The organism is Ruegeria sp. ANG-R, from assembly GCF_000813985.1.
GTDB lineage: Bacteria > Pseudomonadota > Alphaproteobacteria > Rhodobacterales > Rhodobacteraceae > Ruegeria.
Genome location: NZ_JWLJ01000001.1, coordinates 1,489,848 through 1,546,311, shown reverse-complemented (window position 1 = coordinate 1,546,311; position 56,464 = coordinate 1,489,848). Strand labels below are relative to the sequence as shown.

Here is a 56,464-nt window from a genome sequence, read left to right as displayed (position 1 = left end):
TCGGTCGGGGTCCGTGTGCCCACCACCAGAAAGGTCGCGGGCGCATCGGTCTTGTTCACAAGGTGATGGCCATTGGCCTCACCGGCGGGCCAGGCCGCGCAGTCGCCCGGCAGCATCTCGTGTTCCCCATCGTCGTCGATCAGCGTGCATGTGCCACTGAGCATGATGGCGAACTCGTCCTGCTCCATGTGGTAGTGGCGCAGTGAAGAGAGGCCGCCCGGTTCGAGGCGCACGATGTTGACGCCAAATTGCGTCAGGCCGTTCGCGTCACCCAAGGGTTGGACGTAACGGTCGTCGCCCGCTTTCGCCAGCTTGCCGGGATAACCCGAACCATTCCGAAACGGGATTTGGGAAAGGTCAATCTTGGGCATCAGACGCGCTCGATAATTGTCGCAGCCCCCATGCCGGACGCGATGCAGAGCGTGGCCAGACCGGTTTCCTTGTCCTGACGCTCCAGCTCATCCAGCAGCGTGCCGATTATCATCGCACCGGTCGCACCCAGCGGGTGGCCCATCGCGATCGAGCCGCCATTGACGTTGACCAACGCCGGGTCGACATCGAAGGCCTGTTGGAAGCGCAGAACGACCGAGGCGAAGGCTTCGTTCACTTCGAACAGGTCCAGATCGCCGATCTTCATGCCGTTGTCGGCCAGAATTTTCTCGGTCACCGGAACCGGGCCGGTCAGCATGATAGTCGGGTCGGTGCCGATCTTGGCAGTTGCCTTGATGCGGGCGCGCGGCTTGAGGCCGTATTTCTCACCGAATTCCTTGTTGCCGATCAACACAGCGGCCGAACCGTCCACGATGCCCGAGCTGTTGCCTGCGTGGTGGATGTGGTTGATCCGCTCCAGATGCGGGTATTTCATCATGGCGACCTTGTCGAAGCCCGGCATCTGTTCGCCCATCATCGCAAAGGACGGATTCAGCGCGCCGAGGCTCTGCATGTCGGTGCCGGGGCGCATGTATTCGTCGCGGTCCAGAATTGTCAGGCCGTTCTGGTCCTTGATGGTGATCACCGACTTCTCAAATCGGTTGTCTTCCCAAGCCGCTGCGGCGCGTTTCTGAGATTCAACGGCCAGCGCATCCGCATCGTCGCGGCTGAACCCATACTCGGTCGCAATGATATCGGCCGAAATACCCTGCGGTACGAAGTAGGTATCCATTGCCAGCGTTGGGTCTACAGCAATCGCAGCACCGTCGCTGCCCATGGCCACGCGGCCCATCATCTCAACGCCGCCCGCGATATACGCTTCGCCCGCGCCGCCTTTGACTTGGTTCGCGGCCAAGTTCACGGCTTCCATGCCTGAAGCACAGAACCGGTTGATCGCGAGGCCGGGGATTGATTGGTCCAGGTCTGAGGCCAGAACCGCCGAGCGCGCCAGACAGCCGCCTTGCTCCATCACCTGCGTGACGTTGCCCCAGATCACATCCTCAACGGCGTGGCCTTCCAGATTATTCCGCTCTTTCATCGCGTTCAGGGTCAGGGCGGACAGGCGCACCGAGGTTACCTCGTGCAGGCTGCCATCCTTGCGTCCCTTGCCGCGCGGAGTACGCAGGGCGTCATAGATATAGGCTTCGGTCATGGGGTCTTCTCCTTAAGCTCGATCCGACGGGTTGCCGGGCATCAGGTCGTAGGGGTGTTTCCAGCCGGGCTGTTCGCTGAGACGTGTCAGCCAAGCGTCAATGTTGGGCCAGTCGGCGCGATCAAAGCCGAATGGTTCGGGGTAATAGAGGTAGCCGCAGCAGCTGATGTCAGCATTGGTCACGCCGTTGCCAACGATCCAGTCACGGCCTTCGAGATGAGCGTCCAGCGTCTGATAAGCCGCCTTGAGGCGACCCTGATTGAACGCGATCACATCCGGGTTGCGGTGCTTTTCGGGCAAGAAGTTGATCAGGAAACGGGTCAGCCCGGCCATCGAGCTGAGCTTGTGGTTGTCCCACAGAACCCATCTGAATATTTCGTAATTCTCATCACGATCCTTGCCGCCGAATTTACCGGAGTTCTCGGTGACATAAGCCTGGATAGCTCCGGACTGACTGGTGCGAAAATCGCCGTCCACCAAGACGGGGGCCTCGCCCATTTCGTTCACTTCGGCCCGAAATTCTGGGGTACGCGTTGCTCCACCGAAGAAATCAACAAAGACTGGCTCCCAGTCCAGACCAGACATCTCAAGCGCCAGCGCGGCTTTGTAGCTGTTCCCGCTCTCTCCAAAGCAATGCAGTTTTATGGTCATGTGGGCGCCCCTCCCAAAGGCGTGTTGCGTATCTAGCGCTTTCTGGCTTCCAACTCAGAGTTGAAGATGCGCAGCCGGTGCGTCAGGTTTTCGTGATCGATCACGCTGTTGAAGTTCTCAAACAGGAACGACAAAGCCTCACCTTCATCCAATCCCGCCTCTCGCGCGAAACCGCGGAGTTTGCGGTAACCATCTTCCGTCATAGCGACGGGAAATCGGCGGGTAAGGCGAAAGCGTTTTGGCATCTTGTCTCCTCCAGGGGTGGGTTCGGGTTACTACGCCCGAGCCCACACTGAGATCAGAAGTTCGCCGCGTCCAGTGCCATTACCGTGTCCGCTCCGGTCTGGATGCGGGCCAGATGCATGGCTGTCGCGGGTAGGCGGCGGGCCATATAGAAGCGACCGGTATTGATCTTGGTCTCGTAGAACTCTTTATCCGAGGCACCGCCGTCCAGTGCGTCCCGAGCGGCCTTTGCCATCTGCGCCCACATCAGGCCCAGGCAGACATGGCCGAACATGTGCATGAAGTCGTATGACCCGGACAGAGCGTTGTTTGGATTCTTCATGCCTTCCTGCATGAAGTACATGCCGGCGGCCTGCAGATCCTTGGACGCGGCTTTCAGCGGTTCGATGAAGGCTTTGTCATAAGCTTCGTCCTTGCCGCCGTTCTCCTTGCAGAAGCTCTTGACCATCTCGAAGAAGGCCATGACGTGTTTACCGCCGTCTTGCGCCAGCTTACGGCCCACCAGATCCAGCGCTTGAACGCCATTCGCGCCTTCGTAGATCATCGCGATACGGGCGTCGCGGGTGTATTGCGACATGCCCCATTCTTCGATGTAGCCATGGCCGCCATAGACCTGCTGTGCCTGTACGGTCATGTCGTAGCCTTCGTCGGTCAGGAAGCCCTTGATGACCGGTGTCAGCAGCGAGATCAGCCCGTCCGCGTCCTTGTCGCCCGAGCGGTGCGCCTTGTCGATCATGGTCGCGCCCCACAGGATGAACGCGCGGGCGCCCTCGGTGAAGCTTTTCTGGTCCATCAGATTGCGGCGAATGTCCGGGTGAACGATCAGCGGATCGGCGGGACCGTCCGGGTTCTTTGCACCTGTTACGTCACGACCTTGTAGACGATCCTTGGCGTATTCCACGGCGTTCTGGTACGCAGCCTCGGCCTGAGACAGGCCTTGCATACCTACTCCCAGACGCGCTTCGTTCATCATGGTGAACATGGCACGCATACCTTTGTGCTCTTCACCCAGCAGCCAGCCAGTGGCTTCGTCATAGTTCATGACGCAGGTCGAGTTGCCGTGGATGCCCATCTTTTCTTCGATCTTACCGACCGAGACACCGTTGCGTTCACCAAGCGAGCCGTCTTCGTTGACGATGAACTTGGGGACGATGAACAGCGACACGCCCTTGATGCCCTCAGGACCGCCGGGGATTTTGGCCAGCACCAGGTGGATGATGTTGTCGGCCATGTCGTGATCGCCAGCCGAGATAAAGATCTTCTGGCCAGAAATCTTGTAGCTGCCGTCGCCCTGCGGTTCTGCCTTGGTCCGCATCAGGCCCAGATCGGTGCCGCAATGCGGTTCGGTCAGGTTCATGGTGCCGGTCCATTCACAGCTGACCATGTTGGGCAGATACTTGTTCTTCTGCTCATCCGACCCATGCGCCAGAATGGCCGAGGCCGCGCCGTGGGTCAGGCCCTGATACATCACAAATGCCTGGTTCGCGCCCGAGAACATCTCGCCCACCGCTGTGCCCATCACGTAAGGCATGTTCTGACCGCCATACTCTTCCGGCATGTCGAGACCAGTCCAGCCACCTTCTTTCATCTGCTCAAAGGCGTCTTTGAAACCGGTAGGGGTGTAAACAATGCCGTTTTCCAACCGGCACCCTTCGGTGTCGCCCACCACGTTCAGCGGATGCAATACGTTGGAGGCAACCTTGCCAGCCTCTTCCAGAACCGCGCCGGTAAATTCGGCCTCCAGTTCGTCATAGCCGGGGATATCCGACTGCGAGACTTTCAAAACGTCGTGCAGGATGAACTGCGTGTCTCTGGTTGGCGCGTTGTAGACGGGCATGTGAAGCTCCCTTAATTCATATGTCCGGAGGCGGGTTTATTCAGCCGCCTTCTTTTCCTGTTTCATCGAGGCGATAACCTTCTCGCCCCAGCGCAGCTGCTCTTTCAGTTCGTCGATGGCCTGGGTCAGTTCCTCGCGGCGCGATTCCATGTCGGCCAGACGTTCGCACGCGATCTCGTAGGTGCGGGACATCTGCGTCAGCTGCTGGTCACCCACGTGATACAGGTCCAGAAGCTGGCGGATTTCCTCCAGGCTGAAGCCAAAGCGCTTGCCGCGCAGGATCAGTTTCAGGCGCGCACGGTCCCGTTTGGTGAACAGGCGTTTTTGGCCTTCGCGGATCGGAAACAAAAGCTCTTTGGCCTCGTAGAACCGCAATGTGCGGGGCGTGACATCATAGGTCTCGCACATCTCGCGGATGGTCAGCAGATCTTCGGTCATGGTTCAAACTCTCATCACTGGCGTCATGCAACCTGAGTTGCGCAGCCGATGAGCGTTTTACAACACACAAGTGACGTTTACGTAATGCAGACGCTGCGTCACAAATAAGTTGACGTAACATCCGGTCGCGTAAACAGGTGTTTCGGCAATTTTGTTGCCGTAAGGGAAGGGCGTTTACTTTAACAGTTTGACCGTCTGGTCGCGCAATTGCTGCAGCGCATCCATCGCTTCATCCAGTTGTGCGCGCTGCTGGCGCAGCTCTTCCATCTGCCGATCCGCCATCTCGATGAAGGTTGCCATCTGCGCCTGGTTGCCCTGATCCTCGTAGATCAACAGCCATTGGCGAATCTCCTCCAGAGGGAACCCAAATTTACGACCGCGCAGGATCAGCTTCATCCGCGCACATTCACGAGGTCCATAAAAACGCGACCTGCCTTCGCGGTCAGGTTGCAGCAATTCAATGTATTCGTAATAGCGCAGAGTGCGCGGAGTTACGTCGAACTCGGCGCACATCTCTTTGAATGACAAACGGTTGTCGGACATTCCGGGGTCTCCTTGGCAGCAACCTAGGGCGTCGTGGCGGTAAGCGCAACAGGCGGGCTTGCCCTTTGCTTGGGTGCAAGCCCATAAAGGGGCAGGCAAGAACACAGGACCCAACCCCATGGTCGACAAGACAGATTTAGCGCGCCAGTTTATTCAGGCGATTCCGCACGCCAAGGCTCTGGGGCTCGACCTGACCCATATCGGTGAGGGAGAAGCGGAAATTTCCATGCCGTATAATAAGCAGTTGATCGGCGATCCGAGGACTGGCGTGATCCATGGCGGCGCGGTTTCAGCCATGCTCGACACCTGTTGTGGCGCGGCGGTGATGAGCCATCCTTCGGCGCCCGGAGGGACAGCCACCATCGATCTTCGTATCGACTATATGCGGGCTGCAACGCCGGGGCAGAGCATCCGGACCCGCGCGACCTGCTATCACATCACTCGCAATGTGGCCTTTGTTCGGGCGACGGCAACGGATGACGACAGCGATCGGCCGGTTGCGACCGCTTCGGGAGCCTTCACCGTGGAAGGCCGCTGAGATGGCGCGGCCCCGTCCCGAACCCATGCAGGTCGTCAAGCAACGCCGTGACGCCGCATTGACGGCGCTGATCGAGGGGGTGCCGTATATCCGGTTTCTCAACATTACCTTCGACCGCAGGGGCGATGAACTGACCGGAGTGCTGAATTTCGACGAAAAACTGATCGGAAACCCCTTTCTGCCCGCGATCCACGGCGGGGTGACGGCGGCGTTTCTCGAAGTCACCGCCGTGATCACGCTGAGCTGGGAGCATATGTTCCCAAGGATCGAAAGCGGTGAGATCGGCGCTGAAGAGATTCTGACGGATGAGAATATCCGCTTTCCGAAAACCATAGATTTCACGGTCGACTATTTACGCTCAGGCCTGCCGCGGGATGCCTATGCCCGTGCTTTCATCAACCGCGCGGGGCGGCGTTATGCGTCGGTTCGCGTTGAGGCGTGGCAGGACAATCATGCCAAACTGTTTGCTCAGGGTACGGGGCATTTCCTGATGCCGCAGCCGCCGACACCCAAGGCGTGAGCATGGAGGACGCGAACGCGCCCATCACGCATCGGCGCGTGCTGAAAATTGCGTTACCGATCGTACTGTCCAACGCAACCGTTCCGATCCTGGGGGCGGTGGACACAGGCGTTGTGGGTCAGATGGGGCAGGCCGCTCCGATAGGGGCCGTTGGCATGGGCGCGGTGATCCTGTCGGCGATTTACTGGATATTCGGCTTTCTTCGGATGGGAACGACCGGTCTGGTCGCACAGGCGCGGGGGGCAGGGGATACTGCCGAAACGGGTGCGTTGCTGACGCGCGGGCTGTTGCTTGGAGGGAGTGCCGGGCTTTTATTTGTCGCCCTGCAGGTTTGGATTTTTCTGGGTGCGTTTGCCTTGTCGCCTGCCAGTGCAGAAGTTGAATCCCTGACGCGGGATTACCTGCAGATTCGAATCTGGGGCGCACCGGCAACCATCGCGCTTTATGCGGTCACCGGCTGGCTGATCGCCGTCGAGCGGACAAGAAGTGTGTTCATCCTGCAGGTCTGGATGAATGGTTTGAATATCGCGCTGGACCTGTGGTTTGTCCTTGGCCTGGGCTGGGGTGTTGAAGGTGTTGCCATCGCTACCCTGATTGCCGAGTGGTCGGGGCTCACACTTGGCCTTTGGTTGTGCCGCACCGCTTTCGCCGGCAATCAGTGGAGGGACTGGCCACGCGTTTTCGACGCCAACAGACTGCGGCGGATGATGCAGGTGAATGTAGACATCATGGTTCGGTCAGTTCTTCTCACCGGTGCGTTCACGACCTTTTTGTTCGTGGGTTCCGATCTGGGCGATGTCAATCTGGCCGCCAATCAGGTGCTGCTGCAGTTTCTTGAGATCACGGCCTTTGCCCTTGATGGTTTTGCCTTCTCGGCCGAGGCATTGGTGGGCGGTGCTGTGGGCGCAGGCAACCGATTACAGGTCAGGCGCGCCTCGGTTATGGCGTCGCAATGGGGCGTGGGCGGAGCCATTGCTCTGGGGCTGATATTCTATCTGGCAGGGCCTGCATTGATAGATCTGATGTCGACGTCGCCGGACGTTCGGCTCGCCGCGCGGGAGTATCTGTTCTGGGCCGCGCTTGCGCCCGTGATCGGTGTGGCAAGCTGGATGTTCGATGGAATCTATATTGGGGCCACGTGGACCCGAGATATGCGCAACGCGATGATCCAGTCAGTTGCTATATATGTCATCGCCTTGCTCATTCTTGTCCCGATCTTTGGCAATCACGGGCTGTGGGCGGCGCTGATGGTGTTGAACGTCGCGCGGGGCGCAACACTGGGTTGGCGATACCCCAAGCTTGAAGCCCGGATTGCCTAAAGCAGACCAAGCAAAATCTCGGGTGGCCGCCCGATTGCGGCTTTGCCACTTGCAATCGCTATCGGGCGCTCGATCAGGATCGGATGTTCAGCCATTGCCGCGATCAGTGCGTCCTCGGGTGAGGTTTTGGTCAGGCCCAGCTCTTTGAACTGTTTCTCGCCGGTGCGCATCATTTCAATCGCCGATATCCCAAGCAAGGCCAGTACCTGATGGATTTCATCAATCGCAGGCGCGTTTTCAAGGTACTTTCGAACCTCGACCACGGCACCTTTTTCTTCCAGCAACGCCAGCCCGGCGCGTGACTTTGAACAGCGCGGGTTATGCCAATACTCGATCACAACCAATCCTCCCGTTTGCTGCCGACCGCTTGCGCGACCGTCGAATATCCGTCACGGGCCAAAAGGTTGTCCAACCCGTTTGCAATGTCCGCGGCAAGGGATATTCCGCCGTAAACCATTGCGGTATAGAACTGCACCGCCGACGCCCCGGCGCAGATCTTGGCATAGGCTTGTTCTGCCGTGCTGATGCCGCCGACGCCAATAAGCGGTATGTCCCCGTTCGTTAGCTGGCTGAGTTGCGCCAGCACACGGGTCGATTTCTCGAACAACGGTGCACCAGACAAGCCACCTGCCTGATCCTTGTGGTCGCTGCGTAAGCCATCACGGGACAAAGTAGTGTTGGAGGCGATCACCGCATCCACGCCGGTTTCACGGGCGACATCGGCAATGTCCTGCAACTCGGCCTCAGTCAGGTCGGGGGCAATTTTCAGGAACACGGGCAGCGGGCGCGGCAGCGCGTCACGGGTTTCGATGACACCATTGAGCAACGCACTCAGCGCCGCCTTTCCCTGCAGATCACGCAGCTTTTCGGTGTTGGGTGACGAAACATTGACCGTGGCAAAATCCAGATGCCGGGCACAATGGGCCAGCACTTTGGCAAAGTCACCCGGCCGGTCGTCACTGTCTTTGTTCGCCCCGAGATTGAGGCCGATCACCGCATCTTTGGGGCGGTTTGCAAGGCGTGTGGCCATCACCTCCATCCCCTCGTTGTTGAAACCGAACCGGTTGATCGCGGCTTGGTCTTCAGTCAGGCGGAACAGGCGTGGTTTCGGGTTTCCGGGCTGTGGTCGGGGTGTCACGGCGCCAACCTCGACAAAGCCGAAACCGACGCGGGACAGCGGCCCCAGAACTTCACCGTTCTTATCGAACCCGGCGGCCAGTCCGACCGGATTTGGCAGATTGAGCCCGGCCAGTTCGGTCTTAAGTCGGTCGGACGTCACAGGGCCCGGCATCGGGGCGAGGCCGGATTTGAGAGCTTTGATCGACAGCCCGTGCGCGGTTTCCGGGTCAAGGCGATGCAGCGCGGCAAGTCCAAGTTTCTCGGTCAGTTTCATCCGAATGAAGTTCCAATTTTGGTTGGTGCGCAGCGGATCAGGCGCGATGTTTCGACCGCTGCCTGCCGATGTATCACGGCGCTGCGATAGATCGGGTCTGTCACCATTTCAAGAAATGCATGAGCGTTGGGATAGCGGGCGATAAACACCTCATCCCATACCTCATCCGAAGGACCGATCAGTGTCGTTTGAAACGCCCCGCGCCACAGGATCGATGCGCCGATGCGCTCTATGATCGGGGCGGTCTCGACCCCGTAGTTGCGATAGGCCTGAGCACCGGTCAGTCCGGCATCCGCAAGCGCGTGATCGACTGGGTATTCGGCTTTGGCGCGAAACCTTACCAGATTGAGCATCTCGATCGGATGATCCCGGTTCAGCCCCTTAAAGGCTTCGAATTGAACGCGATCCGGATCGACAAAACTGGTCATTCCATCTGCTCCGGGAATTTGTGCTGCTTACCATCGAAGGGTAAAGCACACGACCAGATCACGTCGGCCATGCGAATCTGGCGATAGAGATGAGGGAACAGCGCGCCGCCGCGCGAGACCTCCCATTTCAGGTCGTCGCCCATTTCCTCTGCGTTGCAGGCAAGCAGAACGAGGCCCTCGATACCCGCAAAGTGCTTGGCGGCCGTTTCGGCGGCTTGCTCGGCGGTCGAGAAATGAACGAACCCATCAGTGATATCAATCGGCGCACCGTCCGAGGCCCCATTCGCCTGCAAGTCGGCCCATTCGTCAGCCCGAAAAATCTTGTAAATCAGCATATGGGTCTGATGCCCCGCGCGGCTGCTGGAATCAAGCCGGATTTCCCCCTTTGACTCTTTCCGATGCAAGGCGCACGATCACGCCAAACAACGACAGGGAGTTTCAAGATGTTCACCCGTTTTCTCGCCTCGGCTGCCGTATTGGGCCTGACCGCCGGCATGGCGGCTGCCGAGTATAAGCTCACGATTCTGCACACAAACGACATTCACAGCCGCATCGAGTCGATCAACAAGTACGATTCGACCTGCGATGCCGAGGGTGAGGCCGAAGGAAAGTGTTTCGGTGGTGTCGCGCGCTTGAAAGCCATTGTGGATTCGAAGCGTGACGAACTGGCAGATGAAAACGTTCTGCTGTTGGATGCAGGCGACCCGTTCCAGGGGTCGCTGTTCTACACGACCTACAAAGGCGCTGCCGAAGCCGAGTTTATGGACGCCATCGGCTATGATGCGATGGCAGTCGGAAACCACGAATTCGACGACGGCCCGGAAGGTCTGGCGGCGTTTATTGATGCCGTCAGTTTCCCTGTCATCTCGGGCAATCTCGATCTGTCGACTTCTGCGGAACTGAAAGGCAAAGTGGGAAACCATCTCGTTCTGGAACTGGGTGGGCAGAAGATAGGTATCGTCTCGGCGCTGGCTACGGATACCGTGGACACTTCGAGCCCGGGTAAAGATGTGGTGTTCCAGGACGAAATTGACAGCCTGACTGCCGATGTCGAAGCGCTGCAGGCCGATGGCGTCGATATCGTCATTGCACTCACCCATGTGGGCTTGGCCAAAGACATCGAAATCGCCGAGAAAGTACCCGGTCTTGATCTGGTTATTGGTGGGCACTCACACACTCTGTTGTCCAATACCCAGGAGGGCGCAGCTGGATCTTATCCGTTGATGGTTGGCGATGTTCCTGTCGTTCAGGCCTATGCCTACTCGAAGTATCTTGGCGAAGTGACCCTCACATTTGATGATGATGGAAATCTGATCTCCGCCGAAGGCGAGCCGATTCTTCTTGATGCATCGGTCGTGCCGGATGCCGAAATCGCGGCGCGCGTTGCCGAAATGGGGGCGCCGATTGAAGAAATGAAGAAACGGGTCGTGGCGAACACGGCGGCATCTATCGAGGGCGATCGTGCGGTCTGCCGTGTTCAGGAGTGCGAGATGGGCAACCTGGTCGCAGACGCGATGCTGGCGCGGGTTGCCGATCAGGGCGTCCAACTTGCGATTGCCAATTCGGGAGGGCTGCGGGCCTCGATCGATCCTGGCGAAGTGACCATGGGTGAAGTTCTGACGGTTCTGCCCTTCCAGAACACATTGTCGACCTTTGAGATCAGCGGTCAGGGCGTCATCGACGCGCTGGAGAATGGTGTCAGTCAGGTTGAAGAGGTCAAGGGCCGTTTCCCGCAGGTGGCGGGTATGACCTTTACATGGGACCCGTCGGTCGCACCCAATGAGGGCCGGATTGTCGAGGTCATGGTGGCAAAAGGCGATGGTTTTGAGCCCATCGACCCTGCGGCAACCTATATGGTTGTTACAAACGACTATGTCCGCAATGGCGGTGATGGATACAGCGTGTTTTCAGGCGATGACAAGAACGCTTATGATTTCGGGCCTGATCTGGCCGATGTCACGGCTGAATACCTAGCCGAGAATGCGCCGTATCAGCCCTATCTGGATGGGCGTATCAAACAGAAGTGATGCGGCCTCAACAATCGCAAAGGCCGCCCTTCGGGGCGGCCTTTTTCATGGGTCAGTCGAATTTGTATTCGGGCCACAACATTGGGTCGAAGCCGTCCAACATCGGTTGAATATGTTCCGCTACGTCACGCCAGCCACCGATTGAACTGGTCGAGATCTTCTTACGCACCTGGTCGATACTGGCCGTGCGGACCTGTTTGGTGTTTTTTTCCGGGGACATCATCCGCGCATCCCATTCGATATCGCAGAATGCGGCGGCCTTCTGACTATAGGTCTTGGGATCGGCGACCAGGTCTTCATACGCGATGGTCAGAATCCGGCCGCTGAACACCCTGTTCCAATGCGCGAGATATCGACGGTACAGGTTGGCGGAATGGGCGATCGATTCAAGATTTGACGCATACCGCATTCCCGGCGCGTGGAAACGCCTGATCCATTTGGATAGCCCAACATCGCGCGGGTCGCGCATCATGTTGATCACGCGGGCATTCGGGAACGCCGACAAAATAAATCCAAGTCTCTGATAGTTGTGCGGTATCTTGTCCACGAACGCGGTCGAGCCCTCAGGTATCGGCGGCATCAGCCTGCGGTATTCCCTGGCGAATTCAGCTGCCGCATCCGCGTCGAACGTTTTGCCATCGTCCATGATTTGCTGTGACAATTCACCCGCTATAATCAGCTCACCACACCCCGCGATATCAGGCGCAGAACTGAGCATCATTTCCATCAACGTTGTGCCCGAGCGTGGCTGCCCGATTACGAAGATCGGAGTTGGTGTATCGCTCTGGCCGGATGTCGGGGGCGGTGCATCCAAAGGAAATATCTTGCAGATTTCGTTGAACCGTTCTTCTTCGCGTGCGTTATCGTACGGGTTGATATCGTGCTGTATGGCGTTCGCCCGCGCGAATTGAGGCAGCGCCGCGCTTAGACCTTCATGCCTCGAGACCGTAAGCGCCTTTGCAAACTCAAGCACCGAATTGGCGTGCTCGCTTTCCGACAGGGCTGTATCAATTGCTGCAGAAAGTTGTTCAGATTGATCTTTGTCTGCCATCATAGACAACCGATAGAGTGCGATCGAACTGCGTGGGTTTGCATCCAGTACGGACCACAAAATGCTCTTGGCCGCCTCCTTGTCCCCTGATTGATGGAGATCCGTGGCTTTTGAAAGCGCGATCAGCTCTTTTTCGGGCGCCAGCTCGTAAGCGCGTGAAACGTCCCGAGAGCTGTGTTCTGCAAATCCAACTTCCCCATATGCACGGGCGCGCGACGACAGCAGATCGGCGTTGTCGGGGTCTTTTTCCAGCTTTTGCGTGATATACTCGATGATCAGGCGCCAATTTCGCCCTTTAAGCTGGATTTCGTCGATGACACGGGCCAGTTCCTTGTTGTTCGGAAATTGTTCCAGCTTGTGTTCGGCGTAAGACAGGGCCCGGGGTATCTGGCCCGTCTGCATCAGCGCATTGGCCAAGTTCTCGACGAATTGTGCATCGTCAGGCTTCATCCGCGACGCTTCGACGAAATGCGGGATGGATTGCTTGTACCGTTTCATTTCGGTCAGAACGAAACCCGCGATGGCATGGTAGTCGGAATCGTTGGGGAATTTCTTGATACCCAGTTGCGCCTTTTTCAACGCCTGAGGTAGCTTTCCCGCCTCCAGATCGCTCAACGCTTTGCTCTTGAGTGATTTTGCGGTCTGTTGTGCCATATGAGTGCACGTCCCATGCCAGAATGAAACCAATACCGACGGTTCATTACTCAACCGAGAAGGGTTTGCAATAACTCATCGATGCGGCGTTCGGGTATAACTATTGGCTGCACGGCTTTTCTTCCGATAACTTGCGGGTTAGACCGCTGACATGGTGTTGAAATTCTCAAGCTTGCAGCAGCTCTATAGCCACACGTTTGATACCGTTATCGATGTGCGCAGTCCGGCGGAGTTTGCCGAGGACCACATGCCGGGCGCCATCAATCTGCCGGTTCTGGACAATGACGAACGCGCGCGGGTCGGCACGATCTACGTTCAGGAAAGCCCGTTTCTGGCACGCAAGTTAGGAGCCGCTTTGGTGTTTCGCAATGCGGCGGGGCACATTGAAAACAGCCTCAGCCATCACGAGGGCGACTGGCAACCTCTGGTCTATTGCTGGCGCGGTGGGCAGCGGTCGGGGTCTTTTACGTGGATGCTGCAACAGATCGGTTGGCGGGCCGAGGTCGTGGAAGGCGGGTATCGTTCCTATCGCCGATTGGTGAAGCAGTTCCTGTATGATGACGCGCTGCCATATCGATTGGTTGCGCTGGACGGTTATACAGGCACTGCCAAAACCGATCTGCTGGGACATCTGCGGGATCTGGGTGTGCAGGTGCTGGATCTCGAGTGGCTCGCTAATCACCGAGGGTCGCTGCTTGGGGAAATGCCGGGTGGCCAGCCCAGTCAGAAAGCCTTTGAATCCGCTTTGGCCGCCGCATTGGCTGGCCTGGATATGGCGCAACCTGTCATAGTCGAGGCGGAATCGTCCAAGATCGGGAATCTGATCCTTCCACCCAGCCTTTGGTCGGCCCTGTGTTTGGCGCCACGCATCCAGATCACTGCCCCGATAGCCGCGCGCACCGCATATCTGGTTTCTGCCTATGACGACATCCTGTCCGATAGCGAACGGCTGCGTGACCGTTTGTCTCCCTTGAGGTTTCATCGCGGCCATGAGGTGATTGACGGTTGGCTGGACATGATTGATGCAGGGGATAAGCGAGGGCTGACACAGGCTTTGATGGAACAACACTACGATCCGGCTTACGCCAAATCCCGAAAAGCGCAGCGCGCCGAAGTGATCGCGCAGATTGATGCGCCTTCACTTGACCATACCGGGCTGTCAGCGACGGCGGCCCGGATCGAAAAGGTTCTGGATCAGCTTTGAACGCGCAGCCCCGGCGTGCTGTTCATGTGACCGATCTGGGCAGCGGGATATCCAGCGGCCCGCAGTTTGTCGCACAAAACGTCGGCCTGATCTGCTGCAACGGCGGCCAAAAGACCTCCGGCGGTTTGTGGATCGAACAACAGGTCGGTCTTGCCGCCGCTTGGAAGTTCCGGCGCGATGGCCCGGTTGTCAGCGTAGATCGTCGAGCGGACGCCCTGATCGCTTAACTCTGTTGCGCCTGTCATGATCGGGATCGAGTCCAACGACAACGTCGCCCCGCAACCTGACGCGTCACACATACCCTGTAGGTGACCAGCCAGACCAAACCCGGTGACATCCGTCATTGCATGAGCGTTGTGCAGAATCCTGGATGCCTCACTTTGCGGTTGCACCATCTGCTGGAAGGCTGCGGCGACCCACGCTCCTTCCGCTTGACCTGCCATCTCGGCAGCCATCAGAACGCCGCTGCCCAGCGGTTTTGTCAGGATCAGTGCGTCATCAGGTTTCGCTCCGCTCAGAGTGATGGGATCGGCATCGCAAAGCCCCGTCAGCGTAAAGCCAATGGTCGTTTCATCCCCCATTGAGCTGTGGCCACCCACGATCTCGGCTCCGGCATGATGCATGACTTCGCTGGCGATGCGCATGATCTCGGTCATTGTGCGCTGCTGCAACGTGGCGGACATGCGGGGCAGGATGATCGTGGCGGTCGCGGCTTGCGGTCGTGCACCCATCGCCCAAATGTCGCCAAGCGCGTGAACAGCGGCAATGCGGGTCATCAGGGCGGGGTCGTTGGTGAAGCTGCGCAGGTGATCCGATGTCATGACCTGCCGTACGGAACCGGTTGTCAGCAGCGCCGCATCATCGCCGGGAAGGGGGGTGATGTCGGATCGCTCCAGCCGAGGTATTTCCTGCAGAGCGGTTTGCAAAGCCCCTCGACCAACCTTGGCGCCGCAGCCACCGCACATGGGTTTCTCACCCAATGCCTCACGCAACCCAGCTGCGTGTTGCCGGGGCAATACAGCAGCGGACATGTGAGGCAGATCGCGGAACCGGTTCATGAAACGCTGGTCGATTTGGTTTTTCCATTTCCACATAAGGGTACCGCTGAACGATGTTCCAAACCGTTCGGCCAACGCGGATTTGTCGCCCAGTGAGATGAGTTTCAGGTAATCCTTTTGAGGTACATAGCGCCGCATTCGTCCCGCACCCAGCGCGGCGCGCAGGTTGTCATACAGAATCGGGGCCTCGCGCACCGCATAGACCCCGGCCTTGGGGCGTGGGTTTTCCGACAGGTGGGCGCAATCTCCGGCAGCAAAGATTGCGGGATCGCTGGACTGCAGGTACGGGTTCACTTTGATGAAGCCGTCGTGAAGCGCGAGGCCGCTATCCGATATCCATTCATAGGGTCGCGCACCCGCCGCGCCGGTTATGAAATCGGCGGGTATCTGACGGCCATCACTGAGTTCGATTTGACCCGCTATTATCTGCCTGATGGACGCGTGCTCCAGAACCTCGATCCCGAGCCGCTCCATCGACTGACGGATTGTGGCGGAGGCCTTGGGGACAGTTGCGGTCAAGGCCGTTGCACTATCGATCAGCGTGACCTGCGCCTCGCGCCCTTTGGATCGCAGCGCGTGGGCCATCGCCATGACCAGTTCAGCTCCGGCAACACCGCCGCCAATCACGGCGACCGAGGCGGGGCCGGAGTCCGAAAGATACCTTTCCCATTGCGCCGCGAAGGGGCCAAGTGGCTTGGCCGGGACGGCATGTTCGGCAAATCCGGACAACGCGGGCATGTCGGACGTGATTCCGACATTGACCGAGGCAACATCAAACGCCACCGGTGGGCGTCCGGGAACATGGATTTGACGCTTGTTTGGATCGATGCCCTCGACGGTGCCAAGTATCACCCGGGCGTCGGCGAAGCGGGCCAGACGTATCAGATCTATATCTAATTCCGACCGCTTATAGTGGCCGGCGACAAAACCCGGCAGCATCCCCGAATAGGGTGCTGTGGGACCGGGGTTTACCATGGTCACCCGCGCGCCGGGCAGCGGGTTCATGCCCCACTTCCGCAACAGCAATGCATGGGTGTGACCCCCGCCAACCAAAACCAGATCGCGGGTCAGGGGCAACGGAGGTGTCTGCATGGTACTTAGTTCGCGCTGTGGTCCGGGACGTCCTCGACCTGCTCGACCGCGTGGGTGGCCCAAAGCTCATCCTCGCCTGCGTCCGGCAGATCACTGGGCTTTTCATGGCGGTGAATGTGCCATTTGGCAATGAACAGGGCCGTGATCGGGGCAGTCAGGAACAGAAACAGCGTAATCAGCAGCTCGTGCAGAGACAACTTGCCCTCAATCAGAACCGAATGCGCGATCGAGGCCAGCAACACGCCGCCCACGCCCAGCGTGGTTGCCTTGGTCGGGGCGTGCAGGCGGGACATGGGATCTTTCAGCTTGATCATGCCGAACGAGCCGACAAAGCCGAATATGCCCGAGACAATCAGGAAGAAGGCGATGAGCAGTTGAAACAGAAACTCCATACCGCCCTCACTCGATGATATTGCCGCGCAGCATGAAGCGCGCATAGGCAACAGTTGAGACGAACCCCAGCATGGCGATGATCATCGCGGCCTCAAAGAAAATCTCAGTGCCCAGCCTCAGGCCGTACAGGATCATCAGAGCAATGGTATTGATAACCATCGTATCCAGCGCCAGTACCCGTGTGCCAACGCCATCGGCGGTAATGATCCGCCACAGGCACATCATGATTGCCGCTCCGAAACAGGCAAATGCAAAGGAAATCGCATATTCGATCATTCGAAAATCTCCTTGAGGCGGCGCTCGTAGCGGCGTTTGATTTCGTCCCGTACTTCTTCGGGGTTTGGCGCATCCAGGCAATGAACCAGCAGGTTGTGCCCTTGTGCGGACAGATCGCAACTGACGGTGCCCGGTGTCATGGTGATGGTCCCGGCCAGTACTGTGATGGCTTCGGGCGTGCGCAGTTCCAGAGGTACGCTGACAAAGGCCGGTCGACGGTCGGCATCCCGTTTGAACAGAATGATCCGGGCAACCGTGATATTTGCCATCACGATGTCCCACAGGACGACAAGCATGTATTCAACGACCATTGGCCAGTTGCGCAGCTTGGGCCGATCGGGCCAATAGGGCTGCGTGATGAACGGAATGATGATCCCCAGCAACAGGCCAAACACCAGCGAGTTCAATGACGGCGAGTTCGCCAGCAGCATCCAGACCAGAGTAAGCAGAATGGTCAGGTGAGGATGCGGGAATATCCGATGCAGCAGCTTGATCATTCTTCCCTCCCTAGCACAGCCGAGATGTAGTTGTCGGGTGTAAACAACTGCTCTGCTGTCTTACTGGTGTACTGCAATGCCGGCCCTGCAAACAGCGTCAGCAGAATCAGGCCAAGCACCGCGCCAAAGACCGAGCTGAACGCGAGGCCCGGATGCGGCTCAGGTGCTGCGACGGCGATGTCCGTTGCCTCTTCATCTTCTGGCTCCGGCGGGGGAACGACCTGAGCATCATGGCTCTTCCAGAAAATCAGCGATCCCGCACGGGCCAGACCCACTATGGTGACGAAGGACCCGATCAGGATAACTGCCCAGACTGCGGTGGCATCCGGTGCGCCACGCGATGCGTCCAGAACCAGAAGCTTGCCGACGAAGCCCGAAAGCGGCGGCATCCCGGCCATCGCTATTGCACCAACAAAGAACAGGGCCGAGATCAGGCCGGTTTGCGGCATCGGTGCCGTTGGCGCGATGGCTCCGCCGCGGCGTTCCATCACCATGTCCGCCACAAGAAACAGCAGTGCTGTCGCAAGGGTCGAGTGGAAAATGTAATAGAGCGCGGCAGCCGTTGCGACCTCACTGAACAGCGAGATGGCGATCAGAAGCGTGCCCATCGAGGTAATGGCGCAGAAGGCAACCATACGCGCGATGTGTTGCGAACCCAGAATGCCGATGGCACCCACCGCAAGGGTCACCATGGCAGCTGGTTGCAGCCATGTGCCCACCAGCCCTTCAGTCACCGCGACATCCGGTCCAAAAGCGAGCGTGTATACCCGCAAGATAGAATAGGCACCGACCTTGGTCATGATCGCGAACAGAGCCGCCACAGGCAGCGGTGCATTGGCGTAACTGGCGGGAAGCCAGAAGTGTAATGGCAGCACAGCGGCCTTGATGCAGAAAACCAACAGCAGCAGTACCGCGCCGACACGCAGCAGAGCTGTATCCTCAGGCGGGATTTCGGCCACACGGACCGCGAGATCAGCCATATTAAGCGTGCCGGTCACGGAATAGATGGTCCCCAGCGCAAACAGGAACAGGGTCGATCCCAGCAGGTTATAGGTGACGTATTGCACCCCGGCCTTCAGCCGTACCGCGCCGCCGCCATGAGTCATCAAGCCGTAGGAGGCGATCAGCAGAACTTCGAAAAACACGAAAAGGTTGAACGCATCGCCGGTCAGGAAGGCACCGCATACTCCCATGAGCTGGAAATGGAACAGGGCGTGGAAATGCTTGCCTCTGTCATCCCACCCCGAGCCGATGGCGTAAAGGACAATGGGCAGGGCCAGCAAAGCGGTCAACAGCACCATCATCGCCGACATACGGTCCAGCACCAGCACGATGCCAAACGGTGCGGGCCAATCTCCCAGCTCATAAACCTGAATTTCACCAGTCGTCGCCTGCGCGGTAATGGTCAGCGCGATACCCAGAAGACCAACCACACCTGCGACCGAAAAAATGCGCTGCAAATCCAAATGGTACCGCAGCACCATGATGATGAACGGGGCCAGGATCGCGGGCAGGACGATCGGCGCAACGATCCAGTGGTTCATGCGTCTTCTCCCGGCGCGTCCGTGCTGTCGCTTGCGCTCATGTCGATATGGTCATCTTTTGAGGACAGATAGGCGGACAGCGAGATCATCACGATCACTGCGGTCATGCCGAACGAGATCACGATGGCCGTCAGCACCAGCGCCTGCGGCAGCGGATCGGTATAGGGCACATCCTCGTATTTGTTCAGAACGGCTGGCGCATCCAGTGCAAGCCGTCCGGTTGCGAACAGGAACACGTTCACTGCGTAGGTCAGCAGTGACAGACCCAGAATCACCGGAAACGTCCGGCGGCGCAGGATCAGGAAAATCCCGGCGGCGGTCATGACGCCTACGGCAGAGGCTACGAGCGCTTCCATCAGGCCTGCTCCTTCTCTTGTTCTTCTTCAGGAGGGTCGTCCCGCAGCGGGTTGATATCCATCGGGAATTCCTGCGCCATTCCCGGCTGCCACGCAAAGCGTGACAGACTGTCGAGCGCTAGCATCACGGCACCCAGAACCGCAAGGAATACCCCGGTATCGAACAGGATTGCGGTGGCCCATTCGAACTCCTCCAGTGGTGGCCAGTGGATATAGCCGAAATCGCTGGTCAGGAACGGGCGCTCGTTGAACCATGCACCCAAGCCCGTGGCAGCGGCGATCAGGACGCCCCAGCCGATGGTCCCGTGATAGTAGAACCGCTGTCGCTCGATGGCCCATGTGTACCCGCTTGCCATGTATTGCATCAGATAGGCGATGGCGACGATCAGGCCGGCGATAAAGCCGCCGCCGGGCTGGTTATGGCCGCGGAAGAAGATGTAAGCGCCAACCATCAGGGCAATCGGCATCATCACCCGTGTGGCGACAACCATCATCAGCGGGTGTGAGTCGCCCGATTGCGGCCAATGCGGTTTGCGGTTCAGCAAGTAGCCGCGAACATTAGTGCTCAGAACCGCCTCGGTCAGCGCAAAGATGATCAATGCGGCGATGCCCAGAACGATGATCTCGCCAAAGGTATCAAAGCCCCGGAAGTCGACGAGGATGACGTTGACCACATTGGTGCCGCCGCCACCTTTGTACGAATTCGCCAAATGGAAATCCGAGATGGTCGGAAATGCAAAGTCCCGCATCATCAGAGCATAGATCAAAGCGCCTGAACCAATCCCGGCAACAACGGATATCGCGGCATCCCGCCAACGGCGCGATGCGCTGCTGTCCCATGGCGTCTCGGTCGGCAGAAAGTTCAGCGACAGCAGCAACAGGATCATCGTCACCACCTCGACCGAAATCTGTGTCAGCGCCAGATCCGGGGCCGAGAGATAGTTGAAGGCCATCGAAACGATCAGGCCGACGACGCCGATCAACACCAGTGAAAGCAGGCGATTACGGTGGAACCACATGATCGCCAGTGTCGCGCCCACCAGACAGATCCAGCCGATGATTGGAATGGGCTGCGCGGGCAGAGGTATGCGTGTTTCGACACCAATCGTACCAGTGGAATAGGCGTAATACCCAAGTCCGACGGTGAAGGTTATCAGGATGATTGCGTAGCGACTGATCACGCCGTTGTGCAGCTCATCGGTAATCCAGCAACTGAGGCGGGTGAGGGCGCCGATGATCGCGTCGAAGATCACCTTGGCCTCTGGGCGGGGCAGTGCATTCCAGATTTGCTCACCGCGCTTGTGCAGCGACAACAGGAACAAGCCGCCCAGCGTCGCAACCACGGACATATAAAGAGCGGGTGTAAAGCCGTGCCAAAGCTTCAGAGAATAATAGGGTAGCTTCTCACCGCCGACTACCGCGCTTGAAACCACGGCAACAAGCGGGCCAACGATGGCAGCCGAGTAAAGGCCGATCAGGACGACCAACACCACAAGGAATGCCGGAGCCAGCCATAGGCCGACGGGCGGATCGTGCGGGTGTGTCGGATAGTCTTCGCGCTCGGGTCCCAGAAAGACGTGCGCAACAAAACGGAAGGAATAGGCAGCGGAAAACAACGCCGCGAGCAGCGCCAGCCCCGGCACCAGATAGTGCGAGTGCAGCCAGGTGGTGTGCACGGTCTCCTCAAGCATCATCTCTTTCGAGAGGAAGCCGTTCAGCGGAGGCAGACCAGCCATCGACAACGCAGCAACAGTGCCGATGGTGAAGGTGATCGGCATCAGATGGCGCAACCCGCCAAGCCGCTTTATGTCCCGTGTGCCGGCCTCATGGTCAATGATGCCGGCGGTCATGAACAGGGCGGCTTTGAACGTTGCATGGTTGATGATGTGGAAAATGGCAGCGACTACGGCAATCTTGGTGCCAAAGCCCAGCAGCATCGTCACCAGCCCAAGGTGCGAGACAGTCGAGAACGCAAGCAGTGCTTTGAGGTCGTCCTTGAACAAAGCGATGGCGGCACCGATCAGCATGGTGATCAGCCCGGTTGTAGCGACGATGTAGAACCAGGCGTCGGTGCCAGCCAGCACTGGCCACATCCGTGCCATCAAGAACAGACCGGCTTTCACCATCGTGGCCGAGTGCAGGTAGGCCGAAACCGGTGTCGGCGCGGCCATGGCGTGCGGCAGCCAGAAGTGGAACGGAAACTGCGCCGACTTGGTGAAACAGCCAAGCAGAATGAGGATCAGAGCGGGCAGGTAATAGGGCGATGTCTGAATCAGGTCTTTATTTTGCAGGATCACGCTGAGGTCGTAGGAGCCGACAATATTACCCAGAATCAGCATCCCCGCGATCATTGCCAATCCGCCTGAACCGGTCACCGCCAGCGCCATACGTGCGCCCTGACGTCCTTCGGGCAGATGCCTCCAATATCCGATCAGAAGGAATGAGCTAAGCGACGTAAGCTCCCAGAAAATAAGCAGAAGAAGGACGTTGTCGGACAGAACGATTCCGACCATCGCACCCTGAAACAGCAGCAGATAAGTATAAAACTGCCCCATTGGGTCTTCGCGGGACAGGTAGAATCGCGCGTATAGAATGATCAGGAGGCCAATGCCCAGAATCAGCAGCGCGAATAGAAAGCCCAGCCCGTCCAGCATGAAATTCGCGTTCAGTCCCAGCCCCGGTATCCAGTCGAACCGTGCCGTCACAACATCTCCGCGCATAACGCTGGGGATGTGGATCAACAGCCCCATGAGGGCGAGGAAGGTGGTCAACCCGGCCGCGGATGCTGCTGCGTTTCGTCCTGCCCGGATCAGGAGGGCTGGAAACACAGCTCCGAGAAAGGGAAGGGCCGCGATAAGGAATAGGGACAAGTGCGATACTCCGGTCTGGGCGGTCAAGGTAGTCCTGATTTTGTAAGGAAAAATCCCGAACTGTCCAGCGATTGGGCCATTTTTTGCAGGTGGTCGCTGTCATGGTACAGATTGCAGGACGATGACACGATCTTGAACATCTATCGCAAACAGAGCCGCGAATTGGGGGTCGGGCTGTGATATGACCCGAGAACAAATGAGGAGGCTCAACGTGGCGGAACAAGGCAACAGAGCCCGCCGGTGGGTTTTGCTGGGGGCGGGGGGCGCTCTCGTCGGTGGGTTTGCCATCCGCGAATACCGGTTGATCCCGCAGAACTATGCAGGCGTCCAGATCACGGTTTCCAACGCCCATCAGCAGGCGCAGGAGGGCGCGGTTTACCTGATCGATATCCGAACGCCGCGCGAATGGCGATCAACTGGTGTTGGCGACGGGGCGCATCCAATCGATATGCGTCGGGATGATTTTGTACAGGCGCTGGATCGGTTGACGGGCGGAAATCGCACGGCACCCATCGCGCTGATCTGCGCACGCGGCGTACGTTCGGCACGGTTGAGCAATCAACTGACCGAGGCCGGTTTCAGCAATATAATCGATGTTCCCGAAGGGATGCTGGGCTCTGCCGCAGGACCCGGCTGGGTAAGGGCGGGTTTGCCCGTCAACGGTTACAAAGAGGATACGTGATGCGTGTGAAACACTGGCTGGCCCTCGGACTGGCGTTTGTAGGGCAGACCGCCCTTGCCACCTGCGGCGACGAAGACGGGATGTGCGAGACAGAGGCGGGCGCTTATCAGATCGAGCTGCCCGCCGCCGAGAATCCGCCGCTTGTCGTGTTTCTGCACGGATATGGCGGCACAGGAACCGGCACGCTGAAGAACCGATCCATGGTCGAGCCGCTGCTCGACCGGGGTTACGCCGTGATGGCCCCCGAAGGGTCCACGCGGAATGGGCGGCAAAGCTGGAACTTCTTTCCGGGATGGGAAGGGCGCGATGAGGCAGCCTTCTTAAACGAGGCCGTACAGGATGCAGCCAACCGCTTTGGCATTGATCCCGATCATGTGGTGCTGAGCGGTTTCTCCGCAGGCGCGTTCATGGTCTACTATCTGGCCTGTGCCGCGCCGGACACGTTTTCGGCCTACGCCCCGGTCTCGGGCGGCTTCTGGAGGCCTCATCCGGAGACGTGCGAGGGCCCCGTGCGCCTGTTTCATACCCATGGCTGGACCGATAACGTGGTTCCGCTGGAAGGGCGCATTCTGGGCGGCGGTCGCTTTCATCAAGGTGATATCTTTGCCGGGCTGGAAATCTGGCGGGTCGCCAATGAGTGCGAAGATACCAAGCCCAGCGGGTTTTCAACCACAGGCCAGTTTATGCGCCGGAACTGGATGGGGTGTGCCGAAGGCAGTGCGCTGGAGTTCGCGCTGTTTCCGGGCGGCCATACGGTGCCGACAGGATGGGCGGATATGATGGCCGACTGGTACGAGGGGTTGCCCGGCAGTTGATCATTCCGCCGGAGTGACGACGCCCTTGCCTTCGATCAGGTCCTTTAGTTCGTTGCGATAACGTCGGGCCGCACGGGTAATGGCAGGCTCGCTGAAGTCTTCGCGCATCCCGACCATCCGGCGTGCGGTTCCCGCAGATACGCCGCTGAGCGCCGAAAGTGGAATCGCCAGCGCCAGACTGATCGCGATCGGGGCCAGCCAGACAGAGACCAGACCGGCAAGGATACCAACGCTTAGCGCCACGCCGCTGACGGTTTCCAGCGCGTGGCACAGGATCAGCGTGCGCAGGCCATAGCTGCCCCCGTCACGCGCCTGAGGGGACCACCCCTTTTGGATACCCAGCGCGGTTCGGAAGACCGCGATCATCTGCTGTACCATCAGGATCGGGGCGTACAGGATCGACAGAACAACTTCGGACAGGAACGAGGTGAAGAACTTCCGTGCGCCCCCGAAATCGGAATAGCGTACACCGCTGAGGGGTAGGGCAGCCACGCCCAGAACCTTCGGCGCCAGCAGCATCGCGTACATCACCAGAATGATCAGCACGTGGCGCGTCTCGGACATTTCGGGCCATTGCGGGAACAGCGGGTTGTCCGGGCTGAAATAGTGCAGGACCGAGGCCTCTTTGCCCTGACCGATCAACGCCCACATCACCAACAGCGCGAACCACAGTGGAGACATCAGATAGCCCACCGCGCCGTGGAACATATGGAACCGCGAGACCGCGCGGAATCCCGTCGAACCCAGCAGTTTCAGGTGCTGCAGGTTGCCCTGACACCAACGGCGGTCGCGCATGGCATGGTCAATCAGCGTGGGTGGTGTTTCTTCATAAGATCCGCGGATGCGCGGCAAAAAGCGCACGGCCCATCCGGCGCGGCGCAGCAGCCCGGCCTCGACAAAGTCGTGGCTCATGATCAGCTTGTCCTGACCGCCGTACGACCGCAGCTTGGGCAGTCCCGCGCTGGAGGCGAAGGCGCGGGTGCGAATGATGGCGTTGTGACCCCAATAGTTGCCCTCTTGCCCACACCAGCGTGCAAGACCTTCCGCGAAGGCGATGCCGTAGACGCCATTGGCAAACTGCTGCATCCGGGCAAAGACCGATTGCGCGCCGATCAGTTGCGGATAGCTCTGGATCAGACCAGCGCCAGGATCACGGGCCAGCGCATCCGTCAGGCGGGTGATCGCGCGACCGGTCATCAGGCTGTCAGCATCCAGCACCAGCATCGCATCCCAGTCTGCGCCCCAACGGCTGACCCAATCGGCAATGTTGCCGACTTTGCGATCCGTGTTTTCAGGGCGGCGGCGGTAGTAGAGCTCCAGCCCCGGTGCCAAAGTTGTTCTCAGCGCCTCGACGCTGGCCTGTTCCTGTGCCGCGATCTCGGGGTCGCGCGTGTCGGACAGGATGAACATGGCATAATGATGCTGATCGCCGCGTTTTTTCAGGTCTTCAAGCATCGTGCGGGCATTGCCCAGCACGTTCCAGGGCACTTCGTTATAGACCGGGGTCAACAGCGCCACGCGCAAGGGTTGCGGGCTGCCCTCACGTCTGGGTTGTTCCTGCCGGGACAACGATATCATGCCCAGCAACACGGTGCAGACGGTGAAAGATATCCAGAAGAAATTGAACGAGATCAACGTCAGCAAGATGCCCTCGACCAGGTTGATCCCCTCGGCGCTGAACCAGTCGGACATGACCCAGAGCAGGCCAAGCGCGGCGGCCATCGCCGGAGAAAAGGCCAGTGCGCGCCAGAACCCGGCAGAAGGTCTCCGACGGCCCGCAGGCACCTGCGCATCGCGGAAACCTTGCGCAAAGTTCTGTGCTGGCATCGCAAGCGGGGCCTCGGGCGGCATGATATGAAGATCGCGATTCATGAGGTCCAACGATACAGCCAGACCTCGGAGGCCGGTTGCTTGTCTTTCAGCAACTGAGCGCGCAGTTCCACATGGTTCCGATCGCCCGGTTCGAACGAGAATGCCAGTCGCAGGCCGCCCGTATCGGGGTTGCGCTGCAGAACGCCATCGGATGTTTCGGCGTGGGGCGAATCCACAAAAATAGTGATGGCCTCGGGATCGTCGAACAACTCGCTCGCTTCGAAATCGATAACGGCAAGACGGCCCTCGCCGAAGGTGTTGTCTCCCATCGCGGTGTCGATCACACGTGGCATCGGCGTACGCTGAGGCTCCTCGCCCCAGATCAGGCGATAGGACAGATCGACCTGACTGCCTGCTGCATAGGGCTCTGTCGGGCGCCAGTAGGCGACGATATTGTCATAGATTTCCTGATCGGCGGGTATCTCGACCAATGTGACCGAGCCTTTGCCCCAATCTCCATTGGGTTCGACCCACAAGCTTGGGCGCTTGTGATAGTTGGCTTCAAGGTCGGCATAGTCCGAGAATTCACGTTTGCGCTGCATCAGGCCGAAACCGCGCGGGTTCATATCAACGAATGATGAAATCTGCAGGCGCGTCGGATTGGCCAGCGGCCGCCACAGGGCCTCGCCTGCGCCGTTTCGGATCAGCAACCCGTCGCTGTCATGAACCGCCGGGCGGAAATCATCAAACCGGCTGTGATTTGTCTGATCGAACAGGAACATCGACGTGCCCGGCGCGATGCCCACATGGGTCAGTTCAGAGCGTGGAAATAGCGTTGCGCTGACATCCATGATGGTGTCCTCGCCCGGCGTGATTTCAAACCGGTAGGCGCCGCTGACGCTGGGGCTGTCCATCAGGGCGTGAACCACCATGTTCCGCTGTCCTGGTGCGGGTTTTTCAAGCCAGAAGCGAATGAAATCGGGAAATTCCTCGCCATCAGGGTCGCCGGTTTTCAGGGCCAGACCGCGCGCAGACAGGCCGTAGGCCTCGTGCAGCCCGATGGCGCGGAAATAGCTGGCCCCCTGAAAGACACAGAATTCGTCGGTCATCCCGGGGCGGTGCATCTCGGCGCGCAGGCGGAAGCCAGAAAAGCCCAGTGTTTCATCTGCCGGCAATTGGGGAACATCTTCGCTCTTGGTGAACATGTCCAGATCAAAGGCAACAGGTGTCACCTGACCGTGATCGACAGTCGCAATCTGCACGGCGCGGGGGAAGTAAAGCCCCGGCGCGAAGAAATCCACCTCGAACGGAGATTGGGTATTGTACCAAAGCCCTTTGTCTAACTGAAAGCGGATCGAGCGGTACTGCTCATAGCTGAGATCCTGCCACTCCTGCGGTACCATTTCACGTTCGGCATACGGGCGGCTGGCGAGATCGCGGGCCATCTCAATCACGGTGTTACGGTCAAATGACTGCTTTCCACCCGTCGCATGGGCGGCTGGAACGAGGACCAATGCCGTTGATGAGGCGAGGAATGCGCGGCGTGTAAAATTCATTTCATTGTCTTCCAGGGGTGCGACTTAAACCAGGCGGCCAGATAAGCCACGCCGATGATCATGGCAAAGCCAATCATGTTAGCGACAAAGACACTGGCAACATCCCGCCCACTCAGATCCAGTCCGACGCCGATAAGCCGCGCTGCCGCCATGGAAAATACGAATACCGCAAGCGATTGCTGCCCGACCTTGGTGATGACGGTCAGCAGGAGTTGCCAGACCCGGGCGGCGGCCCCATGGCCGGTGGCGATCAGACGATGCCCGTGCTCTCCGGCGGCGACCCAGCCGAGATAGGCCAGCGACAGGAAATGCAGGTAGCGGAACAGGCCAAAGTCAGTTTTGTCACGGAATTCCTTGGTCACTGGCCAGACCTTGCGGATTTCATCGGCCAGATCGGGCGCTGCGGCATTGATCCAGCTGAACACTTTCCACGAGCCAAACGGCATCGAAAAGATCAGGAACAGCGCCGCCGCCCAAATCAGGGTTTTCGAGACCGGAGGCGCCGGAATCCAGCCGCGCATGAAGGCGAACCCGGTGAAGAACAGCAACTGCCAGCCGAATGGATTGAAGAACCACTGACGCTCGGACCAGGGTTCGGCAGGGAGGTCAAAATAGTCGAATTGCGCAACCAGCCAGATCGTGACCGAGGCCAGCGCGACCGCCCAGAAACCGATGCGATATAGCCCCATGAACAGAGGCATCATCGCCAGAACCACCAGATACATAGGCAGGATGTCGAAGTAGTTCGGCACATAAGTCAGGGTAAACAGACCTATGATCTGCGACGCCGGGTCGTTGAAAAAATGCTGCAGGTTCAGCGATGAGATATACGTTTTCTCAAACAACCCCGACTGATCCAGCGCGGCCATGGTCATGGCAACGAAGAAGAACAGACAGATATGGGCCCAGTAGACCTGCCAGATGCGGAAGCTCACGCGTGCAGTGCCCATCCACCAGCCCCTGCGCATAAAGGCCCCGCCAAAGGCAATGGCCGAGGCCATGCCAGAGCAAAACACAAAAATCTCGGTCGCGTCCGAGAACCCGAACCGCGCGGGAATCCATTTAGCCCAGGGGTCGTTTGGAATATGGGCGATCAGAATGATGAACATCGCGATGCCGCGATAAAAATCCAGCCGTGGGTCGCGCGTGCGGGTAGGGGTGGCCACCGAGGAAGCCACCGGAGCAAAATCAGAAGCGGGCGATGCAGTCGCCATACGGTTTCTGTCCTTCTTGGTCTTTTTATTGTTCTTATTCGGCGGGGACGCTTTGCGCGTCGCCGCTGTCGCGTGCGGCCTCGATCAGGGCGCGGCGGGCGAGAGCGTAATTGTCCTCACCGCCAGCGCGCTTGGCGCGGCGATCATCCAGAATGCGCTCGACAGCATCCAGGCGACCGGCGCGCAGGCCGGAATCAATAGTGATGCGCTCGAATACATCACGCTGAGCGTGACTGCCACCCGCCAGTTGCATACTGCCGCGCGCGTTTGACAGGAAATCAAAGGCTTGGCCGTACAGCCCCTCTCCAAACGCCTCAAGCCCCTTGGCGGCTGCAACGCCGGGATCAGACATGCGAATCGGCGTATCGCCCTGATTGCGCTGGGCGTCTTTTTGGATGCGCTGCAGCATCTGGGTGGTGGCATCCGACCGATTGTCACCGGTCAGTGCCAGGAGATAGTGCAGGTCGGCGAAAATCAGGCAGCCGTCTTCGGTCCGGGCGGCACTGAGGTCAGCCAGTTCCTCCCAACGGCTGCCGACGTCGACACCCTCAAGTTCTAACCGGGACAGCAGCGACGTGGCATTCGAGATATCGCGGTAATCGTCGGTTTTGTCTTGGCGGACATATTGGTCGTATAGCTCCATCACCTGATCGATCTGGCCCAGATCTAGATGCATCAGTGCCTTGTGCCACCAGACGTGATAGCGGAAGTTGTTGCAATGCGCCCAGGCATCCTCGCGCCCGGCCAGCCAATCGAGGCCGAGCTGTGCGTTGCCCGTCATCTCGTGCACATGCGCAACGGCGTGCAAACCCCACGCGTCGTCCGAGACCATCCAAAGCGCCTGACGGCCCGCGATCTCTGCCTTCTCATATGCGCCCGTTTCTTCCAGAGCGAATGAATGGCACCCTAACAGATACCCGCGACCCGCATGATCCGGTTCGTAGGCTGGCATCACGCGCTCGATCGACCGGCGCATACCCTGTGGATCGCCCAGTACGAACCGGGTCGCGTGGCTGAGTTTCATGGCCAGGGTATCCGTGGGATGCGCCCGTAGAATCTCCTCGAATTTCTGTATGGCCTGCGAAGGCAGGTCGGCCATGTAAAATGCCAGCGCCTCGACATAAAGCCGCTCCCGGGCGGAAACCGGTTGGCGCTCCATCGCTGCGTTGGCTGCAGTCAGCGCATCGGCCGCGACCGCGATCATCTCGCGCCGACCCAGCAAAACCATGAACAGGCCCTTGACCGCGTGGCCCAGCGCAAAGTCCGGCTCAAGCTCTAACACCTTACCCAGATGCTGCGGCGTGACAGCGGCGTGCGCCATGAACCCAAGGAGAACACCATCCCACGCCTCGACGCTTGCGGGCTGGCTCAGGGTGTTCATCTGTCCAAAGACGTCTTGTTTCATGCTTGGGTCCAATCTGATTTCGGTAGTCTACATTGTTCGATGTAACAGAGTGTGTGGCCGGGTCGTAACAGTATCGACCCTGCTCTCGAATTGGTGAAAGTGCGTGTGTGGAAAACGCGAAAAAAACCGCCGATTCAAGGGCATGTTTCAGCAACTTGCCGCCTAAACGCGCAGAGTGTTTCAATCTTCGAAGGGGTTTTCCGCGTTCAGAACGGCCTGTGTGTCAGCCCCGCAGGCCGGAGGTGCACTGCGATATGTTACAGGCGTGCGTGACAGATTCAGGGGATTCCCGATCAGTTGAACCTTACCAGGTGCGGCCTGCATGGTAATCTGCATCTGCCGGGCGGCCACCTGATCAGAAGCAAAAACCTGATCAAGCGTTCGTACCGGGCCAACCGGGACTTTCAGGCTTTCCAGCCCCGCGATCACCTCATCGGTATCCAGCGCCTTAAGCGCTGGGCGAAGAACGGCATTCAGCGCATCCCGGCTTTCAAGACGGGCCGGGTTGGTAGAAAACCGGGGGTCATCGGAGAGCTCCGGTTTTTCGATGAAGCCGCAGAATCTTCTGAACTGGCTATCGTTTCCGACCGCTAGAATCACGTGCCCGTCGCGTGTTGCATAGACCTCATACGGAACAATGTTGGGATGCCCATTGCCACGCCGTTGAGGTACATTGCCCGAGGTCAGATAGTTCACGCCTTCATTGATCAGCCAGGCGACCTGAGAGTCCACCAAGGCGAGGTCGATTTGCTGACCTTCGCCAGTCAGGTCGCGGTGGCGCAGAGCCGCCAGAATACCGACGCAAGCATACATGCCACACATCACGTCAGCGATCCCGACACCCACTTTCATCGGCGTACCTTCGGGATCGCCGGTCAGCGACATGATCCCGCCATAGCCCTGTGCCATAAGGTCATATCCCGGCTTTGACGCGTTGGGGCCGGTCTGTCCGTAGCCCGAGATGGAACAATAAACGAGACTGGGGAGCTCTCTGGACAATGTGGCGTAGTCGAGCCCGTATTTCGCCAGGCCCCCGGGCTTGAAATTCTCGATCAGGATATCCGCATGGGACGCCAGCCGCCGAACTTCCGCCTGTCCTTCGGGTGACGCAATATCAAGAGCGACCGATTTCTTATTTCGGTTGGATGACATGAAATAGGCGCTCAGGTCCGAGCGGTTGCCTTCCGCGTCCTCAACATATGGAGGACCCCATTGCCGCGTATCGTCGCCTCCGGTCGCCGGGTTTTCGATCTTGATGACACTTGCGCCCAGATCGCCCAATAGCTGCGTGCAGGTGGGTCCGGCCAGAATGCGTGACAGGTCCAGTACCTTGACACCTTTCAGTGGTCCTTCAGATGCGGCCATCATATCCTCCACGGTCGATTTCCGCAGCAATGACAGTGAACTTGTCGGCTTTCAACGCTTCATTGAGAGCGGCCCGCAATTCGCCGCGGTTGCGTACAGTATGACCGTATCCGCCGAAAGCGCGACCCATGGCGGCGAAGTCGTGGCGATCGAAATCGACACCGCGATTGCCCATCTGACGCTGGCGCTGTTTCAGTTCGATCAGCGCAAGGCTGGCATCGACAAAGACCAGGAAGATCGGATTGCCGCCCATTTCGGCTGCGGTCGACAGCTCTCCGGCAACCATAAGGAACCCGGCATCGCCTGAGAAACTGATGACAGGTCGATCCGGCTCGGCCAGTTTCAACCCGATCGCCATCGGAACCGCGCATCCCATGGTGCAAAGCGCCGATGATTGAATCAGCCCGCGCTCTTCGGTGCACTGCCACATCTGGCTGAGCAAAATGCGATGCGCGCCACTGTCAGCAGTGGCCAGCGTTTCAGGAGGCAAGATCGCGCGTGTTTCCGCGATGACGGCTGCGGGCCCCCAATCATCCTCACGCGGGAAGGCTTCCGCTAACGCCGCCCTGACCTGATCCGGCTCTCCGCCCGGCCATGTCCTGCGCGCCGGGTTGCCTTTGGCGATTGCCTCGAGTGTCGCGCCCGTATCTGCGACCAGATTGAGCCCGGCCTGATGCATGTAGTGATCGTTGGCAACGGCTGAAATGTCGATGACGCGCTTGTTGTCCGGGTCCCAGATCTCGCGCCAGCCGGGGCGCATCTCGATAGGGTCATAGCCAAGACACAACACCAGATCGGCTTGCTCGACCAATGGCACTAGGTGTTTATCGGCCAGTGGCGAAAGCCCCGCGCCGCCCAGACACAGCGGATGATCCTCGGACACCACGCCCTTGGCCTTGTAGGTGGTCACGAAAGGAATGCCGAAATGTTCGAGGAAAGCACGCACGACGCAGCGCGAGTCGTCATACAGAACGTCAAGACCGACGATCGCGACGGGGCGTTCGGCTTCGGCCACCCAGCGGCGTGCCTTTTCCAGACACTCCCCTTCGGGTCCAACAGCAGCAGGTTTCATCAGCCTGCGGCGTTTTACGTTCGGTACGCGGGTGTCAGCGACCGAGATCGGCACGTCAATGTGGACCGGACCGGACCGGGGTTGGTTGGCCAGCGATACCGCCTTGTCGGCGATGATATCCGCCCCGTTGGCGGTCAGCATGAAGGTGCCCTTGGTGATCGAGCGGTAGACCTGAGCATGATCCATCACCTGATGGGTGTAAGTTAATGCCTCATCCGCATCGACGCAGCCGGTCAGCACGATCATCGGCACCCGGTCCTGCAAGGCGTTTGCGACCACATTAATCCCGTTCATTGCACCGGGGCCTAGCGTGGCCACCAGGATCGCGGGGGCGCCATCGCGGTGGTGCACGGCTTCGGCCATGAAACCGGCAGCGTTTTCGTGTTTGGTTAGGTGAAAGGTGATGCCAGCGCGTTCCAGCGCGTCCACCAGCGTCAGAACCTCGCCGCCGGGCATACCGAATGCGTGGCGGCATCCGGCCTCATACAACCGTTCGGCCAACAAGTCTGCGGTGCGGGGGGGAAGGTCCTGCATTAATCAAGCTCCGGCAATTACTCTTGCAGCAGATTGCGGAGGACAGGCGCGGACGCAAGCAGGTTCACGTCAGTGTGACTATTTGACGGCGTTTTCCGCTATGATCTCGAACGTTGCGTCCAATTCGGCGGCAATCTCACGCAGCGGCTCTCCACCTTCATCCGCGTATGGCGCAAAGACAAAGCTTGGGGTCTTGTAGGACAGCGTTGCGCTGCCATCCGCATCCTCGGTCACGTAAAACCGGATGGGTGCTTCGATCATCGCATTGGTCGAGGTCTCAAGCACGCGCACGGCGTAGTCGTTGTTGAATACGCCGATCACCCGGTTGCCCGGAATGGTAATACCTCTCGCGGCGGCGGCTTTGGTCGGCCCAGCCTGCGTCACTACGATCAGGCCGTTTTCCTTCACCGCCGCCTTTGTGTCATCCACGAGGTTCTCAAAGCCCTTGTCGCTGGGGTAAACCGCCCAGCCAGAGAGCGATTCGATACCGTCGGCCCATGCGGGCATGGCCAGCAGGCAGATCGCAGCCCAGAACGCTTTCATGTTCTTCCCTTCCATGTCGGATGGGAAATAGATGGCAGAAAAGCGTTGAAACCGGGCTCACAATCTTGTGCTTGGGCGCAGACTTGCAGGGTCACGCATCACGCTTTTTCAGCAAATAGATATCCATGATCCAGCCATGGTCAGAGCGGGCCCGAGCACGGGTTTCGAGAATATCCTGCGCCACATCCACCAGAGGTCCTTTGATCAGGATCTCCTCTTTCATGCCCACATAGGCTCCCCACCAGATGTCGTAACCCGTCATCTCGAGGTTCTGAAACGAGCACTCTCCATCCAGCATGACAGCTACTTTCGAAGCTGCATCAGGCCAGCCCTCCTCGCGGATGCGGCGTCCGGTGGTCACGACATAAGGGGCACCCAGATCATTGATCGGAATAGCATGAGCCGCAGTCAACGCCTGCAGTGCGGTGATGCCCGGTATCACCCGGACATTCGGTTGCGGGTGCAGACGTGCTGCGATCCGAAGCGAGCTGTCATAAAGCGAAGGGTCGCCCCAGATCAGCAGCGCCACCTTCTGCGCGTCAGGGTGGGCTGAAATCGCCTCTTGCCAGTGCAGGGCGATGGCGTCGTGCCACTCATCAACACCCCGCAGATAGCCATCATCAGCCCGGCGTTTGGGGATGTCGAAATACGCGATTTGTGGAGGGGTCTCGGTGACCTGCGCGATGATGTCTTCACGCAACCCCGCCAAGTCAGCCTTGTTTTCTCCCTTGCGCGGAATCAGGATCAGGTCCGCCGCCCTGATCGCCTGCGCGCCCTGAAAGGTCAGGTGATCGGGGTTGCCTGTGCCTATCCCGATCAGTGTCAGATCAATCATTATCGAACTCCGCCAACGGCCCGTACAGAATCAACGCCGGGGCCGTCCCGATCTCAGAGCGCAGCTTCTCTGACAGCTCCCCGATGGTCGAGCGATGCAGCTCCTGATCGGGCGTCGACACCGACTCGGCCATCAACGCTGGTGTGTCCAGGGGAAGGCCATGCGTGTGCAAAGCGTCAACCAGTGACGGAAACGTGCGCTTGCCCATGAACACCACTGTCGTTGCGCCCGCATCTGCTAGGGCCGACAGGTTCAGGTCGGTCGGTAACTTGCCGCTTACGTCATGGCCGGTGACGAATTGAACACGGCGCGCAGTCAGGCGCCGGGTCAGAGGGATGCCAGCGGCCGCTGCGGCGGCTATGGCCGATGGAATGCCGGGAATGATTTCGTATTCGATACCGGCAGCCCGTAGAGCAACCAACTCTTCTTCGAGGCGCCCGAACAGACCGCCATCACCGGATTTCAGCCGCACGACATGCTGGCCGGTCTGGGCATATTCCACCAACAGCCGGCTGACATGATCCTGTTTGGGTGAGGGGCGACCAGCGCGTTTGCCCACGCCAACCAGATCAGCGTCGTCACGTGCATGGGTCAGGATCGGTCCGCTGCTGAGATCATCAAACAGTACCGCATCTGCTTTCTGCATCCGGTCTACGGCCTTGAGCGTCAGCAGCTCGGGATCACCCGGGCCTGAGCCAATGAAGGATACAAACCCGGTCATGCCGTTGCCTCTGCGATCAGGTGAAAGAACGTGCCGGTGACATTGCCGCGCTGTGATCCGGTCTGCGGGCCCTCGGCGCCTTCTGCATCGAATACGCGGGCCAGCGGCGCGTCTGGTTGCTCGATAATCGAGGAATAGTGAAACTCATGCCCTCGCAAGGCGGTGCCCTTTGCAAACCCCGGCATCGGGGCCAGCAGCTCAGCCTTGCGATACCCAAGGTTGAACTTGCGCTTCTGATAAGACGTCCGCAAGCCCAGCAAACCTGCCATCTGATGCGGGGTGCCGTCTTTGTCGATCAGAACTTCCCCTAAAGTCATGTACCCTCCGCATTCGCCATGCACGGGCCGGGTTTCAGCGTGCTTTCGCAGCCCGGTCAGAAAGCTGTCTGCTGCTGCCAGGGGGCCGGCGTGCAGTTCCGGGTATCCTCCCGGCAGCCAGACCAGATCGGCATCTTCGGCAGGTGCCTCGTTGGCCAGAGGAGAAAATGGCAGAATCTCCGCACCCGCCCTGCGCCAACCTTCCAGAAGGTGCGGATAGGTGAACGAAAACGCTGCGTCCCGGGCCAGCGCGATCCGTTGCGCCGGAGGTCGCGGCAGCGCGGCTGACGATGGCCCATCAGGGCCTGAGGAGGCCGCCCTTTTGATCGCATCCAGATCAACATGTTCACGCAGAAACGCGGCGTATCCGGCAATCGCACTTTCCAGATCAGGATGTTCAACCGCCTGTATCAGACCCAGATGCCGCTCGGGTAACGTTAGATCGCCCCGACGCGGCAACACTCCCAGAACAGGTAGCCCGGCGCGCTCCATACCCAGCCGGGTCAGCCGTTCGTGGCGGGGGCTTGCGCAGCGGTTCAGGATGACACCGGCAAAAGGCAGATCGGGATTGTACATCCGGAATCCAAGCGCGGTCGCCGCCGCCGATTGCGCCTGTCCGCCGACATCCAGAACCAGCACGACCGGCCATCCCATGCGCAGCGCCGTTTCAGCGCTCGATCCATGTCCCAGCTCTCCGGGTTTGGCGACGCCATCAAACAGACCCATCGATCCCTCGGCCACGACAATGTCCGCGCCCGTCGCCTGCTCTGAGATCGCGCTGAGCAGCGGCTCTCCCATCGCCCAGCTATCCAGATTGAACGACGCACGGCCCGCCGCAGCCCGGTGAAACGCCGGGTCGATGTAGTCCGGCCCGCTTTTGAACGGCTGCACGGTCAATCCGTCCTCGGCCAGCGCCCGGAGCAACCCCAGCATGACCGTGGTTTTGCCCGTGCCCGATGACGGTGCGGAAATCAGTAATCCCGGGGGGTTAGTCATCACCGTGACTCCAGCTCGACCACGGGCTATCGGCGCTTTGAGGGCGATAGCGGCGATCATAAGTCTTGGAATACAGGCAGCTTTCGTCAAACCCTTCACCTGCGAGCGCCGGACCAACCATGATCAGTGCGGTGCGCGAGATGCTTTCGTCCAGCGCCTCTTTCAACGTGGCCAGAGTCGCGCGGATGATCCGTTCATCCGGCCAGCTGGCGCGGTAGACAACGGCGACCGGGCAGTCCGCACCATAGGCAGGCGTCAGGTCGGCGATGACATTGTCCAGATTTCCGATCGACAGGTGAATGGCCAGAGTAGCACCTGTTTTAGCAAAGTTTTTCAGCGTCTCACCTTCAGGCATCGAGGACGCGCGCCCAGGCGTCCGGGTCAATACAACCGATTGCGCCAGTCCCGGAAGGGTGAGTTCAGTTCCCAGAGCAGCAGCTGCGGCGGCAAAAGACGGGACACCGGGCGTGACGCTGACCGGGATTCCCATCTCTTTCAGACGCCTGATTTGCTCTCCCATCGCCGACCAGACAGACAGGTCTCCGGAATGCAGTCGCGCGACGTCCTGTCCGGCTTTATGCGCTGCTTCGATCTCGGCCATGATCTGATCCAGATCCATCGGAGCCGTGTTCACGACCTTTGCGCCGTCGGGGCAGTGGCTCAAAATCTCCTCGGGAACCAATGAGCCAGCATAGAGGCACACCGGGCAGGAGGCGATGATATCGCGCCCGCGCAGAGTCAGCAGGTCCGCGGCACCCGGTCCGGCGCCGATAAAATGAACGGTCATGGTTGTCCTCCAATGGCGACGGCGCAGGTTGCAAGCCGGTCGTCCGAGATTTGTCTGGGTGAAATCAGCCGCGCGCCATACCCGGCGGCAGCAAGAGCGGATGCTTCGGCCACGCTGCCGGTGCCGTATGTGGCACGACTGCGGGGCGAGCAGGTGAGGGTACGTTGCCCGGCAAGATCATGTGCCGGGACGAAATGAATCGGCAGCTCAGTTGCCTCTGCAAGTGCGACAAGTGCGGCATGTCCGTCCTTGCCTGCAACGGTTGCCAGAGCATCGACTGTTTTTCCTGTCGAGGCCAGATCAAAGGCAGCGCGCAGACTGGCCAGCGTAGCAGAAGACGAGAATCCGAGCCCGGCGACGATCATAACGTAAGACTCCACTGCACAACTGGGTAAGCAGATTTCCAACCCCGCCGTGGACCAAGCGCAGCAGCTTGCGCCAATTCGATACGCAACAGGTCTCCGCCCAGCTTGTCGTGCCACGCAGCCAGCAAGGCTTCGCTTTCCAATGTCACTGCGTTGGCGACAAGCCGCGTACCGGCGCGGAGATTTGCGTGTAGCCAGTTCAACAGCTCCGCGCTCAGGCCGCCTCCGATGAAAACGACATCTGGTTGGTCAAGGTCAACCAGCGCCTCTGGTGCGGTGCCATGAATCACGCGCAGCCGATCCTGCCCCAGTGCATCGGCATTGCGGCGAATACGTTCGGCCCGATCTTCACGCGGCTCGATGGTCGTTGCGGTCAGCGTTGGATCGCACATCAGCCATTCGATGCTGATCGACCCGGTGCCACCGCCGATATCCCAAAGGTGCTCACCCCGCTGAGGCGCCAAAGCTGACAGCGTTAACGCTCGGACGGGGCGTTTGGTGATCTGGCCGTCGGTTTCAAAGATATCATCCGGCTTGCCCGAGGCTTTCGGAAAGGCGCGTCCTGCGCCGGCGACATCAAGCCCGACACAGACCGGGTGTTCGAATGTTCCGAGCAGCGCCTCGGTCAGAGACACGCTGCGCGCCCGCTCACGGGGGCCGCCAAGAGCCTCCATCACATGCAGGGCGCAGTCGGCAAAACCGGTCTCGCCCAGGTAGGTCGCAAGCTCGGCCACCGCTTTTCCATCACGCAGCAAAAGAATGGCGCGCAGGCCGGGCGCCAGGTGTGGGCGCAGTCGGGTCAGGGGGGCGGCGTGCAGACCAAAGGTCAGTGTGCTCTCAAGCGGCCAGCCAAGCCGTGCCGCCGCCAGCGAAAAGGTCGACTGACCGGGCAGAGCGGTCCATTCGGCAGCCTCGAAATTACGCGCGATGACGGAACCTGCCCCGAACCAGAACGGATCACCCGAGGCCAGAACAACGGTCTGCCGACCGCGCAATCCAGTCAGAATTGGCAGGCCGTCAGCGAATGGGACCGGCCATTCGATCTGTTCGGCTTTGCCGTCCGGGATCAACGACAGATGACGCGGCGGGCCCATGACGACCTCGGCACGATCCAGCACTTGACGGCTTGCGGGGGACAGGCCATCCAGTCCATCTTCGCCCAAACCCAATACGGTCAGCCACGGAGCTTCAGACATGCCCAACCTCCTGATTCTTGGTGGTACGACCGAGGCGAATGCTCTGGTAAAATCCGTCGCCGAGCAAGGCATCCCGGCCACCTATTCCTATGCTGGCCGGGTGGACAGCCCCCGCCCGCAACCGGTACCAACGCGCGTCGGAGGCTTCGGAGGAGCGGAGGGGCTGGCGCGTTACATCCGCGAACATGGGATCAGCCATATCGTAGACGCGACCCACCCCTTTGCCGCGCAGATGAGCAGCAATGCGGTCGAAGCCTGCATTACGACAGCGACTCCGTTGGCTGCGCTGACCCGACCTGCTTGGGTCGCGCAACAGGGTGACGATTGGCAGCATGTATCGGATATCGAGGGTGCGGTTGACGCGCTGTCCGGTCCGGCTCGGCGCGTGTTTCTGGCCGTTGGCCGTATGCATCTTCTGGACTTCGCCGCTCAGCCCCAGCACCACTATCTGCTGCGGCTGGTGGATGAGCCCGAGACCGTGCCGCTGCCCAATCGCGACATCCTCGTTTCGCGTGGACCGTTCACGGTCGAAGACGACCGGGCGTTGATGCTGCGCCACGGGACGCAACTGGTTGTGTCCAAGAACGCAGGCGGCACCGGAGCGCGCGCCAAGCTGGACGCCGCGCGTGCACTGGGCCTTCCGGTGCTGATGATCGACCGTCCGGTGATGCCGCAGCGGACCGAGCTGACCAATGTCGCGCAGGTCTTGGACTGGCTGGCTCATACCTGATCCTTGGCTGGCGTGAACCTTGGGGTGTAAATGATCGGCGCGCCGTCGCGCTCGATCACGCGGGTCAGGGACGAGCCGACAATCACCACGGTCTGCATGTCCGCCATGTCAGGTGTGGCTTCTGCCAGAGTTGAAATCCGCAAAGCCTCGTCTTCGCGAGATACTGCGCGTGCGAACAGGATCAGGCGTTCTGGTTCACATTCTTCGCGCAGGATTTCCAGTGTTCTTACAAAGCCTTCCGGGCGGGACTTCGACCGTGGATTGTAGAATGCCATCGCGAAATCCCCCTGCGCGGCAAGACGCAGGCGCTTTTCGATCAGAGACCACGGCTTCAGGTTGTCGCTCAGGTTGATGGCGCAGAAATCATGCCCCAGCGGTGCCCCGGCACGGGCCGATGCCGCGAGCATCGAGGTGATCCCCGGTAACACTTCGATCTGGATGTCGCGCCAGTCGTCCGGCCCGCTTTCCAGCGCTTCGAACACGGCGGCGGCCATTGCGAACACCCCCGGATCGCCCGAGGATACGACAACCACGCGCTTGCCCTCGGCGGCCATCTGCAAGGCATGTTGAGAGCGGTCGATTTCGACCCGGTTATCGCTGGCGTGCAGGGTCAGTCCGTCACGTTCAGCCACCCGTGCAACGTAGGGAATGTAACCCACCACATCCGTTGCATCGGCCAGAACAGCCGTCACCTCGGGTGTCACCAAGGCTTCGTTTCCCGGCCCAAGTCCGGCAATTTTGACCCAACCGCTCATGGCCGGCGGCCTTGGCCATGGACCAGAATGATCGAGAAATAGGGTGTGATCCCCTCACAATTTTCAGACAGCTTGCAAACCCTTTGGTTCGGCATCTGAGCATATTCGACGATCCATGCGCGGTCATAGAGATCGGCCCGTTTCAAGGCGCGCTTTACCTTGTCGATATTGCGTCCGATCTTCATGACCACCAGCGCGTCGGTCTGGGTCATGCGCTCGGTCAGAGTGTCCTCGGGTAACGTGCCAACCAGAACGGTGAGGACATCGTCGCCCCAGGTTATCGGGTCGCCCGTCGCGGTCCAGGCGCCGGACATGCCGGTTATGGCAGGTACCACTTCGACATCAGATTTGTCGCGTAACCGGCTGTAAAGATGCATGAATGATCCGTAGAAGAATGGATCGCCCTCACACAGAACCACCACGTCCTCGCCGCGCTCGGTCAGGGACTTCAGATGCGTTGCGCAATCTTCATAGAATACCGAAAGAAGTTCATTATAGCGCGGGTCCGCTACCGGAATTTCGGTCGTTACGGGATATTCCATCGGAAATTCGATGGCATCACCGGGGATCATCCCGTTGACGATCTTGCGCGCCTGTCCGCTGCGGCCGGGCTTGCGAAAAAACGCCACATGGCGTGCATTGCGCAACAGGCGGTCCGCCCGGACGCTCATCAGGTCCGGATCGCCGGGGCCGAGACCCACGCCGTAGATCTTGCCCGCGCTCATTCCGCGCGGCTCGCGATGGCGTTGATCGCGGCAACAGTGATGGCACTGCCGCCCAAACGACCTTTGACGATGCAGGACGATACGGGCTGCGCCTCCCACAGGGCATCCTTGGATTCGACAGCGCCGACAAAGCCCACAGGGCAACCGATGATGGCGGCGGGGCGCGGGCAGTCGGGATCTTCCAGCATGTTCAGCAGGTGAAACAGCGCCGTCGGAGCGTTTCCGATAGCGACCAAAGCCCCCTCCAAATGCGGGCGCCACAGTTCCAGCGCGGCGGCGGAACGGGTGTTGTTCATCTCGGCAGCCAGAGGGCGCACGCGTTCGTCATGCAGCGTGCAGATCACCTGATTGTCTGCAGGCAAGCGGAAACGGGTCACGCCTTCGCTGACCATGCGGGCGTCGCACAGGATTGGTGCTCCGGCTTCCAGCGCCGTGCGGGCGGCCTGAACGAAGCCGGGAGAGAAATGAACGAATTCTTCAAGCCCGACCATCCCGGCAGCGTGAATCATACGCACGGCGACCTGCTCTTCATCGGCATCGAAGCGGGCCAGATCAGCTTCGGACCGAATGGTGGCGAAGCTTTGCTTGTAGATCGCCGCGCCATCAGTTTCATATTCATAGGGCATCAGGTCAGGTCCATGGTCATAAGTGTTTCGGGGCTCAGCCCGCGCTTTTCGGGCTCATCCCCCGCGCGGCCCTGTTTGACAAGATCAAATCGTCCGTCGTGGCCGACTAAAGTGACATCGGCGGGGCCCATTCGGGCGCAGCCTTTGCTGCAGCCCGACACATGCAGGCTGCCACCAACACGCGGCGCCAATGCGCGGGCGATCTCGCGGGTCTTTGCCTGCGCCTGCGGGCAGAACGGAGCCCCCGGGCAGGCGTCGGTAGTCATGAGTGGATCGGCGCCATCTGTGACGAAATCGGGGGCAGGGACAGACCTTCCGCCTTCCAGAATGATCAACCGCCAAGGGGTGACTCGCAGGGCCGAAGCGCCGCTGTTCTCGATCAGGTCCATGAGCCTTTGCGACGGGAGTTGTCCGAAGGCCGCGCCGTAGAGCGTGCCCAGTGCACAGCCTCCGGGCCGAAGCGGTTCACCAGAGGGGCCGGGCGCACCGCCTTGCCAAACGGCAGGCAGGCCCTGTGCTGCGACAACACGCGCCATCCGGCGGGTCCTGGTCGTGTAATTTTCTGCAAACCAATTTGCCAACGCGATCAATTGGTCGATGGCTTCGGCTTCGGAAACCAGCCGTCCGGTTTCAGCGCCATCCGCGCGCAGAATCAGACCCTCTGCGCCGGTCTCCAGCCGGATATCTGCCGAATCCTGCGTCAACAAAAGTTGGGGACCTGTATCGATCGCAAAGCCGAATTTTGCGGGCAGCGCGGGCAGGTCTGCCAGCCGATCGATCAGTTCGCGTGCCAGTCGCGATGTCAAATCGTCTTGTTGATAAAGCGGCGAAACCAGAATGTTGCGCCGCACCTCAATACCGGGTTCTGCATCAAGCAGATTCAGCGCCGCCAACTCGGCCAACAGAGGTTGGTGATCCACGTCAGAAACGCCACGAAGCTGCAGGTTGGCGCGGTTGGTCAGATCAATGGTGCCGTTGCCGAAGCGGCCGGCAAGCTTGCACAATCCTATCGCCTGCTTGGAATCAAGCCGTGCCAGACGGGGGCGCACCCGCACCACCAGACCGTCACCCGACATCATTGGGCGATGAGCGCCGGGGCACCAGCCCTGAACGATAGGGGCGCTCACCCCAATCCCTCCAGATCGGCACGGATCGAATTCCGGCGGGTATTCCAGAGCCCGGCGTCTAGCAGTGCGCGGAACCGGTCCTGCATGGCCTGATGCGCATGTGGGTTGGCCTCTTGCAGGAATGCGGCAACCTCATCATCACCCAGCGTGGCATCGTGATAGAGGTCGAAAAGGTGCGGTGCCACTGTCCCTGACAAATGCGCGAAAGATGCCATGTGATCCAGGGTGGCCGCAATCTCGGCGGCGCCCCGGAAGCCATGTCGCCGCATCCCAGTGATCCAATCGGGGTTGGCGGCGCGCGCGTGGACGACGCGGCTGATTTCCTCGGGCAGAGTCCGCGCGCGGGGGTTATCCGGATTGGTGTTGTCCAGATGATAAAGCTGCGCTGTCCCCCCGGTGATGGTTTTGGCAGCGGCAAACCCTGCTTCATGCGTGGCGTAATCATTGGCCAACAGCAGGTCGGTTTCTGTCAGGTCTTGCAGGTGGACGAAACTGTCGGCATTGGCAACACGCTGGGTGATACCGTCCTTGTCCTGCGCGATGTGTTCGCCTTCCAGAGCAAACGAGCTGGCTTCCAGCCACGCTTCGCCCGCCTGAACACGCGCTTCATCGGTATACGTCTCCGACAGTTGGGTCATGTTTAGGCCGTAGCTACCTGGGGCTGGACCGAAAACACGCGCCGCCGGGGCGTGGCCAGCATAAGGATTCCAGTCGTGCGCTTCATCGCGTGCCGAAAGTGCCCGTACCGCTTGACCATAAAGCGCCGAAAGCGTCGGGAACACATCGCGGAACAGGCCCGAGACGCGCAGGGTCACGTCCAGACGCGGACGGCTGAGGTCGGTGATCGGCAGCACTTCGATGCCCGATACCCGCTCGGAGCCCTTGTCCCAAATCGGTTTGACGCCCAGAAGATGCAGCGCCATGGCGAATTCTTCTCCGGCCGTACGCATTGTAGCAGAGCCCCAAAGATCGACGATCAGCCCTTTGGGGTAATCCCCTTCTTCCTGAAGGTGCCGCCGGACCAGTTCCTCGGCGAGTTTTACACCTTGAGTATAGGCGGCTCGGGTCGGTACCGAGCGCGGGTCGGTGGTGTAGAGGTTCCGTCCCGTGGGCAACACATCGGTCCGTCCGCGATAAGGGGACCCCGACGGCCCGGCTTCGATCCGTTTGCCTGCCAATGCTTCGATCAGAGCGCTGCGCTCGGCATTGGCCGAGGGGGCAGGGTCAAAATTGCCGGTCACTTCCGGTACACGGCCAAAGACATGCAGCCCGTCGCCAAACTGGCTTTCCTTGATGTCGCAGACGAAACGGTCGATGCGAGTGATCGCTTCGGCGGTGCAGGTGGCCTGATCGAGGCCGAGGTCGCTTTCCAGACCGATCGCCTGAGCTTCATCCCGGATATCGTCTTGCAAACGGTCGCGGCGCTTTGGGTCCAGCCCGTCGGCGTTTGAGAATTCGTCCAGCAGGGATTCCAGCCGCACCATACGGTCTGGCGTGCCGCTTTCCTTCATCGGCGGAGGTATATGGCCCAGTGTGACGGCCCCGATCCTACGCTTGGCCTGTGCGGCCTCGCCGGGATCGTTGACGATGAACGGGTAGATCACCGGCAGATCGCGAATCAGCGCCTCAGGCCAACATTCATGAGACAGGGCTACCGATTTTCCGGGCAGCCATTCCAGAGTGCCATGGGCGCCGATATGGATCAACGCGTCGGCACCAAGTCCTTTGCGCAGCCATAGATAAAACGCGACATAGCTGTGGCGCGGTGTGCGTGAAAGATCGTGATAGTCGTCATCGCGCAACTCAGGTGTGCCGCGTTCGGGTTGCAGCGCGACGATTGCTTTGCCACGACGTACAGCAGCAAATTCAAAGGCGCCGTCCACGTAGGCCGGATCGTCCTCCGGATTTCCCCAAACAGTTTGCAGGTCTTCGCGCAGTTGGTTCGGTAGGTCCTTCAGCGCGGCAAGATAATCCTCCAGAGGCCAAACAATCCGGGCGTCCAGCAAAGTCTCGGCAATTGGTGCAGCAGGTGCGGTGTCGTAACCTTCGCCCTGAAGATCGGACAGCATCGCCTCGGCCGAAGCCAGTGCATCAAGACCCACTGCATGGGCCATCTGCCAATCCTTGCCGGGATAGGTTGATAGCACGAGGGCAGGTATAAGATCAGCTTTGGGCTTGTCGTGCAGGTTCAGCCAACCTGTGACCCGGTCAATGATGGCCTCGATCCGTTCGGGTTCGGCCCAATGGGCAAACCGGGAATATTCCAGATGCGGGTCGCGTTTACCCGGCTCTTTAAAGGAGGCGATGCCAGCCGAAATACGGCCGTCCACCTCGGGCAGAACCACATGCATGGCAAGGTCGGCGGGTGAGAGGCCACGTTCCGCCTCGGCCCATGCTTTGCGGCGCGAGGTGGCAAGCGCGACCTGAAACACGGGGACGTTCGCCGCATCCAAAGGAGATGTGCCCGACGCGCCTTTTCCCGAAAAGGAGGTCGCGTTTATAATTGCCGATGGCTGTAGCGCAACGATGTTTTCGCGCAACCACGCAGCGGCAGCGGGAGCTTTCAGGGAAGGCGCATAGAGACCTACGGCCTCGTATCCACGAGCGCGCAGGCTTTGGATCAGGGCAGCGATGGGGGCTGTGTCAGCTGACGTCAGGTAGGCACGGTAAAACGTGACGAGAATGCGCTTCGCGTCGCTCGCGAACGCCTTGTCCACCGGGATCACGCCACGATCCGGGCACCAGGCACCGCACTCTGGCAGGGTCTTGGCCCCCATCACTGGCCCGGCATACAAGCCGGCGGCGAGTGCCATCTGTGCCAGTGCAGCTTGTGCAGCGACCTCGCCCCCGGTATCGCACAGATGCGCCAGCCGTCGCAGGGTCGAGACGGGCAGGGTGGAATAATCATCCAGCCGCGTATCCTCACGCCCATCGGCAGGCAGGACAGCCAGTGCGATCCCCTTGGCCTGCGCCAGTGCCAGAACCTGCTGTAAGCCGTAAGACCAATATGGCACGCCGCCAATCAAGCGGATCAGGATGCCTTTGGCCCCTTCGAGCGTTTGCTCAACATAAGTGTCGACCGAGAGGGGGTGTTTCAACGCCGTCAAATTGGCCAGCCGCATCGTCGGCATCCGCCCCTCGGGCCCGCCACCGCGATGCCAGCCCGCCGCGAAAGCGCCAAGGTCGCTGTCGGAAAAGGACAGCACCACCAGATCCGCCGGGCTCTGGCCCAGATCGGTTGGGGTCTCGGTCTCTTCGAGCCCGTGGCTTTCGCGGAAGACGACGTGCATGGGTCTTACTCGGCGGCCTCTGTTACACCCACGAGTATATCGCGGATTTGGGCTTCTTTGATATCGTCATGCTCGGCAATGACGACAAGACGCGAACGGCGTTCTTCACCAGGTTCCCAAGGGCGGTCGTACTGGTGACGTACACGGGCACCCACAGCCTGCACGAGCAGGCGCATCGGCTTACCTTCGACCGCCGCATAGCCTTTGACGCGCAGGATGTTCAGTTCTTTTGCAAGACGTTCGATATTGCTAACCAATTCCGCCGGGTCGGTCTGTTCCGGCAATTCCACGATGATGCTTTCAAAATCGTCATGCTCGTGATCGTGATGACCATCATGATGGCTGGGACGTGCGTCCATGTCATCCTCGGCCGCAGCTTCAAGGCCCAAGACAACGCGCACGTCCACGACGCCTTCGGCGACTTCGACGACGGGCAAGGGGCGGGGCGCTTCGGCTGCGATGATCTCTTTGGCTTTGGCTACGCCTTCCGCACCCGCCAGATCAGGTTTGGTCAGCAGGATGATGTCGGCACAGGATATCTGATCCTCAAATACCTCGGACAGCGGTGTTTCATGGTCAATCGAGTCATCGGCCAGGCGCTGGGCGTCTACCGCCTCGACATTGGGCGCGAAACGGCCAGCGGCGACGGCCTCGGCATCGGCCAGCGCGATCACGCCGTCGACGGTGATTTTCGAGCGAATGTCTGGCCAGTCGAATGCTTTCAGCAGCGGCTTGGGCAGGGCCAAACCGGAAGTTTCGATCAGGATGTGATCGGGGCGCGGCTCCAGCGCCATCAGCGCTTCGATTGTGGGGATGAAATCATCGGCCACGGTGCAGCAGATACAGCCGTTCGCCAGTTCCATGATGTTTTCCGCAGGACAATCCGGAATGGCGCAGGATTTCAGGATGTCGCCGTCCACGCCGACATCTCCGAACTCGTTGACCACGACAGCCAGACGCTTGCCCTGCGGGTTCTGCATCAGGTGGCGCACCAATGTGGTTTTGCCCGAGCCCAGAAAGCCGGTGATCACGGTGACAGGGAGTTTCTCAAGAGTGCTCATTTCAGGGCTCCAATCGGGGGAATACGGGCCGCGCAATTCTTGCGGAAGTGTTCGGGGCGTTCACGCCATTTGACCAGACCGTCCTCGGTCTGAAGGTACTTGGTGGCGCCATCAACGATCACGTCGACATGGTCGGTTTCGTTGAGATGTTCATAGACAAAGGTCCATCGATCCGGGCCGCCGCGCAAAACGATCGAGCAGCCTTCGTCGCAGTTCGACAGGCATTCCACGGCTTTCAGGGTGATGCCTTCGGGCATATCCGCCTGTTCAAGCGCCTTGTGCAGCAACGTGCCGGGGCGCTGCGCATCATCTTCGACAGGCAGCCCGCGACGGCATGTGGTGCAGACCAGCAGTTCGACCGGTGCAGTCTCGGTCATGTCTCTCATCCCCCCAAATCCTCTTCGTGGGGACGGGGTTTCATGCGGGCCACTTTTGACCCCACACCGGAACACCCCGTCCGGTTTCATCTTCGGGCGTTGGCAGGTCTCCCGGCTTGCGGATGTCAGAGGAAACCTCTGTCGGATGTCCCGCCTTCCCGGCATTCGCCAGTGGCATTGGGCACCCTCTCCGGTCACGGTCGCGGGGGCGGCTGCGTTTGGCGGAAAACCCGTTGACGCATTCCCTTTTCATCTGCTGCTGCAGACACCAACGGGTGGGACATGCGGCACCTCTGGGCAGCTTGTCAAGCGAGTCGCAGGGTTCGGGTAGGCAAGCGGGTGAAAAGCGACCTGTCCGCGTCGCTGCGCGGCATGATCTGATCGGACTGACGTGGTGGCATGATCCACAAATCGCAAGCAGGGAGATGCGGCTTATGAAGGTAGGGTTTATCGGTCTGGGAAATGTCGGCGGCAAGCTTTCGGGTTCGTTGCTGCGTAATGGTATCGATCTGACGGTCCATGACCTGAACCCTGATCTGGTGGCCGGGTTCGTGGCACAGGGAGCCAAAGCTGCGGATGGTCCCGCCCAACTCATGCGTGATTGTGATGCAATAATTACATGCCTGCCATCACCCGCTGCCTCGGATGCGGTGATGCGGGAGATGCTGCCAGAGGTAAATGCCGACAAAATCTGGATGGAGATGTCCACAACCGACGAGGCCGAGGTCAAGCGGCTGGGAGGCATGGTTATCGAGCGGGGCGGGGCAGCAGTTGATTGTCCGGTTTCGGGAGGATGTCATCGCGCCGCGACGGGCAATATCTCGATCTTTGCGGGCTGCGACCGGGAAACCTTCGAGCGGATATTACCGTTCCTGACGACCATGGGGCGGCGTGTTCTACACACAGGTGATCTCGGGTCGGCATCGGTTCTGAAAGTGCTGACAAATTATCTGGCCACCGCCAATCTGATCACTTGTGCCGAAGCGCTGGTGACCGCGAAGGCAGCCGGGATGGATCTGGGTACGACGTACGAGGCGATCAAGATTTCCTCGGGCACGTCCTTCGTGCACGAAACCGAAAGTCAGGTCATCCTGAACGGGTCCCGCGATATTTCGTTCACCATGGACCTTGTCAAAAAGGATATCGGCTTGTTCCAGGAGGTCGCCGACCGCGCCGGTGTACCACTGGAGATAAATCCGGTGATGATCAAGATATTCGAGGATGGTATATCGCGCTATGGTGATCGTGAGCTGTCGCCCAATATCATCAGGCGACTGGAGGACGCGACCGGATTGGATATCCGGGCCCCGGGCTTCCCGCCTGAAATGCAGGACGATGAGCCCGAGGAACCGGGCTATGAGGTGATTCCACAAAATCGGCAGGATGCCTGACCCTTTCGGTGCGTCGCCCATCTTTTTTGAAGGATGGGCGAACCCCCTTTGATTTGCAGGTGTTTTGTGATGTGCTGCGTGGCGTCGCAACATCGCGAGATTTTACCCGGCGCGGCTGAACCTCTTGATCGAGGTGGCGTGTATGAGGACAGGCGAGGGAGTCTAACATCTTGGAATCAATCCGACCTTGTCATTACCTATGGCCTGAAACTACGGACCCATCGGCGAATGATTGCGGCTCGCGGGCGCCATATAGTGTGTTCGATGATCCACCTGATTGTATTAACTGTAACTTGAGCGCGCGGGGCAGCCCCAGATGAAAGTGATCCTTGCATACCGCATCGGCCAGAAGACCATGGGTGGGAAGGCGATGCGGGTCGATCAACTGTCCGCCATGGCCAAGGCACACCTGTCACCGGATTACAGTTTCGAGGTAGCTTTGGCGCCCAAGGGCGCTCGGGAAAATGCATGTCGAAGATTTGTCGAATCCTGCAAAGATGCGGTTGTGATTTTTCACAAAAGTGCGGCTTCGAATCTGGGTCCCGAATTCAGAGCATCCCTGAAGAAGGTCGCCGCGGGCATCTGCGTGGACCACCTCGACGTTGTTGCAGGCCCGTTCGAGCCGGGATTTGTCGATGTGCACATCGCGGCCTCATATGAGAGCGAGCGGAATTTGTGGAAAGGACTGCCTGCGCTTGACCCAACACCTGGCGCGCAAGTGCGCCATCTGCGGCACCACGCGGACCCGCGTCTCGTATTCGGATCGGCACCTGAGAACGGGTTTAAGCTGGGTTACTTCGGGCTGCCTGACAATGTCGTGCTGCCGTCTAAGCTGGCAGAGCAGGCCGTCGTGCCCGGCTACGACGGCAAGGGCGATGTGAACGCATTCATCGCGCGTTTGTCAGAGGCCAATTTCCACATATGCACACGTGATCCAAGCCCCTCACTTACCCGTGGAATCTTGTCTTCCAAGCCGTTTACCAAAGGATTCAATGCTGCAGTGGTCGGAGCCAATGTGCTTGTGAACCGGCAGGTTCACGATGCTGAGTATTATCTGGGATCGGATTACCCGTACTTCGTTGACAGCACGGAAATCTCTGCAATCAGCGAAGGCGTCGCGCGTGCATCCTCGGATTTTGGGGGTGCGCGCTGGAAAATGGCGCGGGCCAGAATGGACAACGTGGCCCGACAGATTGCGCCAGCAGAAGTGATGGCTGAGTTGGACAAAATCCTGAGGCTATTCTAAACAGATCGACAATAATCCGCTAACGGCACAGGCAAGAGTATAACTTATGACGAATGAGACCTTTCTCATCGTGACCACGATGAAGAACGAAGGGCCTTTCATGATCGATTGGGTGGCCTATAACCGCGCAATCGGCTTTGACGATATTCTGATCTACACGAATGATTGTGCGGACGGTACCGATGCCATGGGTGACCGGTTGCAAGCGCTGGGCTGGGCACATCACGAACGCAACAGGCTGGGTCCGCGGGCGACGCCGCAAAATCGCGCGTTCTCGTTGGCACGCGACCATCCGAGCTATCTTTCGTCCGATTGGGTCATGAGCCTGGATGTTGATGAATACATCAATATTCGGTTGCCAAACGGCGATGTCCGGAGCCTAGTCGACGCCAGCGGTGAGGCGGATGCGATCTCAATCTGCTGGCGCATGTTTGGGAATGCGGGTCAAAACGACTTCGTCGACCGGCCCGTGCCCGAGACATTTCTTCTTGCCGCCCCTGAAGAGGGATACCCCCATCATCGGGCAAAAGGTTTCAAGACACTGTTTCGTAACAACGGTAAATTCAACCGTTTTCGCGCCCATCGTCCTCGTATCGATCCCGAGCATGGGGCAAATCCCGACGCGCCTTACGAAGGGGTTTTGTGGCGGGATGCAGGGGGAAACCTTCAGTCAGCAGAACTGGTGAAGTGGAAGGCCTGGCGCGGGTTCAGCCACGAATTCGCGCGTATTCATCATTATGCCGTACGCAGCACTGATAGTTTTCTGGTTAAGCGTGACCGAGGACGCACCAATCATGTTGGGCAGGATCAGGGGCTGAAATACTGGCTTGTGATGAACCACAACGACGTCGAAGACCGCTCGATTCTCGAACACATGCCCGCGATGCATGAAATCAAGGCTGAGATGATGGCAGATCCGCAACTGGCGGAACTTCATCACCAGGCATGTGAATGGCATAGATCGAAAGCTGAAGAGTTGAAGGCCAGACCGGATTGGCTCGATCTGGTAGAGGCTTTACAGAATTCTTATACCGGAGAAGAAACTCATGGCTGAACCTGCATCCGCTGCGGACCGCCGCAAGAAACAAGCGCAGCAGCGAGAGCGGAAAGATGCCCTGAGACGCGAAATGCTCAGGACCATGCCGCACGGAAGGCTCAGTGTTGAGATTGGTGTTTGGCGTGGAGAGTTTTCGCAGATTCTTTTGGAAGAGCTGCGTCCTTCAAAGCTTTGCCTTATTGATCCCTGGGGGGTGCAGCCCGACCCGGATGGCGGCGCATCGCTGGCCGGAGCCCGCAGTCAGGTTGACATGGACAGAATTTATGAAGCGGTGACAGACAAATACAGCACCGAGATTGCGAAAGGGCAGGTTTCAGTTATTCGCGATTTTTCGATTCCTGCGCTTCGTCTGTTCGAAGATCACAGCATCGGGTTTGCCTACCTTGACGGCGATCATTCCTACGAAGGCGTGAAAGCGGACTTGGATGCGTTGTTACCGAAGATGATCGAAGGAGGCGTCATTATGCTGGACGACTATCACAAGCGCGGATGGTGGAAAGATGGTGTGATGCGTGCTTTCCACGAATTCCTCGGGGCACATTCTGCAGGGCTGCGCCTCAAGGCGATCAAGGGGGCTCAGGTGGCGGTTCAGAAACTTTGAGGAACGAGGCCGAGTTTGTTATGTGGACACAACAGAAAATGAGCCTGGAAAACGGTGCCGTCGCCAGATCGGCGCGTGCCCCGTATGGCCGTGGGCTGAGCCGGAGGGCTTCCTTTGGCTGAACGGGTGGCATCGCTGTGGATTGGCAATCGGTTGACGATACTTGAGAAGCTCTGCCTGAAGTCGTTCCATGACATTGGCCAGACACCGATCCTTTATTGTTATCATCCGATTGATAACATTCCGCCCTATGTCGAGGTGCGCGATGCACGGGATGTTCTGCCGCTGGACGCAAATGACCGGATTTATGTAGACCCGGTTTTCCAATCGCCTGCAGTACATGCGGATCTTTTCCGCCTTCATCTTATGGCGAAGACCGATCAGATCTGGGTGGACTGCGATGCCTATGCGGTAAAGCCATTTAAATCAAACGAGGGTTATCTGGTTGCGGGGCGACGGGATGGCCAGCGCCGAGTGCCGAACGGTGTTCTGCGGCTACCTCAAGATAGTCCAGCATTGAAGGCTTGGTTGGAATTTGTCGAAACAACGCCTTGCCTACCTCCTTGGTGGGATCGGCAGACACGCCGTGTTTACCGAAGGCTATACGGCAAGAAAGCAACTTTCGCGGCGCTTCCACTGGGGGTTATTGGACCAATGTCCGCCTACCATTTCCTATTGGAAAGTGGTGAGATTGAGCGGGTGCTGCCTGAGCGGGAACTTTATGCGTTACCCTTCGCCAGTCGCCGGGAATGGGTCAGCGAGGATGTCGGACAACTGCAAGAATATGATTGGAAATCAAAGACATCGATTCACTTTTATTCCTCAATTATGAGGCCGCGCCTGGCCCGGTCGCGCAACCGGGTTTTAGCCTCAAGCTTTTTTGGGGGCCTTCTGACACAGCATGGGATAGCTGATGACCCCGACGTCACCTTGGTTTAGCAGTGAGCCATGCAATGACTGACAGAATTGTTGTCTACACGACGATGAAAAACGAAGGCCCATTCATGGTCGATTGGGTGTCGTACTACCTGTCGCTCGGCGTTGAGCATTTTCTCATCTACACCAACGATTGCGACGATGGCACAGACCTGATCGCGAAACGGCTCGAAGATCTGGGCGTGGCAACCCATGTCGACAATTCGGTCAAGCCGGGGCAAAGCCCGCAGAACACGATGCTCAGACGAGTCCGCACGCATCCCAGATTTCTGGATGCTGGCTGGACCTTCTGTCTGGATGTTGATGAATACCTGAATATCCGTCTTCCCAACCCGTCCATGCAGAATTTGCTGGCGAAATTGCAGGAAACAGCCGGTGGACCCTTCGATGTTGCGTCTTTTGCCTGGAAATTATTCGGATGTGGAGGTGTCGAAGAATTCACCGACACACCTGTGGTCGAACAGTTTACCCTCTGCGACACAGAGCAAGGGTTCTATTCGGGTGTTGCTGGTGGTTTGAAGAGTATAACACGCAACAACGGCCTGTTTACCCGATACGGCCCGCATCGCCCCAAAGGTGTCGCGCCCGAACGTGTGGCGGGGATTCGTTGGGTTGATGGCGGCGGACAACTGCTCGACGCCGAAGCGGTATCCTGGCGTGCCAATGCCAGTTATTGCCATGATTTTGCACGCCTTCATCATTATGTGACACGGTCGATCGGATCGTTTCTGGTCAAGCGCGATCGCGGCAAGACCAATCATATCCACGACGATCAGGCCGAAGCCTATTGGCACAATATGAATGCCAACCTCGTTGAAGACCGTTCCATTCTCCCCCTCTGGCGGCAAGCCCTGCCGGAGAAGGCGCGTTTGATGAGAGACGATTGCCTCATGTCCCTACACGAGCTGGCATGTACTTGGCATAATCAGAAAATCGCTGAACTCTATCAAAGGTCAGACTGGGTGGATTTTCGTAATTTTCTACATCGCCACAAGACTAAAAGACCGCGTAGCCGATGAAGCAAAGCCTCGCCGGGGCTATGCCGCTGTATCGCCTGCTGAGAGCGCGGAAGTCTTCGACTTGCTGCAGCGCGAAAAGCAGCGCCCCGAGAGCAAAACTGTAAACGCTATTGTAAACGCCCCCGATGGGGCAAAGAGAGGAAAGAGCTAAGTGCTTGAAGTTAAATGGAGGCGAGTACCTGTTTTGAAATCGAACCCTTGAGAAAAAAATAGTAAGCAAAATCAGTAACTTGATTTGTCTTTCGATGAAGCGCTGTATCCGAATGTTGCGGGATTTGTTGCGGGAACTTGCAGCGGTTAATCAGGGCGCAGGAGTTGTAGGCGTGTTCGATGTTAGATTTCAACCACTTGCTTCATAATATCGCGCGAGCTGGAGTTGTAGAATCAACCAAAGGCTGAAACGGTCGCCGAAATTTTGGAGGCCATATTGAAGTACTCTTACTTGCGCGTGTTTGCGGTTGAGATCGAAGTTCCACCTATCTTGGTTGCAACTGGTGATGCACCAGTCCGCCGTACCAGGACAGAATACCTAAAAGATGTGTTTTCAACGAGGATCGAGTTCGAACACTGGGGGAAACTTCTTGTCTACATACCTATTTCGACAGATGATTTTGAAGATGGTGCCGTTTGTTCTGGACGTATAGGCAGTCAAAAGACTGAAAGTATCAACGCTTCGCCAGACGAATTGTTTGAACCCGAAGTGATCACCAATTGGCGTGCGTCGAATTTCTTGATCGACACCAGGAATTACAATGACGGCCAGAAGATCGCTATGCAGCAACGTCCGGAAGTGGGTAAGCCGCTTTCGATTTTGAATTCACTGATTAAGCACATAAATGAAGCTAATCCCGACAGCGGTTGGGAGCTGAGTGTCAACGCGATTACAGAACGCACTACGTTTTGGGAGGCAGCCGAACAGTACAAAGGTCAGATAACCCGTGCGGAGTTTAGTTATGTGACTCCCAACGTTTTGGGCCTACGGTCTAAAATTAATGATCGGTTGAAGAACTACAAATCGGAAGAGAACGCCAATCATGTGACTGTGGTTCTCGAAAATGAAAAGGGTAATCTGAGGCTGGATTCACAGGAAGTTAAAGATGCTGTGGAATACACCTCGGAAGGTGGTGGCAGTACAAAGTTGAAAGCCAACGGAAAAAAAGTGTACGATTCCACAGACGATGAAAAAGCCGTCACGGTAGAGACGGAGGACCAATTAGGTCTCGAGAAAGTCGAAGCTCGAAAAAGCATTATTGAAAGGCTCTTCAAGAAATGAACCCGGTGGCTTCAAAAGTTGTTCTGATCGTCGCTGTTGGGGTTTCTATTTGCCTTATCGCATACCGCCCTGATTGGTTGAGCGATAACAACGAGTTTTTAAAGAACTTCGTAAACCATGAATACCTGAATATCCTTGGTGTGATACTCGCGATCACACTTGCCTCGTTGTCTCAATTGCATCTGTCGCTAAGTAAACTGAAATCCCGAATTGGTGATGACGGTCTCGACGAAATAAAGGCAGAAATCAAAAGCAGCGCCGCATGGTTGATCGGTGGTTTTCTACTAGGCTTGGTCGCCGTGATATTGAAACCTCTCATAGTATTTGGCGCGTCAGGAGAGGCGGCGGTCAATGCTTTCAGTATGATCGTTTTGCTTTTCTACATACTTGTGTTGTCGGACATCACGCTCTCTGTCTTCGACATAGATTTCGAACCGATAAGTGATGACGACACTAAGGTTTGAATTGCTCTGTGCTAACCAGAATGCGCAGCAAATTCTTATTAAATATTTGATTTAAAATGTTTTTTTAAGTTCCTTTGCGCTCACTCGGATAGTATTTTCCAATGGTTTTCGAGGGTTGAGATTGCCTTAAAAAAGGCGTCTCACAAGTTGGCAAGTTAGGTGAAATGTTGCGGGATTTAGTGCGGGATATGTTGCGGTAACTGCGGCAGTAGCGAGTTGGAAACGTGAGAATATTCACTTTAATTCTTTTATATCAACGACTTAAGGGAAATTTTCAAGGGAAATTTGTGGAGGCGAGTACCGGAATCGAACCGGTGTACACGGATTTGCAATCCGCTGCGTCACCACTCCGCCAACTCGCCTTTTCAAGTAATATCAATCACTTGCCGTGGTGTGGTGGGCGTTCTAACAGCTTTCAGGATGAACGTCCAGAGCTTTGCGTGTGAATATTCCCGCCTCGCCGAGAAATCCACCGCGCCATGATAGGACGTTTTTGCCGCGCCGTTATTTGCGGTCAGGCCCGTTGCTGCTGACAGATGGATGTGGCAAAAGCCTCGTAGCAGAATGACAAGAAATGAGTGATCACATGACAGATTTCGCAGCTCGGCGTCTTACGATGGTTGATACTCAGATCAGGCCGTCCGATGTGACCAAGTTTCCCATCATTGATGCTATGCTGAACGTGGCGCGGGAGAATTTCGTGCCGGACGCCCAGCGTGAGGCGGCCTATGTCGGCGATCTTGTGGAATTGGGTAGCGGACGCTGCCTGCTCGAGCCCAGGACGCTGGCCAAGATGCTGGATGCGGTGAATATTTCCAACGATGAGGTGGTTCTCGATATCGCTCCGGGCCTGGGGTATTCGACCGCAATTGCCGCGCGAATGGCAGAACTGGTGGTTGCGGTGGAAACCGATGAAACGCTGGCTGCGGAAGCCCAGACTCTTCTGATGGAAGCGGATGTGGACAATGCCATTGTTCACAGAGGGATGCTCGAGTTGGGCGCTGTCGAGCATGGACCCTACGATGTGATCATGATTCAGGGTGGAGTTGAACGGCTG

At 58.6% G+C, this 56,464-nt stretch carries 56 protein-coding genes, 1 tRNA gene and 1 riboswitch (2 of these 58 only partly in view); of the genes, 17 read left to right on the top strand and 40 right to left on the bottom strand.

The features are described from left to right. The 7 genes from RA27_RS07730 to RA27_RS07700 all read right to left on the bottom strand — a co-directional run. Window positions 1-371 carry the 5' portion of a cupin domain-containing protein gene (locus RA27_RS07730; protein ID WP_039536434.1) on the bottom strand. It extends 118 nt beyond the left edge of the window, so the window shows 371 of its 489 coding nt (coding positions 1-371); it begins with the start codon at window positions 369-371; its stop codon lies beyond the left edge, outside the window. Next, window positions 371-1,582: an acetyl-CoA C-acetyltransferase gene (locus tag RA27_RS07725; RefSeq protein ID WP_039536432.1), complete on the bottom strand. Its 1,212-nt coding sequence runs from the start codon at window positions 1,580-1,582 to the stop codon at window positions 371-373. Before RA27_RS07725 ends, RA27_RS07730 begins: the two co-directional genes overlap by 1 nt. A gap of 12 nt (window positions 1,583-1,594) precedes the next feature. Then, window positions 1,595-2,233 carry a glutathione S-transferase gene (locus RA27_RS07720; RefSeq protein WP_039536431.1) on the bottom strand — a complete coding sequence of 213 codons (639 nt, stop codon included), beginning with the start codon at window positions 2,231-2,233 and terminating at the stop codon, window positions 1,595-1,597. 32 nt (window positions 2,234-2,265) lie between these two features. After that, window positions 2,266-2,478: a hypothetical protein gene (locus RA27_RS07715; RefSeq protein WP_010438892.1), complete on the bottom strand. Its 213-nt coding sequence runs from the start codon at window positions 2,476-2,478 to the stop codon at window positions 2,266-2,268. Between the two features lie 53 nt (window positions 2,479-2,531). Beyond that, complete coding sequence (locus RA27_RS07710) at window positions 2,532-4,313, bottom strand: acyl-CoA dehydrogenase C-terminal domain-containing protein (protein ID WP_039536429.1); 1,782 nt, start codon at window positions 4,311-4,313, stop codon at window positions 2,532-2,534. Window positions 4,314-4,349: 36 nt separating this feature from the next. Next, a complete protein-coding gene (locus RA27_RS07705; RefSeq protein ID WP_039536426.1) occupies window positions 4,350-4,751 on the bottom strand; it encodes a MerR family DNA-binding transcriptional regulator in 402 nt (133 codons plus the stop codon). A gap of 174 nt (window positions 4,752-4,925) precedes the next feature. Next, on the bottom strand, window positions 4,926-5,294 hold the full coding sequence (locus RA27_RS07700) for a MerR family DNA-binding transcriptional regulator (RefSeq protein ID WP_039536425.1): 369 nt from the start codon (window positions 5,292-5,294) through the stop codon (window positions 4,926-4,928). 118 nt (window positions 5,295-5,412) lie between these two features. Between RA27_RS07700 and RA27_RS07695 the strand changes: the two genes are divergently transcribed. From RA27_RS07695 to RA27_RS07685, 3 genes are read left to right on the top strand one after another with little or no spacing between them, the layout of a single operon-like run. After that, a complete protein-coding gene (locus tag RA27_RS07695) occupies window positions 5,413-5,832 on the top strand; it encodes a PaaI family thioesterase (RefSeq protein WP_039536423.1) in 420 nt (139 codons plus the stop codon). Between the two features lies 1 nt (window position 5,833). Next, the gene (locus tag RA27_RS07690) at window positions 5,834-6,352 is read left to right on the top strand and encodes a PaaI family thioesterase (protein ID WP_039536421.1); all 519 of its coding nucleotides are present in this window, start codon (window positions 5,834-5,836) and stop codon (window positions 6,350-6,352) included. Window positions 6,353-6,354: 2 nt separating this feature from the next. After that, window positions 6,355-7,671, top strand: a complete 1,317-nt coding sequence (locus RA27_RS07685; RefSeq protein WP_039536420.1) for an MATE family efflux transporter — start codon at window positions 6,355-6,357, stop codon at window positions 7,669-7,671. Here RA27_RS07685 and arsC read toward each other — a convergent pair. Genes arsC through RA27_RS07665 form a run of 4 tightly spaced genes read right to left on the bottom strand, consistent with a single transcriptional unit; the run spans window position 7,668 to window position 9,827 of the window. Continuing rightward, a complete protein-coding gene (gene arsC / locus RA27_RS07680) occupies window positions 7,668-8,009 on the bottom strand; it encodes an arsenate reductase (glutaredoxin) (protein ID WP_039536418.1) in 342 nt (113 codons plus the stop codon). The two genes, RA27_RS07685 and arsC, sit on opposite strands and share 4 nt — an antisense overlap. Beyond that, complete coding sequence (locus RA27_RS07675) at window positions 8,006-9,064, bottom strand: quinone-dependent dihydroorotate dehydrogenase (protein WP_039536417.1); 1,059 nt, start codon at window positions 9,062-9,064, stop codon at window positions 8,006-8,008. Before RA27_RS07675 ends, arsC begins: the two co-directional genes overlap by 4 nt. Beyond that, on the bottom strand, window positions 9,061-9,492 hold the full coding sequence (locus tag RA27_RS07670; protein WP_039536415.1) for a DUF1330 domain-containing protein: 432 nt from the start codon (window positions 9,490-9,492) through the stop codon (window positions 9,061-9,063). Before RA27_RS07670 ends, RA27_RS07675 begins: the two co-directional genes overlap by 4 nt. Next, complete coding sequence (locus tag RA27_RS07665) at window positions 9,489-9,827, bottom strand: DUF952 domain-containing protein (protein WP_039536414.1); 339 nt, start codon at window positions 9,825-9,827, stop codon at window positions 9,489-9,491. The genes RA27_RS07670 and RA27_RS07665 overlap by 4 nt, the downstream gene beginning before the upstream one ends. 108 nt (window positions 9,828-9,935) lie before the next feature. On the opposite strand from RA27_RS07665, the gene RA27_RS07660 reads away from it, so the two are divergent. After that, on the top strand, window positions 9,936-11,519 hold the full coding sequence (locus RA27_RS07660; RefSeq protein WP_039536413.1) for a bifunctional metallophosphatase/5'-nucleotidase: 1,584 nt from the start codon (window positions 9,936-9,938) through the stop codon (window positions 11,517-11,519). A 52-nt stretch (window positions 11,520-11,571) separates the two neighbouring features. Here RA27_RS07660 and RA27_RS07655 read toward each other — a convergent pair whose 3' ends face one another. Then, window positions 11,572-13,224: a sulfotransferase gene (locus tag RA27_RS07655; RefSeq protein ID WP_039536412.1), complete on the bottom strand. Its 1,653-nt coding sequence runs from the start codon at window positions 13,222-13,224 to the stop codon at window positions 11,572-11,574. A 151-nt stretch (window positions 13,225-13,375) separates the two neighbouring features. Between RA27_RS07655 and mnmH the strand changes: the two genes are divergently transcribed. Then, a complete protein-coding gene (gene mnmH / locus RA27_RS07650) occupies window positions 13,376-14,428 on the top strand; it encodes a tRNA 2-selenouridine(34) synthase MnmH (protein ID WP_039536411.1) in 1,053 nt (350 codons plus the stop codon). On the opposite strand, the gene selD is transcribed toward mnmH, so the two are convergent. Genes selD through RA27_RS07615 form a run of 7 tightly spaced genes read right to left on the bottom strand, consistent with a single transcriptional unit; the run spans window position 14,419 to window position 22,514 of the window. Then, complete coding sequence (gene selD / locus RA27_RS07645; RefSeq protein WP_039536410.1) at window positions 14,419-16,578, bottom strand: selenide, water dikinase SelD; 2,160 nt, start codon at window positions 16,576-16,578, stop codon at window positions 14,419-14,421. The two genes, mnmH and selD, sit on opposite strands and share 10 nt — an antisense overlap. A 5-nt stretch (window positions 16,579-16,583) precedes the next feature. Continuing rightward, on the bottom strand, window positions 16,584-16,970 hold the full coding sequence (locus tag RA27_RS07640) for a Na+/H+ antiporter subunit G (protein ID WP_039536409.1): 387 nt from the start codon (window positions 16,968-16,970) through the stop codon (window positions 16,584-16,586). A 7-nt stretch (window positions 16,971-16,977) separates the two neighbouring features. Next, entirely contained in the window at window positions 16,978-17,247 is a 270-nt protein-coding gene (locus RA27_RS07635; protein WP_039536408.1) for a K+/H+ antiporter subunit F, read from the bottom strand. Next, window positions 17,244-17,741 (bottom strand): Na+/H+ antiporter subunit E, encoded by a 498-nt coding sequence (locus tag RA27_RS07630; RefSeq protein WP_039537157.1) that lies wholly within the window; start codon window positions 17,739-17,741, stop codon window positions 17,244-17,246. Before RA27_RS07630 ends, RA27_RS07635 begins: the two co-directional genes overlap by 4 nt. Continuing rightward, on the bottom strand, window positions 17,741-19,288 hold the full coding sequence (locus RA27_RS07625) for a monovalent cation/H+ antiporter subunit D (protein ID WP_039536407.1): 1,548 nt from the start codon (window positions 19,286-19,288) through the stop codon (window positions 17,741-17,743). The genes RA27_RS07630 and RA27_RS07625 overlap by 1 nt, the downstream gene beginning before the upstream one ends. Continuing rightward, complete coding sequence (locus tag RA27_RS07620) at window positions 19,285-19,644, bottom strand: Na+/H+ antiporter subunit C (protein ID WP_039536406.1); 360 nt, start codon at window positions 19,642-19,644, stop codon at window positions 19,285-19,287. Before RA27_RS07620 ends, RA27_RS07625 begins: the two co-directional genes overlap by 4 nt. Then, on the bottom strand, window positions 19,644-22,514 hold the full coding sequence (locus RA27_RS07615) for a monovalent cation/H+ antiporter subunit A (RefSeq protein WP_039536405.1): 2,871 nt from the start codon (window positions 22,512-22,514) through the stop codon (window positions 19,644-19,646). The genes RA27_RS07620 and RA27_RS07615 overlap by 1 nt, the downstream gene beginning before the upstream one ends. A gap of 211 nt (window positions 22,515-22,725) precedes the next feature. On the opposite strand from RA27_RS07615, the gene RA27_RS07605 reads away from it, so the two are divergent. Next, entirely contained in the window at window positions 22,726-23,196 is a 471-nt protein-coding gene (locus RA27_RS07605) for a rhodanese-like domain-containing protein (protein ID WP_241484018.1), read from the top strand. Further along, window positions 23,196-24,011 carry a PHB depolymerase family esterase gene (locus RA27_RS07600; RefSeq protein ID WP_039536403.1) on the top strand — a complete coding sequence of 272 codons (816 nt, stop codon included), beginning with the start codon at window positions 23,196-23,198 and terminating at the stop codon, window positions 24,009-24,011. The genes RA27_RS07605 and RA27_RS07600 overlap by 1 nt, the downstream gene beginning before the upstream one ends. Here RA27_RS07600 and mdoH read toward each other — a convergent pair whose 3' ends face one another. The 13 genes from mdoH to RA27_RS07535 form a co-directional block, all read right to left on the bottom strand. Continuing rightward, window positions 24,012-25,883, bottom strand: coding sequence for a glucans biosynthesis glucosyltransferase MdoH (gene mdoH / locus RA27_RS07595; RefSeq protein ID WP_039536402.1), 1,872 nt, complete (start codon window positions 25,881-25,883; stop codon window positions 24,012-24,014). After that, window positions 25,880-27,379 carry a glucan biosynthesis protein G gene (locus tag RA27_RS07590; RefSeq protein WP_039536401.1) on the bottom strand — a complete coding sequence of 500 codons (1,500 nt, stop codon included), beginning with the start codon at window positions 27,377-27,379 and terminating at the stop codon, window positions 25,880-25,882. The genes mdoH and RA27_RS07590 overlap by 4 nt, the downstream gene beginning before the upstream one ends. Beyond that, entirely contained in the window at window positions 27,376-28,593 is a 1,218-nt protein-coding gene (locus RA27_RS07585; RefSeq protein ID WP_039536400.1) for an OpgC domain-containing protein, read from the bottom strand. Before RA27_RS07585 ends, RA27_RS07590 begins: the two co-directional genes overlap by 4 nt. A 34-nt stretch (window positions 28,594-28,627) precedes the next feature. Further along, window positions 28,628-29,998, bottom strand: coding sequence for a tetratricopeptide repeat protein (locus RA27_RS07580; protein WP_039536399.1), 1,371 nt, complete (start codon window positions 29,996-29,998; stop codon window positions 28,628-28,630). Between the two features lie 180 nt (window positions 29,999-30,178). Further along, window positions 30,179-31,363, bottom strand: a complete 1,185-nt coding sequence (locus RA27_RS07575; protein ID WP_039536397.1) for a CoA transferase — start codon at window positions 31,361-31,363, stop codon at window positions 30,179-30,181. After that, complete coding sequence (locus RA27_RS07570; protein WP_039536395.1) at window positions 31,350-32,969, bottom strand: thiamine pyrophosphate-binding protein; 1,620 nt, start codon at window positions 32,967-32,969, stop codon at window positions 31,350-31,352. The genes RA27_RS07575 and RA27_RS07570 overlap by 14 nt, the downstream gene beginning before the upstream one ends. Before the next feature lie 78 nt (window positions 32,970-33,047). Further along, entirely contained in the window at window positions 33,048-33,512 is a 465-nt protein-coding gene (locus tag RA27_RS07565; protein ID WP_039537151.1) for a DUF302 domain-containing protein, read from the bottom strand. Window positions 33,513-33,603: 91 nt separating this feature from the next. Next, window positions 33,604-34,347, bottom strand: a complete 744-nt coding sequence (cobF, locus tag RA27_RS07560) for a precorrin-6A synthase (deacetylating) (RefSeq protein WP_039536394.1) — start codon at window positions 34,345-34,347, stop codon at window positions 33,604-33,606. Further along, window positions 34,340-35,068, bottom strand: a complete 729-nt coding sequence (cobA, locus tag RA27_RS07555; protein ID WP_039536392.1) for a uroporphyrinogen-III C-methyltransferase — start codon at window positions 35,066-35,068, stop codon at window positions 34,340-34,342. Before cobA ends, cobF begins: the two co-directional genes overlap by 8 nt. After that, window positions 35,065-36,381 (bottom strand): cobyrinate a,c-diamide synthase, encoded by a 1,317-nt coding sequence (locus RA27_RS07550; protein ID WP_039536391.1) that lies wholly within the window; start codon window positions 36,379-36,381, stop codon window positions 35,065-35,067. Before RA27_RS07550 ends, cobA begins: the two co-directional genes overlap by 4 nt. Next, window positions 36,374-37,168 carry a precorrin-4 C(11)-methyltransferase gene (cobM, locus tag RA27_RS07545; RefSeq protein ID WP_039536389.1) on the bottom strand — a complete coding sequence of 265 codons (795 nt, stop codon included), beginning with the start codon at window positions 37,166-37,168 and terminating at the stop codon, window positions 36,374-36,376. The genes RA27_RS07550 and cobM overlap by 8 nt, the downstream gene beginning before the upstream one ends. Next, window positions 37,165-37,533 (bottom strand): cobalamin biosynthesis protein, encoded by a 369-nt coding sequence (locus RA27_RS07540; protein ID WP_039536388.1) that lies wholly within the window; start codon window positions 37,531-37,533, stop codon window positions 37,165-37,167. The genes cobM and RA27_RS07540 overlap by 4 nt, the downstream gene beginning before the upstream one ends. Next, window positions 37,530-38,729: a bifunctional cobalt-precorrin-7 (C(5))-methyltransferase/cobalt-precorrin-6B (C(15))-methyltransferase gene (locus tag RA27_RS07535; protein WP_039536386.1), complete on the bottom strand. Its 1,200-nt coding sequence runs from the start codon at window positions 38,727-38,729 to the stop codon at window positions 37,530-37,532. The genes RA27_RS07540 and RA27_RS07535 overlap by 4 nt, the downstream gene beginning before the upstream one ends. Between RA27_RS07535 and RA27_RS07530 the strand changes: the two genes are divergently transcribed. Next, window positions 38,728-39,459, top strand: coding sequence for a cobalt-precorrin-6A reductase (locus RA27_RS07530; RefSeq protein ID WP_039536384.1), 732 nt, complete (start codon window positions 38,728-38,730; stop codon window positions 39,457-39,459). The two genes, RA27_RS07535 and RA27_RS07530, sit on opposite strands and share 2 nt — an antisense overlap. On the opposite strand, the gene cobJ is transcribed toward RA27_RS07530, so the two are convergent. From cobJ to RA27_RS07495, 7 genes are read right to left on the bottom strand one after another with little or no spacing between them, the layout of a single operon-like run. Next, complete coding sequence (gene cobJ, locus RA27_RS07525; protein WP_039536383.1) at window positions 39,450-40,214, bottom strand: precorrin-3B C(17)-methyltransferase; 765 nt, start codon at window positions 40,212-40,214, stop codon at window positions 39,450-39,452. The two genes, RA27_RS07530 and cobJ, sit on opposite strands and share 10 nt — an antisense overlap. Beyond that, window positions 40,211-40,939 carry a precorrin-2 C(20)-methyltransferase gene (locus RA27_RS07520; protein WP_039536381.1) on the bottom strand — a complete coding sequence of 243 codons (729 nt, stop codon included), beginning with the start codon at window positions 40,937-40,939 and terminating at the stop codon, window positions 40,211-40,213. Before RA27_RS07520 ends, cobJ begins: the two co-directional genes overlap by 4 nt. Then, window positions 40,936-41,565, bottom strand: coding sequence for a precorrin-8X methylmutase (locus RA27_RS07515; RefSeq protein ID WP_039536379.1), 630 nt, complete (start codon window positions 41,563-41,565; stop codon window positions 40,936-40,938). Before RA27_RS07515 ends, RA27_RS07520 begins: the two co-directional genes overlap by 4 nt. After that, window positions 41,565-42,692, bottom strand: coding sequence for a precorrin-3B synthase (cobG, locus tag RA27_RS07510; protein WP_039536377.1), 1,128 nt, complete (start codon window positions 42,690-42,692; stop codon window positions 41,565-41,567). Before cobG ends, RA27_RS07515 begins: the two co-directional genes overlap by 1 nt. Beyond that, the gene (gene cobN / locus RA27_RS07505) at window positions 42,689-45,982 is read right to left on the bottom strand and encodes a cobaltochelatase subunit CobN (protein ID WP_039536375.1); all 3,294 of its coding nucleotides are present in this window, start codon (window positions 45,980-45,982) and stop codon (window positions 42,689-42,691) included. The genes cobG and cobN overlap by 4 nt, the downstream gene beginning before the upstream one ends. A 5-nt stretch (window positions 45,983-45,987) precedes the next feature. Then, window positions 45,988-47,043 (bottom strand): cobalamin biosynthesis protein CobW, encoded by a 1,056-nt coding sequence (gene cobW / locus RA27_RS07500; RefSeq protein WP_039536374.1) that lies wholly within the window; start codon window positions 47,041-47,043, stop codon window positions 45,988-45,990. Further along, a complete protein-coding gene (locus RA27_RS07495) occupies window positions 47,040-47,420 on the bottom strand; it encodes a DUF1636 domain-containing protein (protein WP_039536372.1) in 381 nt (126 codons plus the stop codon). Before RA27_RS07495 ends, cobW begins: the two co-directional genes overlap by 4 nt. Before the next feature lie 83 nt (window positions 47,421-47,503). Then, window positions 47,504-47,708, bottom strand: a riboswitch (cobalamin riboswitch). Between the two features lie 98 nt (window positions 47,709-47,806). On the opposite strand from RA27_RS07495, the gene RA27_RS07490 reads away from it, so the two are divergent. The 8 genes from RA27_RS07490 (at window position 47,807) to RA27_RS07455 (ending at window position 55,407) form a co-directional block, all read left to right on the top strand. Continuing rightward, a complete protein-coding gene (locus RA27_RS07490) occupies window positions 47,807-48,811 on the top strand; it encodes an NAD(P)-dependent oxidoreductase (protein ID WP_255353518.1) in 1,005 nt (334 codons plus the stop codon). Between the two features lie 316 nt (window positions 48,812-49,127). Beyond that, window positions 49,128-50,057 carry a hypothetical protein gene (locus RA27_RS07485; RefSeq protein WP_039536371.1) on the top strand — a complete coding sequence of 310 codons (930 nt, stop codon included), beginning with the start codon at window positions 49,128-49,130 and terminating at the stop codon, window positions 50,055-50,057. A gap of 46 nt (window positions 50,058-50,103) precedes the next feature. Beyond that, entirely contained in the window at window positions 50,104-51,111 is a 1,008-nt protein-coding gene (locus RA27_RS07480; protein WP_052265189.1) for a glycosyltransferase family 2 protein, read from the top strand. Then, entirely contained in the window at window positions 51,104-51,715 is a 612-nt protein-coding gene (locus RA27_RS07475; protein WP_039536369.1) for a class I SAM-dependent methyltransferase, read from the top strand. The genes RA27_RS07480 and RA27_RS07475 overlap by 8 nt, the downstream gene beginning before the upstream one ends. A 114-nt stretch (window positions 51,716-51,829) precedes the next feature. Beyond that, window positions 51,830-52,654, top strand: coding sequence for a hypothetical protein (locus RA27_RS07470; protein ID WP_052265188.1), 825 nt, complete (start codon window positions 51,830-51,832; stop codon window positions 52,652-52,654). Between the two features lie 14 nt (window positions 52,655-52,668). Further along, a complete protein-coding gene (locus RA27_RS07465) occupies window positions 52,669-53,670 on the top strand; it encodes a glycosyltransferase family 2 protein (RefSeq protein WP_039536368.1) in 1,002 nt (333 codons plus the stop codon). 427 nt (window positions 53,671-54,097) lie between these two features. Continuing rightward, entirely contained in the window at window positions 54,098-54,943 is an 846-nt protein-coding gene (locus RA27_RS07460; RefSeq protein ID WP_152610655.1) for a hypothetical protein, read from the top strand. Further along, window positions 54,940-55,407: a hypothetical protein gene (locus RA27_RS07455; protein ID WP_039536365.1), complete on the top strand. Its 468-nt coding sequence runs from the start codon at window positions 54,940-54,942 to the stop codon at window positions 55,405-55,407. The genes RA27_RS07460 and RA27_RS07455 overlap by 4 nt, the downstream gene beginning before the upstream one ends. 288 nt (window positions 55,408-55,695) lie before the next feature. Here RA27_RS07455 and RA27_RS07450 read toward each other — a convergent pair. Next, window positions 55,696-55,769 (bottom strand) — tRNA-Cys (locus RA27_RS07450). 224 nt (window positions 55,770-55,993) lie between these two features. Here RA27_RS07450 and RA27_RS07445 point away from each other — a divergent pair. Continuing rightward, on the top strand, window positions 55,994-56,464 hold the 5' portion of the coding sequence (locus RA27_RS07445; protein ID WP_039537139.1) for a protein-L-isoaspartate O-methyltransferase. Its footprint extends 183 nt past the window's final position; the window shows 471 of its 654 coding nt (coding positions 1-471); it begins with the start codon at window positions 55,994-55,996; the stop codon falls past the right edge of the window.

Excerpts from the sequence above, each read along its gene's own strand:
- RA27_RS07535 (WP_039536386.1), bottom strand. The coding sequence starts at position 38,729 with ATGTCTGAAGCTCCGTGGCTGACCGTATTGGGTTTGGGCGAAGATGGA.
- mnmH (WP_039536411.1), top strand. The coding sequence starts at position 13,376 with ATGGTGTTGAAATTCTCAAGCTTGCAGCAGCTCTATAGCCACACGTTT.
- RA27_RS07485 (WP_039536371.1), top strand. The coding sequence starts at position 49,128 with ATGAAAGTGATCCTTGCATACCGCATCGGCCAGAAGACCATGGGTGGG.
- RA27_RS07570 (WP_039536395.1), bottom strand. The coding sequence starts at position 32,969 with ATGCAGGACCTTCCCCCCCGCACCGCAGACTTGTTGGCCGAACGGTTG.
- RA27_RS07700 (WP_039536425.1), bottom strand. The coding sequence starts at position 5,294 with ATGTCCGACAACCGTTTGTCATTCAAAGAGATGTGCGCCGAGTTCGAC.
- RA27_RS07600 (WP_039536403.1), top strand. The coding sequence starts at position 23,196 with ATGCGTGTGAAACACTGGCTGGCCCTCGGACTGGCGTTTGTAGGGCAG.
- RA27_RS07565 (WP_039537151.1), bottom strand. The coding sequence starts at position 33,512 with ATGAAAGCGTTCTGGGCTGCGATCTGCCTGCTGGCCATGCCCGCATGG.
- RA27_RS07660 (WP_039536413.1), top strand. The coding sequence starts at position 9,936 with ATGTTCACCCGTTTTCTCGCCTCGGCTGCCGTATTGGGCCTGACCGCC.
- RA27_RS07685 (WP_039536420.1), top strand. The coding sequence starts at position 6,355 with ATGGAGGACGCGAACGCGCCCATCACGCATCGGCGCGTGCTGAAAATT.
- cobM (WP_039536389.1), bottom strand. The coding sequence starts at position 37,168 with ATGACCGTTCATTTTATCGGCGCCGGACCGGGTGCCGCGGACCTGCTG.
- RA27_RS07710 (WP_039536429.1), bottom strand. The coding sequence starts at position 4,313 with ATGCCCGTCTACAACGCGCCAACCAGAGACACGCAGTTCATCCTGCAC.
- RA27_RS07705 (WP_039536426.1), bottom strand. The coding sequence starts at position 4,751 with ATGACCGAAGATCTGCTGACCATCCGCGAGATGTGCGAGACCTATGAT.
- RA27_RS07540 (WP_039536388.1), bottom strand. The coding sequence starts at position 37,533 with ATGATCGTCGCCGGGCTCGGATTCTCGTCTTCTGCTACGCTGGCCAGT.
- RA27_RS07695 (WP_039536423.1), top strand. The coding sequence starts at position 5,413 with ATGGTCGACAAGACAGATTTAGCGCGCCAGTTTATTCAGGCGATTCCG.
- cobJ (WP_039536383.1), bottom strand. The coding sequence starts at position 40,214 with ATGAGCGGTTGGGTCAAAATTGCCGGACTTGGGCCGGGAAACGAAGCC.
- mdoH (WP_039536402.1), bottom strand. The coding sequence starts at position 25,883 with ATGAATCGCGATCTTCATATCATGCCGCCCGAGGCCCCGCTTGCGATG.
- RA27_RS07455 (WP_039536365.1), top strand. The coding sequence starts at position 54,940 with ATGAACCCGGTGGCTTCAAAAGTTGTTCTGATCGTCGCTGTTGGGGTT.
- RA27_RS07580 (WP_039536399.1), bottom strand. The coding sequence starts at position 29,998 with ATGAAACAAGACGTCTTTGGACAGATGAACACCCTGAGCCAGCCCGCA.
- RA27_RS07725 (WP_039536432.1), bottom strand. The coding sequence starts at position 1,582 with ATGACCGAAGCCTATATCTATGACGCCCTGCGTACTCCGCGCGGCAAG.
- RA27_RS07590 (WP_039536401.1), bottom strand. The coding sequence starts at position 27,379 with ATGAATTTTACACGCCGCGCATTCCTCGCCTCATCAACGGCATTGGTC.
- cobW (WP_039536374.1), bottom strand. The coding sequence starts at position 47,043 with ATGAGCACTCTTGAGAAACTCCCTGTCACCGTGATCACCGGCTTTCTG.
- cobF (WP_039536394.1), bottom strand. The coding sequence starts at position 34,347 with ATGATTGATCTGACACTGATCGGGATAGGCACAGGCAACCCCGATCAC.
- cobN (WP_039536375.1), bottom strand. The coding sequence starts at position 45,982 with ATGCACGTCGTCTTCCGCGAAAGCCACGGGCTCGAAGAGACCGAGACC.
- RA27_RS07720 (WP_039536431.1), bottom strand. The coding sequence starts at position 2,233 with ATGACCATAAAACTGCATTGCTTTGGAGAGAGCGGGAACAGCTACAAA.
- RA27_RS07665 (WP_039536414.1), bottom strand. The coding sequence starts at position 9,827 with ATGCTGATTTACAAGATTTTTCGGGCTGACGAATGGGCCGACTTGCAG.
- cobA (WP_039536392.1), bottom strand. The coding sequence starts at position 35,068 with ATGACCGGGTTTGTATCCTTCATTGGCTCAGGCCCGGGTGATCCCGAG.
- RA27_RS07515 (WP_039536379.1), bottom strand. The coding sequence starts at position 41,565 with ATGCCCTATGAATATGAAACTGATGGCGCGGCGATCTACAAGCAAAGC.
- RA27_RS07625 (WP_039536407.1), bottom strand. The coding sequence starts at position 19,288 with ATGAACCACTGGATCGTTGCGCCGATCGTCCTGCCCGCGATCCTGGCC.
- RA27_RS07635 (WP_039536408.1), bottom strand. The coding sequence starts at position 17,247 with ATGATCGAATATGCGATTTCCTTTGCATTTGCCTGTTTCGGAGCGGCA.
- RA27_RS07520 (WP_039536381.1), bottom strand. The coding sequence starts at position 40,939 with ATGAGCGCGGGCAAGATCTACGGCGTGGGTCTCGGCCCCGGCGATCCG.
- RA27_RS07640 (WP_039536409.1), bottom strand. The coding sequence starts at position 16,970 with ATGGAGTTTCTGTTTCAACTGCTCATCGCCTTCTTCCTGATTGTCTCG.
- RA27_RS07670 (WP_039536415.1), bottom strand. The coding sequence starts at position 9,492 with ATGACCAGTTTTGTCGATCCGGATCGCGTTCAATTCGAAGCCTTTAAG.
- RA27_RS07575 (WP_039536397.1), bottom strand. The coding sequence starts at position 31,363 with ATGGCCGCATCTGAAGGACCACTGAAAGGTGTCAAGGTACTGGACCTG.
- RA27_RS07675 (WP_039536417.1), bottom strand. The coding sequence starts at position 9,064 with ATGAAACTGACCGAGAAACTTGGACTTGCCGCGCTGCATCGCCTTGAC.
- RA27_RS07530 (WP_039536384.1), top strand. The coding sequence starts at position 38,728 with ATGCCCAACCTCCTGATTCTTGGTGGTACGACCGAGGCGAATGCTCTG.
- RA27_RS07480 (WP_052265189.1), top strand. The coding sequence starts at position 50,104 with ATGACGAATGAGACCTTTCTCATCGTGACCACGATGAAGAACGAAGGG.
- RA27_RS07585 (WP_039536400.1), bottom strand. The coding sequence starts at position 28,593 with ATGGCGACTGCATCGCCCGCTTCTGATTTTGCTCCGGTGGCTTCCTCG.
- RA27_RS07655 (WP_039536412.1), bottom strand. The coding sequence starts at position 13,224 with ATGGCACAACAGACCGCAAAATCACTCAAGAGCAAAGCGTTGAGCGAT.
- selD (WP_039536410.1), bottom strand. The coding sequence starts at position 16,578 with ATGCAGACACCTCCGTTGCCCCTGACCCGCGATCTGGTTTTGGTTGGC.
- RA27_RS07690 (WP_039536421.1), top strand. The coding sequence starts at position 5,834 with ATGGCGCGGCCCCGTCCCGAACCCATGCAGGTCGTCAAGCAACGCCGT.
- RA27_RS07495 (WP_039536372.1), bottom strand. The coding sequence starts at position 47,420 with ATGACCGAGACTGCACCGGTCGAACTGCTGGTCTGCACCACATGCCGT.
- RA27_RS07465 (WP_039536368.1), top strand. The coding sequence starts at position 52,669 with ATGACTGACAGAATTGTTGTCTACACGACGATGAAAAACGAAGGCCCA.
- RA27_RS07550 (WP_039536391.1), bottom strand. The coding sequence starts at position 36,381 with ATGACTAACCCCCCGGGATTACTGATTTCCGCACCGTCATCGGGCACG.
- RA27_RS07715 (WP_010438892.1), bottom strand. The coding sequence starts at position 2,478 with ATGCCAAAACGCTTTCGCCTTACCCGCCGATTTCCCGTCGCTATGACG.
- RA27_RS07475 (WP_039536369.1), top strand. The coding sequence starts at position 51,104 with ATGGCTGAACCTGCATCCGCTGCGGACCGCCGCAAGAAACAAGCGCAG.
- RA27_RS07620 (WP_039536406.1), bottom strand. The coding sequence starts at position 19,644 with ATGGAAGCGCTCGTAGCCTCTGCCGTAGGCGTCATGACCGCCGCCGGG.